Source organism: Peribacillus butanolivorans (genome assembly GCF_001273755.1).
Taxonomy (GTDB): Bacteria; Bacillota; Bacilli; order Bacillales; family DSM-1321; genus Peribacillus; species Peribacillus butanolivorans.
Genome location: NZ_LGYA01000001.1, coordinates 3,352,190 through 3,409,860 on the forward strand (window position 1 = coordinate 3,352,190; position 57,671 = coordinate 3,409,860).

The 57,671-nt window shown below is 39.3% G+C and carries 54 protein-coding genes (2 of these 54 running past the window's edge); 5 read left to right on the top strand and 49 right to left on the bottom strand.

All coding sequences use genetic code 11. The features are described from left to right. The 13 genes from AKG34_RS15420 to AKG34_RS15480 all read right to left on the bottom strand — a co-directional run. A protein-coding gene (locus AKG34_RS15420) for an amino acid ABC transporter ATP-binding protein (protein WP_053346888.1) crosses the window boundary here: on the bottom strand, nucleotides 1–468 show its 5' portion. It extends 255 nt beyond the left edge of the window; only the first 468 of its 723 coding nucleotides appear in the window; the start codon lies at nucleotides 466–468; its stop codon lies off the left edge, out of view. Continuing rightward, a complete protein-coding gene (locus tag AKG34_RS15425; protein ID WP_053346889.1) occupies nucleotides 461–1,120 on the bottom strand; it encodes an amino acid ABC transporter permease in 660 nt (219 codons plus the stop codon). Before AKG34_RS15425 ends, AKG34_RS15420 begins: the two co-directional genes overlap by 8 nt. A 127-nt stretch (nucleotides 1,121–1,247) precedes the next feature. Next, nucleotides 1,248–2,051, bottom strand: coding sequence for a transporter substrate-binding domain-containing protein (locus AKG34_RS15430; RefSeq protein ID WP_180320477.1), 804 nt, complete (start codon nucleotides 2,049–2,051; stop codon nucleotides 1,248–1,250). Between the two features lie 336 nt (nucleotides 2,052–2,387). Next, entirely contained in the window at nucleotides 2,388–2,825 is a 438-nt protein-coding gene (locus tag AKG34_RS15435) for a BrxA/BrxB family bacilliredoxin (protein ID WP_034308239.1), read from the bottom strand. Between the two features lie 213 nt (nucleotides 2,826–3,038). Then, entirely contained in the window at nucleotides 3,039–4,166 is a 1,128-nt protein-coding gene (gene meaB, locus AKG34_RS15440; protein WP_053346891.1) for a methylmalonyl Co-A mutase-associated GTPase MeaB, read from the bottom strand. Then, nucleotides 4,166–6,358, bottom strand: a complete 2,193-nt coding sequence (gene scpA, locus AKG34_RS15445) for a methylmalonyl-CoA mutase (RefSeq protein WP_053346892.1) — start codon at nucleotides 6,356–6,358, stop codon at nucleotides 4,166–4,168. Before scpA ends, meaB begins: the two co-directional genes overlap by 1 nt. 1 nt (nucleotide 6,359) lies before the next feature. Further along, nucleotides 6,360–8,237: a methylmalonyl-CoA mutase subunit beta gene (locus AKG34_RS15450; protein ID WP_053346893.1), complete on the bottom strand. Its 1,878-nt coding sequence runs from the start codon at nucleotides 8,235–8,237 to the stop codon at nucleotides 6,360–6,362. A gap of 374 nt (nucleotides 8,238–8,611) precedes the next feature. Beyond that, nucleotides 8,612–9,892 (bottom strand): dihydrolipoamide acetyltransferase family protein, encoded by a 1,281-nt coding sequence (locus tag AKG34_RS15455; RefSeq protein WP_053346894.1) that lies wholly within the window; start codon nucleotides 9,890–9,892, stop codon nucleotides 8,612–8,614. A 26-nt stretch (nucleotides 9,893–9,918) separates the two neighbouring features. After that, nucleotides 9,919–10,902, bottom strand: coding sequence for an alpha-ketoacid dehydrogenase subunit beta (locus AKG34_RS15460; RefSeq protein WP_053346895.1), 984 nt, complete (start codon nucleotides 10,900–10,902; stop codon nucleotides 9,919–9,921). Between the two features lie 12 nt (nucleotides 10,903–10,914). Further along, on the bottom strand, nucleotides 10,915–11,910 hold the full coding sequence (locus AKG34_RS15465; RefSeq protein WP_053346896.1) for a thiamine pyrophosphate-dependent dehydrogenase E1 component subunit alpha: 996 nt from the start codon (nucleotides 11,908–11,910) through the stop codon (nucleotides 10,915–10,917). A gap of 24 nt (nucleotides 11,911–11,934) precedes the next feature. Further along, entirely contained in the window at nucleotides 11,935–13,356 is a 1,422-nt protein-coding gene (lpdA, locus tag AKG34_RS15470) for a dihydrolipoyl dehydrogenase (RefSeq protein ID WP_053346897.1), read from the bottom strand. 130 nt (nucleotides 13,357–13,486) lie between these two features. Beyond that, nucleotides 13,487–14,584 carry a branched-chain amino acid dehydrogenase gene (bcd, locus tag AKG34_RS15475; RefSeq protein ID WP_053346898.1) on the bottom strand — a complete coding sequence of 366 codons (1,098 nt, stop codon included), beginning with the start codon at nucleotides 14,582–14,584 and terminating at the stop codon, nucleotides 13,487–13,489. Between the two features lie 360 nt (nucleotides 14,585–14,944). Beyond that, nucleotides 14,945–17,068, bottom strand: coding sequence for a sigma-54 interaction domain-containing protein (locus AKG34_RS15480; protein ID WP_180320466.1), 2,124 nt, complete (start codon nucleotides 17,066–17,068; stop codon nucleotides 14,945–14,947). A 145-nt stretch (nucleotides 17,069–17,213) separates the two neighbouring features. Between AKG34_RS15480 and AKG34_RS15485 the strand changes: the two genes are divergently transcribed. Continuing rightward, complete coding sequence (locus AKG34_RS15485) at nucleotides 17,214–17,450, top strand: DUF2627 domain-containing protein (RefSeq protein ID WP_053346899.1); 237 nt, start codon at nucleotides 17,214–17,216, stop codon at nucleotides 17,448–17,450. Between the two features lie 51 nt (nucleotides 17,451–17,501). On the opposite strand, the gene AKG34_RS15490 is transcribed toward AKG34_RS15485, so the two are convergent. The 28 genes from AKG34_RS15490 to AKG34_RS15625 all read right to left on the bottom strand — a co-directional run bounded on the left by AKG34_RS15490 (nucleotide 17,502) and on the right by AKG34_RS15625 (nucleotide 43,939). Continuing rightward, nucleotides 17,502–18,230 carry a glycerophosphodiester phosphodiesterase gene (locus tag AKG34_RS15490; protein WP_053346900.1) on the bottom strand — a complete coding sequence of 243 codons (729 nt, stop codon included), beginning with the start codon at nucleotides 18,228–18,230 and terminating at the stop codon, nucleotides 17,502–17,504. Nucleotides 18,231–18,321: 91 nt separating this feature from the next. Then, nucleotides 18,322–19,899: a flagellar assembly protein A gene (locus AKG34_RS15495; RefSeq protein WP_053346901.1), complete on the bottom strand. Its 1,578-nt coding sequence runs from the start codon at nucleotides 19,897–19,899 to the stop codon at nucleotides 18,322–18,324. Between the two features lie 408 nt (nucleotides 19,900–20,307). Further along, entirely contained in the window at nucleotides 20,308–21,099 is a 792-nt protein-coding gene (gene spo0A, locus AKG34_RS15500) for a sporulation transcription factor Spo0A (RefSeq protein ID WP_053346902.1), read from the bottom strand. A 351-nt stretch (nucleotides 21,100–21,450) separates the two neighbouring features. Beyond that, nucleotides 21,451–22,743, bottom strand: a complete 1,293-nt coding sequence (spoIVB, locus tag AKG34_RS15505) for a SpoIVB peptidase (protein ID WP_053346903.1) — start codon at nucleotides 22,741–22,743, stop codon at nucleotides 21,451–21,453. A gap of 162 nt (nucleotides 22,744–22,905) precedes the next feature. After that, nucleotides 22,906–24,621 carry a DNA repair protein RecN gene (recN, locus tag AKG34_RS15510; RefSeq protein ID WP_053346904.1) on the bottom strand — a complete coding sequence of 572 codons (1,716 nt, stop codon included), beginning with the start codon at nucleotides 24,619–24,621 and terminating at the stop codon, nucleotides 22,906–22,908. A 22-nt stretch (nucleotides 24,622–24,643) separates the two neighbouring features. Next, nucleotides 24,644–25,093, bottom strand: coding sequence for a transcriptional regulator AhrC/ArgR (gene ahrC, locus AKG34_RS15515; RefSeq protein ID WP_053346905.1), 450 nt, complete (start codon nucleotides 25,091–25,093; stop codon nucleotides 24,644–24,646). 360 nt (nucleotides 25,094–25,453) lie between these two features. Continuing rightward, nucleotides 25,454–26,281, bottom strand: a complete 828-nt coding sequence (locus tag AKG34_RS15520; protein WP_053346906.1) for a TlyA family RNA methyltransferase — start codon at nucleotides 26,279–26,281, stop codon at nucleotides 25,454–25,456. Nucleotides 26,282–26,285: 4 nt separating this feature from the next. Further along, the gene (gene dxs / locus AKG34_RS15525) at nucleotides 26,286–28,178 is read right to left on the bottom strand and encodes a 1-deoxy-D-xylulose-5-phosphate synthase (protein ID WP_053346907.1); all 1,893 of its coding nucleotides are present in this window, start codon (nucleotides 28,176–28,178) and stop codon (nucleotides 26,286–26,288) included. Nucleotides 28,179–28,429: 251 nt separating this feature from the next. Next, nucleotides 28,430–29,323, bottom strand: a complete 894-nt coding sequence (locus tag AKG34_RS15530) for a polyprenyl synthetase family protein (RefSeq protein ID WP_053346908.1) — start codon at nucleotides 29,321–29,323, stop codon at nucleotides 28,430–28,432. Nucleotide 29,324: 1 nt separating this feature from the next. Then, nucleotides 29,325–29,558 carry an exodeoxyribonuclease VII small subunit gene (locus AKG34_RS15535; RefSeq protein ID WP_053346909.1) on the bottom strand — a complete coding sequence of 78 codons (234 nt, stop codon included), beginning with the start codon at nucleotides 29,556–29,558 and terminating at the stop codon, nucleotides 29,325–29,327. Continuing rightward, entirely contained in the window at nucleotides 29,555–30,907 is a 1,353-nt protein-coding gene (xseA, locus tag AKG34_RS15540; RefSeq protein WP_053346910.1) for an exodeoxyribonuclease VII large subunit, read from the bottom strand. The genes AKG34_RS15535 and xseA overlap by 4 nt, the downstream gene beginning before the upstream one ends. 150 nt (nucleotides 30,908–31,057) lie before the next feature. Further along, complete coding sequence (gene folD / locus AKG34_RS15545; RefSeq protein WP_053346911.1) at nucleotides 31,058–31,933, bottom strand: bifunctional methylenetetrahydrofolate dehydrogenase/methenyltetrahydrofolate cyclohydrolase FolD; 876 nt, start codon at nucleotides 31,931–31,933, stop codon at nucleotides 31,058–31,060. A gap of 73 nt (nucleotides 31,934–32,006) precedes the next feature. Then, nucleotides 32,007–32,396 (bottom strand): transcription antitermination factor NusB, encoded by a 390-nt coding sequence (nusB, locus tag AKG34_RS15550; protein WP_053346912.1) that lies wholly within the window; start codon nucleotides 32,394–32,396, stop codon nucleotides 32,007–32,009. Nucleotides 32,397–32,872: 476 nt separating this feature from the next. Then, entirely contained in the window at nucleotides 32,873–33,277 is a 405-nt protein-coding gene (locus AKG34_RS15555) for an Asp23/Gls24 family envelope stress response protein (protein WP_376106072.1), read from the bottom strand. A 36-nt stretch (nucleotides 33,278–33,313) separates the two neighbouring features. Then, entirely contained in the window at nucleotides 33,314–34,666 is a 1,353-nt protein-coding gene (accC, locus tag AKG34_RS15560) for an acetyl-CoA carboxylase biotin carboxylase subunit (RefSeq protein ID WP_053346914.1), read from the bottom strand. 14 nt (nucleotides 34,667–34,680) lie between these two features. After that, entirely contained in the window at nucleotides 34,681–35,178 is a 498-nt protein-coding gene (accB, locus tag AKG34_RS15565; RefSeq protein WP_053346915.1) for an acetyl-CoA carboxylase biotin carboxyl carrier protein, read from the bottom strand. Between the two features lie 621 nt (nucleotides 35,179–35,799). Next, the gene (locus AKG34_RS15570) at nucleotides 35,800–36,399 is read right to left on the bottom strand and encodes a SpoIIIAH-like family protein (RefSeq protein WP_053346916.1); all 600 of its coding nucleotides are present in this window, start codon (nucleotides 36,397–36,399) and stop codon (nucleotides 35,800–35,802) included. Between the two features lie 14 nt (nucleotides 36,400–36,413). Continuing rightward, complete coding sequence (gene spoIIIAG / locus AKG34_RS15575; RefSeq protein ID WP_053346917.1) at nucleotides 36,414–37,082, bottom strand: stage III sporulation protein AG; 669 nt, start codon at nucleotides 37,080–37,082, stop codon at nucleotides 36,414–36,416. A 7-nt stretch (nucleotides 37,083–37,089) separates the two neighbouring features. Then, a complete protein-coding gene (gene spoIIIAF, locus AKG34_RS15580) occupies nucleotides 37,090–37,698 on the bottom strand; it encodes a stage III sporulation protein AF (protein WP_053346918.1) in 609 nt (202 codons plus the stop codon). 16 nt (nucleotides 37,699–37,714) lie between these two features. Further along, entirely contained in the window at nucleotides 37,715–38,923 is a 1,209-nt protein-coding gene (spoIIIAE, locus tag AKG34_RS15585) for a stage III sporulation protein AE (protein WP_053346919.1), read from the bottom strand. Nucleotides 38,924–38,956: 33 nt separating this feature from the next. Beyond that, nucleotides 38,957–39,346: a stage III sporulation protein AD gene (gene spoIIIAD / locus AKG34_RS15590; protein ID WP_098176754.1), complete on the bottom strand. Its 390-nt coding sequence runs from the start codon at nucleotides 39,344–39,346 to the stop codon at nucleotides 38,957–38,959. Between the two features lie 13 nt (nucleotides 39,347–39,359). Then, nucleotides 39,360–39,563, bottom strand: a complete 204-nt coding sequence (gene spoIIIAC, locus AKG34_RS15595; protein WP_034308319.1) for a stage III sporulation protein AC — start codon at nucleotides 39,561–39,563, stop codon at nucleotides 39,360–39,362. Between the two features lie 22 nt (nucleotides 39,564–39,585). Beyond that, nucleotides 39,586–40,101 (bottom strand): stage III sporulation protein SpoIIIAB, encoded by a 516-nt coding sequence (spoIIIAB, locus tag AKG34_RS15600; RefSeq protein WP_053346921.1) that lies wholly within the window; start codon nucleotides 40,099–40,101, stop codon nucleotides 39,586–39,588. Continuing rightward, entirely contained in the window at nucleotides 40,094–41,026 is a 933-nt protein-coding gene (gene spoIIIAA / locus AKG34_RS15605; protein ID WP_053346922.1) for a stage III sporulation protein AA, read from the bottom strand. The genes spoIIIAB and spoIIIAA overlap by 8 nt, the downstream gene beginning before the upstream one ends. Nucleotides 41,027–41,236: 210 nt before the next feature. Beyond that, a complete protein-coding gene (gene efp, locus AKG34_RS15610) occupies nucleotides 41,237–41,794 on the bottom strand; it encodes an elongation factor P (protein ID WP_034308328.1) in 558 nt (185 codons plus the stop codon). Nucleotides 41,795–41,820: 26 nt separating this feature from the next. Further along, nucleotides 41,821–42,882: a M24 family metallopeptidase gene (locus AKG34_RS15615; RefSeq protein WP_053346923.1), complete on the bottom strand. Its 1,062-nt coding sequence runs from the start codon at nucleotides 42,880–42,882 to the stop codon at nucleotides 41,821–41,823. Nucleotide 42,883: 1 nt separating this feature from the next. Continuing rightward, on the bottom strand, nucleotides 42,884–43,330 hold the full coding sequence (gene aroQ / locus AKG34_RS15620; RefSeq protein ID WP_053346924.1) for a type II 3-dehydroquinate dehydratase: 447 nt from the start codon (nucleotides 43,328–43,330) through the stop codon (nucleotides 42,884–42,886). A gap of 93 nt (nucleotides 43,331–43,423) precedes the next feature. Beyond that, nucleotides 43,424–43,939: a YqhR family membrane protein gene (locus AKG34_RS15625; protein ID WP_053346925.1), complete on the bottom strand. Its 516-nt coding sequence runs from the start codon at nucleotides 43,937–43,939 to the stop codon at nucleotides 43,424–43,426. Nucleotides 43,940–44,295: 356 nt separating this feature from the next. On the opposite strand from AKG34_RS15625, the gene AKG34_RS15630 reads away from it, so the two are divergent. Beyond that, complete coding sequence (locus AKG34_RS15630; RefSeq protein WP_053346926.1) at nucleotides 44,296–45,249, top strand: DUF1385 domain-containing protein; 954 nt, start codon at nucleotides 44,296–44,298, stop codon at nucleotides 45,247–45,249. Nucleotides 45,250–45,385: 136 nt separating this feature from the next. Next, on the top strand, nucleotides 45,386–45,760 hold the full coding sequence (locus AKG34_RS15635) for an SA1362 family protein (RefSeq protein WP_053346927.1): 375 nt from the start codon (nucleotides 45,386–45,388) through the stop codon (nucleotides 45,758–45,760). An 18-nt stretch (nucleotides 45,761–45,778) separates the two neighbouring features. Here the strand turns inward: AKG34_RS15635 and AKG34_RS15640 are convergent, their stop codons facing one another. Both AKG34_RS15640 and splB read right to left on the bottom strand, forming a co-directional pair. After that, nucleotides 45,779–46,660, bottom strand: coding sequence for a patatin-like phospholipase family protein (locus AKG34_RS15640; RefSeq protein WP_053346928.1), 882 nt, complete (start codon nucleotides 46,658–46,660; stop codon nucleotides 45,779–45,781). Nucleotides 46,661–46,744: 84 nt separating this feature from the next. Further along, nucleotides 46,745–47,770 (bottom strand): spore photoproduct lyase, encoded by a 1,026-nt coding sequence (splB, locus tag AKG34_RS15645; RefSeq protein WP_053346929.1) that lies wholly within the window; start codon nucleotides 47,768–47,770, stop codon nucleotides 46,745–46,747. 137 nt (nucleotides 47,771–47,907) lie between these two features. On the opposite strand from splB, the gene AKG34_RS15650 reads away from it, so the two are divergent. Beyond that, the gene (locus AKG34_RS15650; RefSeq protein ID WP_053346930.1) at nucleotides 47,908–48,093 is read left to right on the top strand and encodes a hypothetical protein; all 186 of its coding nucleotides are present in this window, start codon (nucleotides 47,908–47,910) and stop codon (nucleotides 48,091–48,093) included. Nucleotides 48,094–48,122: 29 nt separating this feature from the next. On the opposite strand, the gene AKG34_RS15655 is transcribed toward AKG34_RS15650, so the two are convergent. The 3 genes from AKG34_RS15655 to AKG34_RS15665 all read right to left on the bottom strand — a co-directional run bounded on the left by AKG34_RS15655 (nucleotide 48,123) and on the right by AKG34_RS15665 (nucleotide 53,376). Further along, nucleotides 48,123–49,373 (bottom strand): MFS transporter, encoded by a 1,251-nt coding sequence (locus AKG34_RS15655; RefSeq protein WP_053346931.1) that lies wholly within the window; start codon nucleotides 49,371–49,373, stop codon nucleotides 48,123–48,125. Between the two features lie 206 nt (nucleotides 49,374–49,579). Then, entirely contained in the window at nucleotides 49,580–52,150 is a 2,571-nt protein-coding gene (locus AKG34_RS15660) for a vitamin B12-dependent ribonucleotide reductase (protein WP_053346932.1), read from the bottom strand. A 389-nt stretch (nucleotides 52,151–52,539) separates the two neighbouring features. Next, nucleotides 52,540–53,376 carry a lipoate--protein ligase family protein gene (locus AKG34_RS15665; protein WP_053346933.1) on the bottom strand — a complete coding sequence of 279 codons (837 nt, stop codon included), beginning with the start codon at nucleotides 53,374–53,376 and terminating at the stop codon, nucleotides 52,540–52,542. A 216-nt stretch (nucleotides 53,377–53,592) separates the two neighbouring features. Here AKG34_RS15665 and AKG34_RS15670 point away from each other — a divergent pair, with 216 nt between their 5' ends. Then, entirely contained in the window at nucleotides 53,593–53,976 is a 384-nt protein-coding gene (locus tag AKG34_RS15670) for a rhodanese-like domain-containing protein (RefSeq protein WP_053346934.1), read from the top strand. Nucleotides 53,977–54,153: 177 nt separating this feature from the next. Here AKG34_RS15670 and gcvPB read toward each other — a convergent pair whose 3' ends face one another. The 3 genes in view from gcvPB to gcvT are tightly spaced (at most 18 nt apart) and all read right to left on the bottom strand, a layout consistent with a single transcriptional unit that may run on beyond the window. Beyond that, nucleotides 54,154–55,611, bottom strand: a complete 1,458-nt coding sequence (gcvPB, locus tag AKG34_RS15675; protein WP_053346935.1) for an aminomethyl-transferring glycine dehydrogenase subunit GcvPB — start codon at nucleotides 55,609–55,611, stop codon at nucleotides 54,154–54,156. After that, nucleotides 55,604–56,950 carry an aminomethyl-transferring glycine dehydrogenase subunit GcvPA gene (gene gcvPA, locus AKG34_RS15680; RefSeq protein ID WP_053346936.1) on the bottom strand — a complete coding sequence of 449 codons (1,347 nt, stop codon included), beginning with the start codon at nucleotides 56,948–56,950 and terminating at the stop codon, nucleotides 55,604–55,606. Before gcvPA ends, gcvPB begins: the two co-directional genes overlap by 8 nt. Before the next feature lie 18 nt (nucleotides 56,951–56,968). Further along, nucleotides 56,969–57,671, bottom strand: the 3' portion of a protein-coding gene (gcvT, locus tag AKG34_RS15685; RefSeq protein ID WP_053346937.1) for a glycine cleavage system aminomethyltransferase GcvT. Its footprint extends 404 nt past the window's final position; 703 of the gene's 1,107 nt are visible here — the last part of the coding sequence; the start codon falls outside the window, past its right edge — the gene reads right to left on this strand; its stop codon occupies nucleotides 56,969–56,971.

The following is a 57,671-nucleotide window of genomic DNA, read 5'->3' on the forward strand; positions in this document are numbered from 1 at the left end:
TTCCGGGTTCATCGCCAATGCGCGAGCAATAGCGACCCTTTGTTTTTGTCCACCGGATAGACGGTTAGGATAAGACGATTCTTTATCAGCCAACCCGACTTTTTTCAAAAGCTCACGAGCTTGATTTACCGCTTCTGCCTTCGATAATTTTTTCACCTTCATAGGCGCGTATGTCAAATTCTCTAGCACGGTTTTATGAGGGAATAAATGAAAATGCTGAAATACCATCCCTACATTTTCACGTACTTTCATTATGTTGGTCTTTTTTTCAGTAATAATTTGATCCTTAAACCAAATTTGGCCATCAGTTGGTGTCTCAAGCATATTGATACATCGTAAGAAAGTTGATTTTCCTGAACCAGAAGGACCGATAATCGCTAACACTTCACCCTGTCCTATCTCGGTACTAATTCCCTTTAATACTTCGAGCTTACCATAATTTTTTTTGAGTTTATCAATTTTAATCACTGCGTCTCATTCTCCTTTCAATTACTTTGCCTAAGATGGTAAGAACCATTACCATCACATAATAAATGAGACCGGCAAATAAAATCGGCTCGAAGAATTTATATGTCTCACCGCCGACAATATAAGAACGGCGCATAATATCTCCTAATCCAATAATTGTAACAACTGCAGATTCCTTTGTTAAAGAAATCAATTCGTTCACAAGAGATGGCAAGATATTCTTGATCGCCTGCGGCAGAATAATGTTAAGCATCATGCTAGAATAGGGCACCCCAAGTGCAAGCGCAGCCTCACGCTGACCTTTATCAACCGCTAAAATACCTCCCCTGATTATCTCTGAGATATATGCGGCAGAGTTTAAGCCAAAAGCTAAGAACGCTGCTTGAAATGCTTCGATTTGAATTCCTAATATTTGTGGTGAGCCAAAATAAATAAGCATCAATTGCAGGACTAATGGTGTACCGCGGAAAATCGATGTATAAAAGTCAGCAATCCAATTTAATGGCTTAATTCTACTGATTTTCAGTATTGATAATAATATCCCCAATATAAAACCGATGACAGCCGCAACCGCTACAACCTTTAAAGTAGTCGGTATTCCCTCCATAATATATGGAAGGGACGGCCTAATCGTCTCAAAATCCAGATTCACTCCATTCATCCTCTCTTATGAAGGCCAGTACCTAGGCCCTTCTTGCTTCATTTTCAAAAACAATAAAGCGCGGAAAAACGTTCAGAAGGCATACTAAATGCTTCTGAACGCTTTTCATCTCTCTGTATTATTCAGTTTCGCTGCCACCAAACCATTTTAGTATTAATTTTTCCATTTCACCATTTTCTAACATTTTTTTCAATTCAGTATTAAATTCTTCTGTTAACTTGCTCCCTTTTTGGAAAGCAATTGCTGAACCAGCATCCTCTTCACCAGACTCGATCACATAGCCTACTAAATCTTTATTGTCCTTTAAATAGCCCTTAGCCACAGTATCTTCCATTATTACTGCATCAAAACGTCCTGAAGACATTTCTTGAACAACTTCTGGAATCCTATTTCGTTTTTCAACTTTCATCCCGATATCTTTATTTTTATTCAAGTCAGTTGCCAATGTCTCTTGGATGGACGCAAGCTGTACGCCTACCGTTTTCCCTTTTAAATCTTCAACGGTTTTAATCTTACTGTCTTTTGTCGTAACAATCATGTTTTTAGCTGTATAGTAAATGTCACTAAAATCGACTGATTGCTCACGTTTAGCTGTCGGAGTCATTCCAGAGATAACAAAATCGATTGATTTATTTTCAAGTGCCGGTACAAGGCTATTAAAGTCAATATCCTTCACTTCAACCTCATAACCTAATTTTTTACCGATGGCCTTAGCGATATCAATGTCAAATCCTTTTATTTCATCGCTTTTCGAAGTTTCAACATATTCAAAAGGCGGATAATCCGCAGAGGTTCCCATTACTAGAACTTTTTTGTCTTTATTATCAGCTGTGTTAGTATCTTTTTTCTCTGATGTTCCGCATGCTGCTAAAATGCCTACTAATAAAACAGAAGTAAGCAACAATGCTAACTGCTTTTTCAACTTCATTATTATTCCTCCAAAATGATATTTTCAATTCTCTTGGTATTAAATTTAGTTTTTGTTAAATTATTAATTAATTTGATTAACTAATATTCATACACTAATATGTATTTTAACACACTCTAGTAATTATTCAATAACGTTAAAAATAGATTTATTTTTTAGAATATTCTCATAACTATTTTTATTTTTCATATATTCACTTCGTTTAAAGCATATCTGTTTGCCTTATCTATCTTTTTTCCTAAAAGTTCCTTAATTATGCAGAATAATGAATAAAAAAACCCGCCAAATTGGCGGGTTTCATCCTTGCAAGTCAGCTTACAAAAAAGTAACTTACACTTCTTCGCAATATTGATCGAAGTAATCTTGCAATTTTTCGACAACAGACATTGGATGATGCCCTTCGATTTCATGACGTTCTATCATCGTAATGATTTTTCCATCCTTCAGAAGAGCAAATGATGGTGAAGACGGTGGATAACCTTCGAAATAATCACGGGCCTTCTCCGTTGCTTCTTTATCTTGACCAGCAAAAACAGTTACAAGCTGATCAGGGCGTTTATCATTATGAATGGCATGAGCTGCAGCCGGTCTAGCAATCCCTCCTGCACATCCACAAACAGAGTTGACCATAACAAGAGTCGTTCCTTTTTGTGCAAAAACCTCTTCTACTTCCTCAGGGGTAGTCAGTTCTGTATATCCAGCAGTCTTAATCTCATCGCGAGCTTGTTTGACCACGTCGTTCATTAAAAAATTGAAATCCATATTCATAAGTATGTGCTCCTTCCAAGTTTTCTCTTCAATCCTATCATAACAATTGCCTCATCTTGATTCAATATATTTACCTTCTAAAACAACAGAAAGCACAGGACTAACATGTTTAAACGAAAAAGAAGCGGGAATCATATAGTTTACAACAAGATAATTTCATCTACAAAAGGATGGGGCATTATGCGTAGCATTTATGCCCTATCCTTTTCTTTTTTAATTTGACTTAAAAGTATCCGTGAAAGATTGAAATGCTTGCTGAACAGCAGTAGTAACCGTTTTATTCCCGGACATTACCTGGTTTTCGAGCACAGGAAGCAGACCTTTAACGGTTTCATTTTTATAGAACATCGTTTTGAGTTGGTGATCAATTAATGAATATAACCATTCTTTAGATTGCATCCTTCTCCGCTCTTGAAAAACACCTGACTCCTTCGTTGTATCAGAAAACTCCTGTAGCACATCCCAAAGCTCGGGAATCCCTTTACCAGTTACAGCAGAACAAGTGTATGCTTTTCCTGCCCATCCTTTGGTTGCAGGCTGAAGGAAATGCAAAATTCTACTGTATTCTGACTTTGTCCTAATCGCAAGCGGAATGTTCTCACCATCTGCTTTATTGACCACAATTCCATCTACAAGTTCCATAATCCCTTTTTTCATGCCCTGTAATTCATCCCCTGCACCTGTAAGGACAAGCAACATGAAAAAGTCGACCATGCTCCGGACAATTGCTTCACTCTGACCAACACCTACTGTTTCTATCAATATGACATCAAATCCTGCCGCCTCACAGAGCAACATCGTTTCCCTCGTTTTACGATGAACCCCGCCCAAGGTTCCTTCCGATGGGGATGGCCTGATGAAGGCACGAGGATTTCGTGCAAGCTCCTCCATCCTCGTCTTGTCCCCAAGTATACTTCCTCCATTGATTGAGGAACTCGGATCGACAGCCAGGACTGCCACCATATAACCCCTATCACATAAATAGGTGCCAAACGTCTCGATAAATGTACTCTTTCCGGCACCCGGTACGCCAGATATTCCGATGCGAAGCGAGCTCCCTGTATGAGGCAAAATAGAATGCAATAATTCTTGTGCCAAATCAAAGTGGTGGGGAGCATTACTTTCTACCAGTGTAATCCCTTTAGCAAGCTTTGCTCTTTCGCCTTTTATGATACCTTCTTTAAGTTCAGGAATCGAAATCTTTACATTGTGCTTTTTGACGAATTTGTTTTTCGACGCTTTATTATGGCTGGCTGCTAATTCCACACCTGGCTTTAACGAAGAAGCAAAACCTTCCTGATTGTTGAGATCGACCCATTCCGGCTTCTTGTCTTCACTCATTACTGCGCCACTTCCTCATATCCGAGGCGATTGTATATTTCCTGAAGCACTTTTTTCGCTGCCTGAGGAATGACTGTACCAGGACCAAAAATGGCAGAAGCACCATTTTGCATTAAATAATCATAATCCTGCGCAGGAATAACACCGCCGACGATGACAATAATATCTTCACGACCTAATTTTTTTAATTCTGACATCAGCTGTGGCAACAATGTTTTATGGCCGGCAGCAAGCGAACTCATACCGACAACATGAACATCATTTTCAACGGCTTGAAGCGCAGTTTCTTCTGGCGTTTGAAATAGCGGTCCTATATCAACATCATAGCCTAAATCAGCAAAACCTGTTCCGACTACTTTCGCTCCACGGTCATGTCCGTCCTGACCCATTTTAGCCATCAGCAAACGTGGTCTTCTTCCTTCATTTTCAAGGAATTCTTCTGTCATTTGGACGACTTCCTCAATCTCTGCTTCTTTTGAATAAGCAGAGCTATATACGCCACTGATAGAACGGATTGTTGCTTTGTGACGTCCAGCCACGTCTTCGATAGCATCAGAAATTTCACCAAGTGAAGCCCGTACGCGGGTAGCCTGCACAGCTAATTCAAGCATGTTGCCTTCACCTGTTCTAGCAGCCAGAGTTAGCGCTTGAAGAGCTTCATCGACCATAGCCTGATCACGGTTCGCTTTTAATTCGCTCAAACGCTTTAGCTGACTTTCGCGAACTGCCGTATTATCAATTTCCAGTATTTCAATCGGATCTTCTTTTTTCAGACGATATTTATTGACGCCAACGATTGTTTCATCTTGAGAGTCAATTTTAGCCTGACGTTTCGCTGCCGCTTCTTCGATTCTCATTTTTGGAAGACCAGTTTCAATTGCCTTAGCCATCCCGCCAAGTCCTTCGATTTCTTCAATGTGAGCCCAAGCCCGTTCAATTAATTCATTAGTGAGCGACTCAACGTAATATGAACCCGCCCATGGATCGATAACCTTTGTAATTCCTGTTTCCTCCTGCAGGTAAAGCTGTGTATTACGAGCAATACGAGCCGAGAAATCAGTTGGCAATGCAATCGCCTCATCTAATGCGTTCGTATGCAGGGATTGTGTATGACCAAGTGCAGCTGCATGTGCTTCAATCAAAGTCCGTGCGACATTGTTAAACGGATCCTGCTCAGAAAGGCTCCATCCTGAGGTTTGAGAATGGGTTCTTAATGCCATTGCTTTTTTATTTTTCGGTTCAAATTGTTTCATTAGTTTTGACCAAATAAAACGACCCGCCCTCATTTTCGCTACTTCCATGAAGTAGTTCATTCCTACAGCCCAGAAGAACGAAAGACGTGGTGCAAATTTATCGATATCGATTCCGGCTTTCATTCCAGTACGTGCATACTCAAGTCCATCAGCCAACGTATAGGCGAGCTCGATGTCCGCCGGAGCACCTGCTTCTTGCAAATGATAACCGGATATAGAGATGGAATTAAATTTAGGCATATATTTGGATGTATACTCAAAAATATCAGCTATAATTTTCATCGACATCTCAGGTGGATAGATATACGTATTCCGAACCATATATTCCTTTAAAATGTCATTTTGAATCGTACCTGAAAGTTTATCCTGTGTAACCCCTTGCTCTTCAGCTGTCACAATATAAAAAGCCAGAATAGGTAATACCGCACCATTCATCGTCATCGATACTGACATTTGATCAAGCGGAATTCCGTCGAACAAGATTTTCATATCAAGAATGGAGTCAATTGCAACTCCCGCTTTTCCAACATCACCGACAACACGCGGATGGTCTGAGTCATAGCCACGGTGAGTAGCTAAATCGAAGGCTACTGAGAGACCCTTTTGCCCCATCGCTAGATTACGTCGGTAAAACGCATTGGATTCCTCAGCTGTCGAAAAGCCTGCATACTGCCGGACGGTCCAAGGGCGATTAACGTACATGGAAGGATATGGCCCTCTTGTAAACGGAGCAATACCTGGCACACTTTCCATATGCTCCAACTTGTGATTATCTTCTTTGACATAAAGCGGTTTAACCCTTATTTGTTCATTCGTTTCAAACAAAAGGTCGTCAATATTTTGTTCAACTGCTATCTCGGCTTCTTTTCTCCATGCTTCAACCGTTCCTTTTATCTCAGCCTTAGCAGGATTTATGGTAGAAAAATTCGGTTTTTTCATCTTAGTTCACCCCTAGCGCTTGCAGTAATTCTATCAAAATTGCTACAGCATTCGTTTTAACATGGATAAATTCTTTAACTCCGGCTTCACTTAGTGAGATTTCCAATTCTTCTGTCTGCTTACCGGCTATATAAAGATTAATTTCAGGGAACTGCTTTTTAATTTCTTTGATTGTCGTTTTTGCTAATTCCGAGTAGTCATTATCACTGCCACAAACACAATAGATGGGAAGTTTTGTTGATGCTACGTAATTGACAGCATCCTGGATTGATTGACAGCCTGCACTTTCTACTGTTTCAATGCCCCCTGCTGCAACTAGCCCCTTAACAAAATCAGCACGAGGTTTGTAGGATTTAAGTTCTTTTAAATTAATTAATCCGATTCTCGGGGCTTCTCCACTACTTTGTTTAAAAGTTTCACTCCGTAATCTTAACTGTTCGAATTGGACTGAAATGCGCTCCAACGTAATTGGTGTAATCTCCACTGCCTTCTCAACAACCATATATGACTCCTGTTTTTCTTGTGTTGGAGTTTTGATCTTATCTGCGGGATTCGGATATACATTCGTTCCGATAATACTTTCTTTTCTTAATGCAGCATTTTGAATTCTTCCTTGGTAAACTTCAACTAAATCCGCCTGTAAGGAGCCGTGCTTAATTGCTTCAAAAATTCCACCAGCTGTATCAATTTCAAGGAACTTCATCCACGCTTTTTCAGCCAGTTCATCTGTCAATTGCTCTACATACCAAGAACCGCCTGCAGGATCGACCACTGTCGTAATATTTGTTTCTTCTTTTAATATCAAGTGTGTATTTCGTGCGATTCTTTCTGAAAAATCATCAGATTCCCCGAATGCATGATTAAATGGATGAATTTGTAAATATTGAATTCCTCCAATCGCAGCAGCAAAAGCTTGATTGGTGGTACGAAGAATGTTGACGTGCTGATCATATAGGGTTTCTGTCAATTCGGACGTTACAGCATGTATTGCCATTTTAAAATGATGTGGAGCTGTATCAAAGGCTTCAGCAAGACCAGCCCAAAGTCGCCTAGCCGCTCTCAGCTTCGCAATTGACATAAAGTAATTGGAGTCAACTGCAAAAGAAAATACGATTTTTTCTGTAATCTCAGATATAGAAAGCCCTTGTTTTTGACCTTCCAATATATATTGGACAGCTACGGCCAATCCGTAAGCAATCTCTTGAACAGCATTGGCCCCGCCGTTATGGAATACAGCAGTATTAACCAGAACTGTCTTTAAATTTGGTCCAACTTTTTGATAATCTTGAACTGTTTTTATCCATTCAGCAAAATATTGGTCTGTATCTTCTGGGAGCTGACCACCAATAAGCCATTCTGCAATTGGATCCTCTGCCAGCACACCTTTCAACTGGGCTTTTTGCAGATCCGCAACAGCTTTGATTTGTGGGAAAAATTCTTTTTGTTTCCCCTTAAGATCAATGAACACTGGGAGTTCCTTTAAGGGGATATTATTAAACAATTTTTCAATCCTTGCCCCCTCAGCAAGTAAACGAGCCGGGTATGCAACGACATTTTGACCGCGCTTAAATGCCGCTTGCATCTTTTCATTTGCCTCATCTGCTGTGATACCGCTTACAGGCTGAACGACAAGCCAAGGTTGTTCATAATAACCTGTCGGAGTAATTCCGCGAGTAAATGGAAAAAATCCCGGTAATTCTGCTGTTTTTGCTGATGAATCCTCCTTTTCTGTATAGAGTGGATTTAAAGTAATACCCTCATATGTATATGTTTTTAATTTTTCAACACTTTTACCTTTTAAACTGACTTCTGTAGCTTCTTTCCACTCTTCTAACGAAGGTTTAGGAAAGGTTATGTTTTTTACATCTTTCAGTTCCATCTGTAATCGCTTTCTTATCGTTTACTACCCGAATCGTTCTATCCCTTAATAACGGAGACCGAACGCTCAGTCAGTTAAATAAGAAAACCGCCCTCCCATCAAATAATCTGAATTATAATAACATTCTATCATAATTTTCTTGAAATTTAAGCTAATAGAAATTAGCACATTCGGTTGTTTAGAAAATCTATACCACCTCTATTGAAGTACAGTTAGCTGTGTATTAGAACAGCTCTCTATAAAATAATAAGCAAAAAAAAAAATTTTGTCGATGTTTTTCTATATTCCAATAAAAATTTATTAATAAACAAGTAATGAAGCACAGAAAAAAAGGAAGAAACCTCTAGGCTCTTCCTTCTTCCTTTTCCCTTATTCTAGTAAATAGATGTATTGTCTTCGGTAATCTTTTCGATGATTTCTTTAACCCTTGCAAGGAATCGGCCGCATACCAGTCCGTCCAATACACGATGGTCTAGTGACAAACAAAGGTTTACCATGTCACGGACCGCAATCATGTCGTTAATAATCACCGGCCGTTTTACTATTGTTTCGACTTGTAGAATAGCTGCCTGTGGATAATTAATAATTCCCATGGATTGGACGGAACCGAATGAACCAGTGTTATTTACAGTGAACGTACCTCCTTGCATGTCCTCCGACTTTAATTTACCTGCCTTCACTTTAGATGCAAGTTCTTTTATCTCCCTAGCAATACCTTTAATTGATTTTTCATCTGCATTTTTTATGACAGGTACAAATAAGGCATCTTCTGTGGCAACGGCTATTGAAATATTGATTTCTTTCTTTTGAATGATTTTATCTCCTGCCCACATCGAGTTGATTTCCGGAAATTCCGTAAGAGCTTGAGCAACTGCTTTTACAAAGAATGCAAAGTAAGTTAAGTTGTAGCCTTCTTTTTGTTTAAAATCGGTTTTTAGTGAATCACGTAACTTCACCATGTTGCTTGCGTCAACTTCTACCATAGTCCAAGCATGAGGAATTTCATGCTTACTTTTTAACATATTGGAAGCAATCGCTTTCCTCACCCCGGTAACGGGTATTTCCCTGTCCCCAGTCGCAGTCGGAATTATGATTTCTGTACGAGCTCGCTGAGTGACTGGTGAGATAGTCTCTTCGCGAACGGATTCTGGAATAGCGGAAGGAGCATCCGCTTTAGGAAGAGTACCGGATTCAATAAGTTTCAGTAAATCTTTACGGGTAATCCGTCCTTCACTTCCTGTACCTTTTACTTGGGAAAGGTCAATTCCATGTTCCTGAGAGAGTTTTAATACAGCTGGTGAAAAGCGGGTTTTCCCTGATGCTTCACTAGATGTGTGAACATCCCTTGTTTCATTTGAATCATTTTTCTCACTATATGACTCTGCTTGACCTTCCGTTTTTTCTGCTTTTGCCGTTTCAACTTCAATCGAGCAAATAACTTCTCCTACTGCCAACGTTTGATTTTCGTCTGCTTTTAATTCCTTAATGATACCGGTAAAGGAAGAAGGAACCTCAGCATTTACTTTATCTGTCATCACTTCAGCAAGCGGGTCATATTTAGTGACACGATCCCCTGGCTTAACAAGCCATTTACTGATAGTTCCCTCTGTGACACTTTCACCTAGTTGAGGCATTTTCATTAGTTCCGTAGCCATGATTTGTTCCTCCTACTTATCAGTCATTAAAACTCAGCCAGTTCTCTCATCGCTTTTTCCACTTTATCTGGATTCACCATAAAATGTTTTTCCATCGTAGGAGCATATGGCATGGCAGGAATATCAGGACCGGCTAACCGTTTAATCGGAGCATCCAAATCAAATAGGCAATGTTCGGCAATGATGGCTGCGACCTCACTCATAATGCTTCCTTCTTTATTATCCTCTGTAACCAGTAAGACTTTCCCCGTTCTAGAAGCCGCTTCAATGATAGCTTCCTTATCTAATGGGTACACGGTTCGCAAGTCCAGAATATGAGCAGATATACCATCTGCAGCTAATTTTTCTGCTGCCTGGAGTGCAAAATGCACACAAAGACCATAGGATATGACCGTGATGTCTTCCCCTTCTCTTTTCACATCGGCCTTGCCGATTGGAAGTACATAATCTTCAGTTGGTACCTCACCTTTAATCAAGCGGTAAGCGCGTTTATGTTCAAAGAAAAGCACTGGATCTTCATCTCGAATGGCTGCTTTAAGCAACCCTTTTACATCATAGGGAGTGGAGGGCATGACAATTTTCAAGCCCGGTTGATTTGCAAAGAGAGCTTCAACAGATTGCGAATGATATAGGGCTCCATGAATCCCTCCCCCATAAGGTGCACGTATGACGATAGGACAGCTCCAATCATTATTAGAACGGTATCTAATTTTGGCCGCTTCTGAGACAATTTGGTTTACAGCCGGCATGATAAAATCAGCAAATTGCATTTCAGCTATCGGCCGAAGACCATACATAGCGGCTCCAATTCCAACTCCTGCAATTGCTGATTCAGCTAGGGGAGTATCAATAACTCTGGCTTCACCAAATTGGTCGTATAATCCATTAGTAGCTTTGAAGACCCCACCTTTTTTCCCTACATCTTCTCCCAGTACAAACACACGAGAATCTCTTTCCATCTCTTCCCTCATTGCCATTGTAACGGCATCTATATAAGAAATCACTGGCATTCTATTACCCCCTTACTTTTGTGCATACACATGATTCATAGCACTTTCAGCCTTCGGATATGGAGCATTTTCGGCATAGTCAGTTGCTTCGTTGACTATTATCATCACTTCATCATTCATTTGTTTTTCAAGCGCATCATCCATAATTCCTGTTTCCTTTAAATACGCTCCAAAGGTCTTGATGGAATCCTTTGTCTTCGCTTCTGCCACTTCGTCCGCAGTTCGATAGCTACGGTCATCATCATCACTTGAATGAGGGGTGAGCCTATACGAAACCGTTTCAATCAAAGTGGGTCCCTCGCCCCTGCGAGCACGGTCAGTCGCTTCTTTCACCGCTTCGTATACTTCTAATGGGTCATTCCCGTCGACAGTTATTCCAGGCATACCATAGCCAATCGCCCGATCCGAAACATTTTCACAGGAGAGTTGTTTCTCAATAGGAACAGAAATCGCATATTTATTATTTTCACACATAAAGATTACCGGAAGCTTGTGCACACCTGCAAAATTTGCTCCTTCATGAAAATCTCCCTGATTGGATGAACCCTCTCCAAATGTGACGAATGTAACTAGATCCTTCCCTTCCATCTTCCCGGCAAGGGCAATTCCTACTGCATGGGGAACCTGTGTCGTTACAGGAGAAGACCCAGTGACAATCCGGTTTTTCTTCTGGCCAAAATGACCTGGCATTTGCCGTCCACCAGAATTGGGATCTTCCTCTTTTGCAAATCCTGAAAGCATCAAGTCCTTTGCGGTCATTCCAAATGTCAGAACCACTCCAACATCTCGGTAATAGGGTAATACATAGTCCTTTTGACGATCCAATGCAAACGCAGCCCCAACCTGAGCTGCCTCCTGTCCCTGACAAGAAATTACAAAGGGGATTTTCCCGGAACGGTTCAACAGCCACATCCGCTCATCAATCCTACGGGACAAAAGCATTGTCCGGTACATATCTAAAACTGTTTCCTCATTTAAGCCTAATTGTTCATGACGTTTTTCTACCATCATAAAACCTCCTGACCTTATTCTTTATGAATGAATGGCAAGCCCATCGACTGCTAGCGCTGCCTCGCCGATTGCTTCAGAAAGACTTGGATGTGGATGAATCGTTTTTGCTACTTCCCAAGGTGTCGCATCTAGTACTTTTGCAAGACCTGCTTCAGAAATCATATCGGTTACATGAGGTCCAATCATGTGAACGCCTAAGATATCATTCGTTTTTTTGTCTGCAATGATTTTGACAAAACCATCTGCTTCACCGAAAACGAGGGCCTTACCCACTGCCCTGAACGGAAACTTTCCGGTTTTAAGGTCATAGCCTTCCTTTTTTGCCTGTTCTTCTGTCAAACCGACACTTGCAGCTTCGGGACTTGAATATACACATTTTGAAATAAGCGAATAATCTATACGCTCAGGTTTATTGCCTGTCATATGTTCAACAGCTGTAATACCTTCATGGGAGGCAACATGTGCCAACTGCAAACCACCGATACAATCACCGATTGCATAGATATGTGTTTCTTTAGTTTGGAAGAACTCATTGGTTTCAATAAAACCTTTTTCTTTCACTATTTCTGTATTTTCAAGGCCGATTCCTTCAACATTTGCCGATCTGCCTACGGAAACCAGCATTTTTTCAGCTGTGAATTCCTCGGTGGTTCCATTTATTTCAGCAGAAATAGATACCGAACCTTCTATTTTCAGCGTTTCCGATAATACCTTAGCCCCTGTAACAAACTTGACACCTTTTTTCGTTAGAAGACGAAGCATTTCATTTGAAATCTCATGGTCTTCAGTCGGGATGATTCTATCTGCATATTCCAGAACCGTTACTTCCACACCAAAATCATTCAGCATCGAGGCCCATTCAATACCAATCACACCCCCGCCTACAATAATAATTGATTTTGGCAAGCTCTCTAGCTTTAGTGCTTCATCAGACGTAAGTACAAATTCTCCATCAATAGGTAAACCGGGTAATGTCTTCGGGCGTGAACCGGTAGCAATGATGATGTTCTGAGGGATAAGCATTTCATTTTCACTACCATTATTCATTTCTACGGAAATCGTTCCGGGCATCGGTGAAAATATAGATGGACCAAGTATACGCCCTAAGCCTTCATAAACCGTTATCTTCCCTTGTTTCATTAAGTGTTGAACCCCTCTATAAAGTTGATCAACAATTTTATTTTTTCTGTCCTGCACCTTAAGGAAATCTACATTTACATCCCCGGTGACAATACCAAATTCCTCACTTTTCACTGCAGTTTGATAAACTTCTGCACTTCTTAAAAGCGCTTTTGAAGGGATACAGCCTTTATGTAGACACGTCCCGCCGAGTTTGCCTTTCTCCACGACAGCCGTTTTCAAACCTAATTGAGCAGCCCTAATTGCTGCCACATACCCGCCTGTTCCTCCGCCTAGGATAACAAGGTCAAATTCTTCAGCCAAAACCACTCCTCCTCACTATTAAACAGTTGTTACCGTTTTTACTTGCCCTATGTTTATTACGTTATCAATGTTGAAAATTCCTGTGTTTATCAAAAAAAAACACAGGAATCTATATCTTTTACAACTTAAATCATCTTCGTCCATTTAAGATATGCTTTTCATTTTGTAGAAATTGACTCCGTGAATTCCGCATACGTTCAATGCGCTCCTCTGCCATCCTATCAGCTGCTTTATAGGTTGGGATATTATCACGTTTTGCAATCTCAATGACTCGTTCAATGGTATCATAAACCGTTTCCACTTTCTTAAGAGCTCTTTCCCGGTTATACCCTAAAAGCTCATCAGCCACATTTATGACTCCACCTGCATTAATTACATAATCAGGAGCATACACAATACCTTTTTCATGTATTTGGTCACCATGAACAGGTTCTTTTAACTGATTATTAGCTGCACCTGCAATGACCTTAGCTTTGATTTGATTAATCGTTTGATCGTTTATTACAGCACCTAATGCACAAGGTGCATAAATATCACATTGAACACCATAAATTTCATCAGGATTTACGGCAGTTGCACCAAAGGATTCGACTGCTCTGGCTACACTCTCTTTATTAATATCCGTAACGATCAGCTTAGCGCCCTCCTCATGAAGGTGACGGCATAAGTTATAAGCTACATTCCCGACACCTTGGACTGCAACCACCTTGCCTTCTAGAGAATCAGTGCCGAATGCTTCTTTTGCTGCAGCTTTCATACCCCGATATACTCCGTAAGCAGTCACAGGTGAAGGGTTACCTGAAGAACCGAATGCAGGGGAGATACCTGTCACGAAGTCTGTTTCTTCGTGAATGAGATCCATATCTTCAACCGTTGTTCCAACATCTTCAGCTGTTATATAACGACCATTCAATCCTTGGATATATCTGCCGAATGCACGGAACATTTCTTCATTTTTATCCTTGCGTGGATCGCCGATGATGACCGTTTTTCCTCCGCCTAAATTTAAGCCAGCGGCTGCGTTCTTATAAGTCATTCCTTTTGAAAGCCTTAAAGCATCTTCTATGGCTTCTTCTTCTGTAGCATACGTCCACATCCGCGTGCCTCCAAGAGCAGGCCCTAAAGTCGTATCATGAATAGCAATAATCGCTTTTAATCCAGATTGTTTATCCTGACAGAAAAGAAGTTGTTCGTAATCATATTTTTCAAGATATTTAAAAATTTCCATAAAAGAATCCTCCCTAGATGTTTTTATTAAGTGACAGATAAGAGAGGCTGACAATTACTCCTCATTCTTACTGGGTTACTTCGTTCATGCAAATAATATCCGCTAATTTCATGATATTTTTCCCTTTGGAGAATGGTTCCCAGAAGAAACCCATGTACTATTCAATATGCAAATTACATGCCAATAAAAGGTATCTTTTTAACTAAAAACGAATAATTCCGGTTAATACGCGGCCAATAATAACCTTTACATAATTTTTAAATATTTCATGTTAGAAGTTGATCCAATTTACATTAGAATATTTTCTAAAATCATACGCAAATTATTTCACACAACGCAATATTTTGCACGCAAATAACTTCACAGTTCTAACTTTTCCATCTTGTAATATAAATTTCTTACTGAAATTCCAAGGGCCCTAGCTGTAAGTGTTTTATTTCCCTTGTGAGTATTTATCGCTTGCTGAATAATTTCGGCTTCATACTGATCTATTATTTCCGAGAGCGGTTTCCCCGATACGTAGGCAGAAGGTTTTGTCACGACTTTATCCTGTTTTAATGGAATCGCCTCGATAAAATCCGGAATATGCTGTATATCTATAATTGTCTCATTTAATTTCATAAAGATAATCGCTCGCCCTAAAATATTTTCCAGCTCTCTTACGTTTCCTGGCCAATTATAGATTTGCATTTTATGGATGGCTGCTTCGGTAATCCCTTCAATACTCCGTCCGTATTCTTGATTGATTTTATTAATTAAATGCTCCGCTAATTCTCGCATATCTTCTTTTCGTTTTCGTAATGGGGTAATGAGAATGGGCATGCGATTTAACCGGAAATATAGGTCTTCCCGGAATAATCCATTACCAATGGCTTGTTCAAGATTAATATTGGTAGCAGCTATTACCCGGACATTGATTGGAATAGGCTTTGTTCCACCAACTCTGATGATTTCTTGTTCCTGCAATACTCGAAGTAATTTTGCCTGAATGTTAGCTGGTAATTCACCAATTTCATCCAAAAATATACTTCCTTGATTTGCCTCTTCAAAATAACCGATTTTCCCGCCTCTTATCGCACCGGTAAAGGCTCCTTCCTCATAACCAAACAGTTCACTTTCAAGTAATGATTCAGAAATTGCCGCACAGTTTACACGTACAAACTTATTAAATTTCCTATCGCTCGCATTATGGATAGCATGGGCAAACAACTCCTTGCCTGTCCCTGATTCCCCTCTCAACAAAACAGTGGCGGGGGTTCTTGCAGATAATTTCGCCTGTTCAACCGGAAGCTTCATTTCTTCAGAAGCTCCAATTATATCATCAAAGGAGTATTTGGCCTGCAAAGTCCTAATAATTTGACGTGCTCGATTCAATTCGTGAGTTAAAGATTGAATTTCTGAAACATCATGTATGACCCCAACACTCCCTTTTAGACGTCCGTCTACAATAATCGGAGCAACATTAACAATTACTTCCTTATGCTTTGGACCGACACGCATATTGACACCACGAACCGGCTTTTTTGTTTGAAGCACCTTCATATGCATACTTTCACCTTCATAAATATCTATAGAAGCCGGCTTTCCAATCACCTGATTCTTTGTTAAACCAGTAAGTCTTGTGTATGCCGGATTGATCAAAAGCCCCCTTCCTTGATCATCAACGACAGATATAGCTTCATCACTTGAGTGAATAATCGCTTCAAGCATCGTCTGAATCTCTTTTAAATCAGTAATCTGTTCAGCTAATTGTACCGCTTCCGTTTTATCCTTAAACATAGAAAATGCCCCTATAATTTCTTCCTCTGCATTCATTAAAGGGATTCTTGTCGTGATGAAATCCATCCCATTCTCGAGGGTGATCCGTCGATTTTCTTCCCTCTGTTTAGTTTCCATCACTCTCAGTAATCCACTTGAAGGGATGATATCTTTAATATGCTTACCAATCACTAATTCACGCTTTGTATTTGATACTCGTTCCGCACTATCGTTAAACATTATGACATATCCATTGTGATCGATGACTATCATTCCGTCATTGGTTGTATTAAGTATTAAGTCCATTTTTGCTGAAGCATTCTCCAATTTATTTATAAGACGATTTTTCTCTTCAAATAGGTTGGTAAGAATATGAGCGACGATTCCTGGGATGAGTATCGTTTGATCATCCATATCTTTTTTTATCTTATTAAAGACAGACGGATTTCCTGTTGTATCAATAATAATGTCTAAGCCTTTATCTAGCGCACTGCTCCAATTTGAAACAGTAGAAATCCCTCGTTCTTTTGCAGCAAGTATTCCTTCAGCAGCTTCGTTCGTATCTGCCATACAAACAATTGAGAATTCTTCGATTTCCGAAAGGAGCTTCAACACCGTTGTCCCCCCTACTCCTCCTCCTACTATCATGACTTTTTGCATTTTCATTCCCCCTTTTTGTTTTGCTATTTTTTTCTCAATTTTTATTATCTCTGCAATTTTTTTCATACTATATACCCTCATTTTACCATATTAGTATCGACTAAAAATAGTCACCATCTTCCAGGCTTTTTCTTAGTTCCCGAAACTTGACAAATTTCTTATATCCTTTATCATTTTTTAAAGACGGAATTTTTGGAAGGGATTTGACTGCATGAAACGTTTAATCGCTTTTTTAGTTCTTTTTATTCCTGGTGCCTTCGCTGCCTATGGTATAAAAATAATGCGGGACATGGTCTTTGGTATTTTACAGCCCCCCTACCCAGTCCTTTGGCTACAATTTTTAATTGGGCTGCTTATCACAATTGGTGGGATAGCCTTTATAGCAGGATTCGTTCTTCATCGGGATCGGAAACAAAATAAGGTACAAAGCAGGTTTAATAAATTTTAAAACGTAAAAGAAGGTGCCATGAATGAATCATGGACACCTTCTTTCTTACCTCTATTCAAATTCTTCTCTGACTCGCTTCGCTATCTCAGGAAAATCGGTGATGATGGCGCTGCATCTCAAGCTGTATAATCGTTTCATATCTGATTCTTTATTAATGGTATATGGTCGTACAGGAACACCCGCACACATCGACGATTGAATGATGATATCAGGGGCAACTCTGATATTTGGATGAATAGCGCTTCCTCCTATTGCCTTGGCATAAATCCACGGCATAAACAGACCATCTCGGTAAAGCGGTGCCGTTTCTATTTCAGGTGCCAGTTGATGACAATTAACTAAACTATAATGATTAAAAGAAGAAATAATTATCCTCTCTTCCAATTCGTAGCTACGAATGAGCCTAATGACTTTCTCTTCTAACCCCGGATATAGAAAGAGGGTATTTTTCAATTCAATAATGCATAAAAGCTGATTATTCTTTAGCCATATCAATAATTCCTCAAGCGTAGGAATTCTCTCATTACCCATTTTCCCTTTATAACTATTGGACGCTTTAAAAGTTTTTAACTCCATTAAAGTCCGGTCCTTCACAAACCCAGAGGCATTCGTTGTTCGATTAAGCTTTTCATCGTGAATAATGACTACTTCACCATCTTTCGAGAGCTGAACATCCGTTTCAATACCATCCGCCCCAACTCGGGCAGCTTCTTTGAAAGCCGACATCGTATTTTCCGGATGGGTTCCTGATGATCCTCGATGAGCAAAGATTAAGGTCATAATGAAATCTGCCCCTCTCCCTAAAATCGCTATATTCCCAATTTTATGAAAAGAAACAGAAATTTATTTCACTACGGTTATTTAATAGAAACTAATCGAAATGCAGGTAATTATTTTCTGCATAAAAAGTTCCTTTTGTAAGTTCATTTAATTTTTTTTCCAAACTTTTAATTTGTAATCGGGTATCAGGAAAGGCCATTTGACCAATGGTAATTTCCCCGTCTCCTTTTGATTCGAGTGTATCCATTAATGACTTTCGTTTTTCATCTAATTGAAAAATTTCAGCCGTCAAGCTTTCAAGTTGGCTCCTTGTTTGTTCATATTGATAATTTTGTGCTAAATTCAATTGACCTACAAACATATCATATACTTCCAGCTTTTCCTTTACTAATTCGAGGTTTTGAATTTTGGATTTGTATAGAAGTAATGTTTTATTCAATTCCTCTTTTAAGATTTCGCGGTTAAATCCTTGTACATTAATTATCGTTTTACGTTCCATTCGATTACCAATGACTGCCGCTCTCACTTTTCCATGTGCTTCAATTACCCCGCCGATTAACTTTCCTTTTTTTTCATCTGTGAAGATATTTTTTGCTTTCAGAAAACTTCCCAACGAATAAGAACCAATATGTATATTTTCACCAGCGATTATATGGCATTCATTGGCATGCTTTACAAAGATGTTTCTTCCAGCAGAAATTTTCGACACACCCTTACCAAAAATGCCTCCTTTAATGAATACATCACCCACTTTTGACTTGATTTCTTTAACATTACTTACCCCAAGCTCACTTAAAATAGAAATATCCTTGGTTGCTGTTACTGAAAAATTATCAATAATCGTTCCTTTTACGGTCACACTTCCATCAAATTCGATATTCCCTGTTTCAATACCTACATCTCCCTCAATAACTAGGTGATCACCAACAGCAATCTTTCCCTCTCTAAATTCCACAACTCCATTAATTAATGCTCTCAGAATAATCTTTCCATTTTCTTCAATAGCAGCAACTGTTGTTCGATCATAAAGTAGTTTCTTATTCTTCCCTTTATCAGCCAATGCAAATTCTCCTGTTATGCTCCTTCCCATCTTTCCAGTTGTTGGCGGGACTTTTTCTCCTAACCAATCACCGCTTTTTACTTCATCGAGAAAACTCATATCATAATAATCGACTTTTCCATCTTCTCGAACCGCTGGTTTTCTTTCCGATCGTTTGTAATAGGTAACCACCGCATCCTTACCGTGGACCGGTTCTGTTCCCTTAGCGATAACTATTGAATCTTTGATTCTAAGCCCAGTTTGTAATATATGCATTAAAATCCCTTCTGAAATATTCTCCCTTTGAAGCTCCTTTAAAATATTGTTCATAATTACTGAATAATTCTCTTTCAGATACTCTTTAGAACAATTAAGTTTGACACTAGCTGACATTTTATCTTCAGCTATATCCAACTTTATGGTCGGTTTTTGTTTTCCAATTTGATTTTTCGCTCCACTTGCTTGTGCAAGGGCATCCTTTAAGTCATTAAAATTCTCTAGTAGGATTTGTGGAAATTTAATTAAAATAGGATTTAAATGCAGAATGGAAAAACCTTTTTGAAAAACAGTAATATAAATCATATCATTTTCCAATTCTAATACAAAATACTCATTTATCTCATATATCATATATTTCCCCTTTGCGAATATAATTATATATACCTAATTATAATCTAAAAATTGAGAGAAAAAATAAAAACATACATATTTTCACTAACTAATAATTCAGATAGTAAATGAAGAGGAAGATGTTACTGTCTCTGATTACTTCCTAGGAGCCTTTAAAAACCCCAAACAAAAACGCCTTTTATTTATTGGATTCTTCCTGTAAAATCCAATAAATAAAAGGCGCTTAATTTTTGTAATCGGCAGCGTTAAAAATAATGAAGTTGCTGATTAGAAAAAATCACAAAGCAACTTCTTCATGTCTGCTTATCATCTAGGCGGAGAATTACTATATATATTTAGCGGCTCTAGCCTTTATATGGTCAATTGTTAAATATTAAATCTCAACAATCGGTTCTCCCCCTACCCCTGTCAAGAAGCTTTATGCTCAAGACGAAGCTTATCAGCAACCATTGCAATGAACTCGGAATTCGTAGGTTTTGCCTTAGTCATGCTAACGGTATAACCGAATAAAGATGAAATTGATTCAATATTTCCCCTGCTCCAAGCCACTTCAATCGCATGTCGGATGGCACGTTCAACACGGCTGGCGGTTGTATTGTATTTTTTTGCAATGTCCGGATATAGAACCTTTGTAATCGATCCTAATAGTTCAATATCGTTATACACCATTGAAATGGCTTCCCTTAAATATAAATAGCCTTTAATATGCGCAGGCACTCCAATTTCGTGAATTATGCTTGTGATGCTAGCATCCAGGTTTTTCGGCTTTGATTCATTTTGAGGACGATAACTAAACTGACTATGATTTTTCAATACAGCCTGTCCTTTGCCGCTCACCTGACGAATATGATTGGCAAGATTCTCCATATCAAATGGCTTTAGAATAAAGTAAGACGCACCCAAATCAACAGCTTTTTTCGTAACATCTTCTTGACCAAATGCAGTAAGCATAATTACATTAGGCATTGCACCCCGTTTTACTTCACGAAGTTTTTCAAGTACACCTAACCCATCTAAATGAGGCGTGATAATATCGAGAATCAAAATATCCGGATCTACGTTCTCTAACATACCCAGGCAATCTTGACCGTTATGTGCAACCCCAATTACTTCCATGTCCTCCTGTGCTGAAATGTATTCTTCCAGAAGGCCAACAAGTTCTCTATTATCGTCTACAACGCACACCTTAATTTTTTTCACGCTTGATTTCCTCCTCAACTACAATTGGTCTTTTTTTCTATATGACTAAATTCTATTGTAATTGAACTTTTCGACAATGGAAACTAAATTCCTTTTATTTTTGAAAAAATATAAGGAATTCAATATTATTCTCCGGATATCTCTTGTTTTCGACTTCGTTTGCTATTCGAATAAACAGATTGTCGAAAAATCTTCATTTTGTTATCATTTTATCACATCAATTCAAAAAAACCTCAATTTTTGAAGAAATCATTTTTAAACCTGATTATTTTCCTTATAAAATGAAGATAGAATGGTCCGACATTGCCCATTTAATTAAAAAGGGGGCATCCAAATGGATACCCAGACTCTTCAGCTTGCCTTTTCATAATTATCTTTGTCGTATATATTGATACCGGCTTCGTTTAACATCCATTCGATATGGACACCATACCCACTTGTAGGATCATTAACAAATACATGGGTAACTGCACCGATTAATTTCCCATTTTGTATGATAGGACTGCCGCTCATACCTTGAACGATCCCACCCGTTTTTTGAAGCAATTCTTTATCTGTCACTTTTAAAACCATTCCTTTAATTGCAGGGAACTTTTGTGGAATAGAACTGACTATTTCCACATCAAATTCCTCTACTTTAGAACCATCCACTACAGTAAGAATTTTTGCTGGTCCTTCCTTCACTTCGTGGGAAAGGGTTATTGGAAGGGCATTGTCCCTAATTCCATTTTTGAAATCTTGATTTAACTTCCCGAAAATCCCAAAGGGACTATTGCGATTAATATTTCCTATTTTTTCTTTGTTAGAAGAAAAACGTGCTAATTTTTCTCCTGGGTCACCATTGCTTCCCTTTTCGATGGACGTAACAGTCGATTGAACAATCTGTCCATCCTTTACAACAATCGGCTTTTTTGTATCCATATCCGAGATGACATGCCCCAGTGCTCCATATTTTTTCGAATCGGGGTGATAAAACGTCATCGTCCCAATTCCAGCCGCTGAATCGCGGATATACAAGCCCAATTTGTAAGTTCCTTCATTCTTATCCTTTAGAGGCAGGAGTATACTGTGAAGCACTTTGTTATCACGGTTGATAACAATATTTAACGCTTCTCCCTTTTCACCTGCCTGCTGAACAAAAGGGGTTACATCCCCCATCTTCTTTATCGTCTGACCATTGATTTCTGTTATAATATCACCGATTTCAATTTTCGCTTTTTCTCCTGGTGATTTTTTTCCTTGCTCAGTATCAATTAGATGATGACCTACAACGAGAACCCCGAGAGTATTAAGCTTTACTCCAATAGATTGGCCTCCAGGCATAACTTTAAAGTCTTTTAACACCCTAATATCGACCTTTTTAGCAGGCAAGCCTGCTACATCAAGTAATACCTCATTTGTACCTGGTTTCTCAGCACCAAGCGTGATTGAAGCTTGCTCATCATGAAGCGAAATCCCATCACTGGATTCCAAAACTTTTGCAGAAACGGGTAATGATTTGGAAATACTATATTGACTTCCTTCAAATAGTACAAGATGATTTGGAATTAAAAAATATTCACGAGATGGCTGGTATAACCCTAATGTTAATAGCGAAACAAGGAGAATTCCACCGATGATTCTGTTAATCCATACAAATTTCAATCCATTCACTCTCCTCGCTCTCTGACACTTTATGGCTACACCTTTAATTTAGCCTTCATGACAGTCATTTATAACAGAAGCACAAAATAAAAGCTATCCGTTTTTGGATAGCTTTACAATGAATGCTTATGATTAGTTGCAAGTACTCTTATCAAGACCGTTTCAAGACGTAATTTTCAGCCTTTTGGCTAGCTGAATTAATTCATTGGCATGTTGCTTCGTTAAATCCGTAATTTCGACACCGGAGATCATCCTGCCAATTTCTTTTATTTTTTCACTTTCTATAAGAGGCTTCACCGAAGTATTGGTTCGTCCTGCTCTAACATTTTTTGCAATAAATAAATGGGTATCTGCCATTGCCGCGACCTGTGGTAAATGTGAAATACAAAGTACCTGGGAACCCGTTGCCACTTTATAGATTTTTTCAGCAATAGATTGTGCAACCCTGCCGCTTACACCTGTGTCCACCTCATCGAATATAATGGAAGTAATGCCTTGATGTTTGGAGAAAATACTTTTCAAAGCCAACATAATCCTAGATAACTCTCCACCAGAAGCAATTTTCGAAAGAGGTTTTAACGGCTCTCCTGGATTGGTGGATATATAAAACTCCATGGAATCCAGACCCGACTGATTAATTCCCCTGTCTGATAACTCATCGAAAGTATAAGCTGTTTGAAGAAAATGCGGTTCGAAAATTGTTTTTTCCATGTATAAATCTTTTAATTCCTGATGTATTTTCTTTGTTAACTGCTGTGCGAATGTTTGCCGAAGTTCAGACAGGTTTTTTGCTTCAACAATTAAATCAGCTTTAATCGATTTTATTTCTTTTTCAAGCTTCGCTATATGGGTTTCCCGATTTTGAAGCTTTTCGACTTCTTCCTCAATCCCAGCACCATACTCCAATATTTCCTCGATGGTCCGTCCGTATTTACGTTTTAATTGATTTATTTCATTAAGGCGACTTTCAATAAATTCGACTCGTTCTGTATCATAATCCAAAGAATCTAACTGATCTCGGATGGTCGAGACCGCTTCTTCGAGAAGGAAGTAGCTATTTGAAACAGTTTCCGAGCTATTTTTTAAACCCTCATCGAGACCCGCTGCTTCTTCTAGGTTATTCATGGCCACGGATAGCCAATCAATTGCATGTTGCTCTCCATTTAAAGCATTATAGCTGGTTTGCAGCGCTTCATGAATTTTTTCGAAATTATTAATTTTTTTCCGTTCTTCCATCAATTCTTCATCTTCGCGTAGTTTCAAATCCGCTTTCTGAATTTCATCGAGTTGAAACTGGATTAAATCGAGACGATGAACCATTTGCTGTTCATTTTGACTTAAACTATTCAGTTGTTTAGAAGCTGTTTCATACCGTTTAAATAACTTTTGATATTCGGCAAGAGCTGAAGCAACTTTTTCACCGCCGAACTGGTCAAGCAAAGGAAGGTGGAGTCGTTCATCCATTAATTCCTGATGTTCATGCTGACCATGTATATCTATCAAAGTCCGTCCTATCTCACGTAAAATTGCAATCGTTACGAGCTTTCCATTTACCCGGCAGACGCTCTTGCCACTGAGTGAGATATCTCTACGAAGGATAGCCATCCCATCATTCATATCCAAGCCAAATTCTTCAGCCTTGGCAAAGACCGGATGTTTGTCATCATCAATTTGAAAGAGCCCTTCTATTTCGGCCTTCGACTCACCATGTCGAATGAACTCTGCCGAACCACGGCCACCAACCAATAAATGAACGGCATCTATGATAATGGATTTCCCTGCCCCTGTTTCGCCGGTCAATACAGTCAGGCCTTTTTCAAATGAAACAGACAAGCTGTCAATGATCGCAAAATTCCTAATCGAAAGTTCTGTTAACAAACTAGGTCACCTCACAAAATTATTAGAGCATGTCCAAGAATTTGCCGGAAATGATCTTCGCATCTTCCTCAGAACGGCAGATAATTAAACATGTGTCATCGCCGCCGATTGTTCCGAGTATTTCTTGCCAATTTAAATTATCAATTAATGCACAGATTGCCTGGGCATTTCCCGGGAGCATTTTCATAACAAGCAAATTATTTGCCGCATCAATGCGAACAAAAGCATCAATCAGCATTCTCTTTAATTTTTGAAGTGGATTGAAGCGTTGGTCGGCTGGTAAGCTGTATTTATACCTTCCGTCTGTTAACGGGACCTTAACAAGGTGGAGCTCTTTAATATCCCTTGATACAGTAGCCTGAGTAACATTGTATCCAGCAATTTTCAGTTCTTCAACTAGCTCATCTTGAGTCTCAATATCGTTATTCGTAATAATTTCCCTGATTTTTATATGTCGTTGTCCCTTATTCATAAGTAGAAGCACCTCTTCTCGACTGTTGCTAATTTAATTTAGTAAATAACCATTATATAAGCGTTTAAGCATGCTGCCAAGCAGGCGTTGCTTACGCATTATAAACACATCTATCTTGCCTTTAACAACGTCCCTTGCGTACAAATTTGATGCTATAGGATGTTGCTAATATTAATGTTATCGGATTTTTATGCAATTGTACAACTTTTTCTCAAAAATACATAACATGTCTATATTTTGTTCTTAAATTTTTTATTGTAAACTCCCTCTATAATTCGAGGGCCTTTTGCCTCTCAATTCCTAGAGTGAAAAAGCTCCTTCAGCCAACCATTCAGCTAAAGGAGCCATACATAGTTCTATTTATTCTTTTTTAAACTGGGCATGTGCTTCTCCAACTATGTCATCAACCGTTTTTGAGAGCATTAGGTCTCCATCTACTTTCGACCCTTCCCAATATAAATGAAGCAAAAATTCAATATTTCCATCGCCACCTGTAATCGGAGAAAAGGAGGCATCCTTAATATCGTAGCCTTCTTTTTTTGCAAAAGAAATTATTTTATTTAACACTTCTTTATGGATTTTGGGTTCACGAACAATCCCCTTTTTGCCGACTTGATCCTTCCCAGCTTCAAATTGCGGTTTAACTAGGGCTACAACGTCGCTTTTGGGTACAAGCAAGGTCTTTAGAACCGGTAAAATTAACGTGAGCGAGATAAAAGAAACATCAATGCTTGCAAAGTCTGGCATCTTCCCATCGAGATCGGCTGGAGTGACGTACCGGAAATTGGTCCGTTCCATTACTTTAACCCTCTCATCCTGTCTAAGCTTCCAAGCTAGTTGATTATACCCTACATCAAGCGCATAAGACATGACGGCACCATTTTGTAAAGCACAATCAGTAAAGCCTCCAGTAGATGAACCGATATCAAGGAGAACTTTTCCATTCACATGTAAATCGAATTCTTTTAATGCCTTCTCTAGTTTGAGGCCACCTCTTGAAACGTAAGGCATTACTTTCCCTTTAATCGTTAATTCAAGATCAACCGGTACTTTTTCCCCCGGCTTTTCGTATCTCTCTTCATTTGCATAGACAAGACCTGCCATAACCATACGCTTAGCTTTTTCACGCGTTTCAGCTAAGCCTTGTTCTACTAGTAATACATCTAATCTTTCTTTCATTACTTTCATATTGTCAGGCCCTTTTTTCTTTTTTGGGTGTAATCATTTTAATCTTTTTCATAGCTGTCTTAGTCGTTAAACCTATTTCTTCAAGTAGCTCGTCAACACTTCCATGTTCAATGAAATAATCAGGGATCCCCATTCGGTCAATAATCGCACCATAAAATCCTTGATCATGAGCATATTCAAGTACAGAACTACCAAAGCCACCTTGAAGGACAGCTTCTTCTATTGTTAAGATAGGCATTTTCTCACCCAGAAGGCGACTTAGCATTTTTACATCCAGTGGCTTTATGAACCTAGCATTAATCACCTTTACAGAATAATCCTCTTTCTCCAGAAGTGCTGCAGCTTCAAGTGCCATAGGAATCGTTGTCCCGAACGTTAAAATGGCGGCATCTGTTCCTTCTTTCAGGACTTCCCATGAACCGATAGGAATCTGCTGTAATTCTGTATCCATTACAACTCCCCAACCATTTCCACGCGGGAAGCGCATAGCAATCGGACCATCATTATAGTTTAAAGCCGTATTTACCATATGCTGACCTTCATTTTCGTCTTTTGGCATCATCAAAACCATATTCGGAATATGGCGTAAGAACGCAATATCGAAAACGCCTTGATGTGTTTCACCATCGGAACCGACAAGGCCGGCCCTATCAATTCCTATAAAGACATTCAAATTCTGGCGGCAGATATCATGTACCACCTGGTCATATGCTCTTTGTAAGAAGGTTGAGTAAATCGCCAAAAATGGTTTCATTTTCTGCGTTGCCAATCCAGCAGCAAAAGTTGCCGCATGCTGCTCGGCAATCCCCACATCATAAAAACGTTCCGGAAATTCCTCAGAAAACCCTACCAATTTCGAACCTACAGGCATCGCAGGTGTAATCGCGACTATTCGTTCATCTTCGCGTGCAAGTCTGCTTACAGTATCACTTACAAGTGCACTCCAAGCAGGACCTTTACTAGGGGATTTAACGAAATCACCTGTTTCAATCTTGTATGGACCTGTCCCATGCCAATTCCCTGTTGTATCCAACTCAGCGGGAGAATACCCCTTACCTTTTTTCGTGATGACATGTAACAGGACTGGTCCTTTTGTTTTCTTGGCATACCTTAAATTCTCTAACAGTTCTTCATAATTATGACCATCCACTGGTCCAAGATATGTGAAACCTAGTTCTTCAAAAAAGATCCCTGAGACCAATAAATACTTCATACTGTCCTTCAAGCGTTCAGCAGTAGCTGCAAGTTTCCCGCCAACTGCAGGGATTTTTTTCAAAAGCAGTTCCAACTCGTCTTTTGCCCAATTATATTTACCTGCTGTCCGTAATCTTCCCAATATCGTGTGTAAAGCACCGACATTAGGTGCAATTGACATTTCGTTATCATTTAAGATTACAATCATGTCCTTTTTTTCATCACCGATGTGATTCAAGGCTTCAAGTGCCATTCCCCCTGTAAGCGCTCCATCACCAATTACAGGTAAAATAAAACTTTTCTCTCCCTTAATATCACGAGCAGCTGCCATTCCCATAGCAGCTGAAAGGGAAGTAGAACTGTGTCCGGTTTCCCAAACATCATGAGGGCTTTCAATCATTTTAGGAAACCCGCAAAGACCTTTATACTTCTTTAAAGTATCAAACTCTCCAGCTCTTCCAGTCAGGATTTTATGAACATATGATTGATGTCCTACATCCCATAATATTTTATCCTTCGGGCTATCGAATTCTTTATGCAACGCTATTGTCAATTCGACTACGCCTAAATTGGGTCCAATATGCCCACCGGTTACCGATAATTTTTCTACAAGAAACTTACGAATTTCTACACTTAATTCGACAAGCTCTTCATTATTCATATTCTTCAAAAAAGAAGGGTCTTTTATAGATAGAAGATCCAAACTGGACCACTCACTTTCTGTCATTTTCGGTTGTAAGCATAAACAAAGCCTCAAAAAAGAGTGCTATTTAGAAGACTTGACCGAAAAATTCGTTATAAGGTAAAAATAGCCGCCAACACCCAGGTGATTTCGGCGGCTTATTTTTACCTATTTTATCACGTATCTTAACTAAAAAATTCATCTTTATCTTTACATATTTTTGCACAATGAGTATACCATAAAACCTCATTTGATAACAAATTTAGCCACACTCAATGGTCACGGGTCGCAATTAAATCGGTTAGTTCGTTTAATAAACTTGTTTGTAAATTTGTTTTTCCTAAAGCGCTATGGGCAAGTTTAATATGATAATCCAACTTCTCCTTTGCCCCATCAAGCGTAAGTAAAGAAGGATATGTGCTTTTATGATTGCCTTCATCGCTGCCAACTGGCTTGCCAATTAACTCTACTGATCCTTCAATATCCAGAATATCATCCCGAATTTGAAAAGCAAGTCCTAGATGGTAAGCAAAATCACGTAAATGCTGGTGCTGTTCGTTATTTGCTCCAGCTAATATGGCACCTGAAATGATACTTGCGGTCAATAGCTTCCCCGTTTTATGTTCATGAATATATTCCAATTCTTTAAGGGTCAACTGTTTACTTTCACCTTCCATATCGGCAACTTGACCTCCAACCATCCCTTCAGCGCCAGCAGATTTAGCAATTTCACTTACTAAGTTTAACTTCATTTCCGCAGTCACCTCAGGATCAATCATATCCGTCACCAATTGAAAACTGTAAGTAAGCAAGGCATCCCCTGCCAGGACAGCTACCGCCTCACCGAAGACTTTATGATTCGTAGGTTTTCCACGTCGAAGATCATCGTCATCCATCGCTGGAAGGTCATCATGAATCAAGGAATATGTATGAATCATTTCAATGGCCGCCGCTGCAGGGATTCCTGTCTTTAAATTTTTTCCGAACGCATCTAAAACCGCAAAAACCAATAAAGGACGAATCCGTTTACCTCCTGCTTCCAATGAATAAGTCATCGCTTCTTTGACAACAGCTGGAGCTTCAAGCTTATTTACATATTCAACGATTTCTCTCTCTATTACAGCTTTATATTCTTTTGAAAACGTTTCAAAGGACGCCGTACTCATATTATTCTTCCTCCTGTACAGCGAAGGTTTCAAGTTCCCCATCTTCGCGTAAAATTTGAGTCAATTGTTCTTCAACAGTCTTCAACTTCGAATGACAAAGTCGAGATAAATCCATCCCTTGTTTATATATGGAAATTGCTTTTTCGAGAGGCACGTCCCCTTCTTCCAACTGCTCAACAATTTTTTCGAGATTCTCCATTGCTTCTTCAAATGTAACTTCTTGTTTCTTTGTCATGGTTCAATTCGCTCCTTTATTTCTTTAATTTCACATTCAAGGGTTCCATCTTTTATTGAAACAGCTATCTTATCCCCTTTGGATACTTGCTGTGTACTTTTTATTAATGTTTCATCCTCAGCGAAAACCAGCCCATAGCCCCGTTCCATAATCTTTAATGGACTGAGGGCAGACAAAGTTGCAGTGATATGAACAAACTGCTGTGACTTTTGACGATAAATGGCTTCCATGGCCCGACGTAATGCTTTTTCTTGCTGATGCAAATCATCTTTTGAATTTTTCACAGCCTGTTCAGGATGCTGCTTTTTCAGAATATCGGTCACCTGATTTAGCTCATCCCTCTTTTTCATGAAATACCGGGTACTTGTCTTCCCTAACCTGTCCAAAGTCTTGTCAAGCTGTTCGAGTTTCTGCTCATACATTTTGTGTGGATAGCGAAAGGCATAAGATCTTTCCATCCTAGTCAAGCGGGTACGCTCGAAATTCACCGTTTCCTGGATGGAACGCGTCAAACGATTCTTACGGTTCATCAGCCGTTCAAGTATTTCATTCAGATGAGGGACCGCAAGCTCCGCTGCCCCAGTAGGAGTCGGTGCCCGCATATCTGCTACAAAATCCGCAATTGTAAAATCTGTTTCGTGTCCAACAGCTGAAATAATTGGAATATCCGAATCATAAATGGATTCAGCTACTATCTCCTCATTAAAGGCCCAGAGCTCCTCAATGGAACCGCCGCCCCTTCCGACAATCAGTACATCACTTTCAGCCCTCGAGTTAGCCATCGTGATCGCCTGGGCAATCGATTTAGCGGCATTATTCCCTTGAACAAGAGCTGGATAAACGATGATTTTAGCAATTGGATAACGGCGCTTAATGGTTGTTAAAATATCCCTCAGTGCAGCACCTGTTGGAGATGTTATGACCCCTACAGATTTAGGGTATAGTGGAATCGTCTTCTTATGTTCTGCTAAAAACAAGCCTGCTGCTTCTAGCTTTTTCTTTAACTGTTCATATGCAAGATACAGGTCCCCAACACCATCAGGAGCCATGCTTTTCACATAAAGCTGATACTGTCCACTCGCTTCATATAATGAAATTTCGCCCTTCACAAGTACCTTCATCCCATTTTCGGGAAGGAATTTCATCCCTTTGTTATTTGCAGCAAACATAACGGAAAGCAAGCGAGCCTTCTCGTCTTTCAAAGTAAAGTACATATGGCCACTTGTATGTTGTTTGAAATTGGAAATTTCACCTTTTATGTATACATTTTGCAAATGAGGATCGGCATCAAACTTCCTTTTAATGTACTTCGTTAAAGCCGATACACTCAAATATTGTTGGTTGCTCATATAATGTCTCCTTCCGACAAGAATCGGATATAAGAAAGCTCACCTATAGGTTACACTTAAAACTTTCGTAAATCTATGAATAGAAAAAAAGCGGTCTCTCGTTATTATAAAACAAGAGGTCCGCTTCTTTAAAATAATTTAGCGATTTTTTTAACTTTTTAGTGCTTGTTTGTTCAAGTTAAGTGTTTTTTGAGCAGATTTGACTGTATTCTTCATTAGCATTGTGATGGTCATGGGACCAACCCCTTTAGGAACAGGAGTAATGTATGAAGCTTTATTTTTCACTTCTTCAAACGCAACATCGCCGCAAAGCTTCCCTTCATCATTCCTGTTCATTCCGACATCAATGACGACTGCACCTTCTTTAATATGGTCACTAGTAATTGTGTCTCTTTTTCCAACAGCTGCAACAACCACATCAGCCTGCTTCGTATAATAAGCAAGGTCCTTTGTTTTTGAATGACAGTAGGTAACTGTTGCATCCGCATTTAAAAACAGTTGTCCGGCCGGTTTGCCAACGATATTACTTCTCCCTACTATGACCACATGCTTACCTTCAAGCTCATAGCCAATATGCTCAAGCATAACCATTACCCCGTAAGGCGTACATGGTAAAAATGCATCCTGCCCTGTCATCATTAGACCAATATTAATCGGGTGGAATCCATCAACATCCTTTTCAGGGGAAATCGCTTCAATGATCGCTTTTTCCTGAATATGTCCAGGCAATGGTAGCTGCACCAAAATACCATGAATGCTATCATCCTGGTTTAATTCATCAATGTTCTGAATTAATTCCTCCTGAGTTAAATCTCCAGGCTTTTTAATCAATACAGAATGCATTCCTAAGTCCTCACAGGCTTTTTGCTTATTGCGCACATAGGTTTGTGAAGCTTGATTGTCACCGACTAAAATAACTGCCAAACCTGGTACAATATTTTTTTCACGTAATTGTTGAACTTCCTTACTGATTTCCTGTCTAACTGCCTCTGCAATTTCTTTACCATTAATGATTTGAGCTGACATGTGTAATATTTCCTCCCAAGTTAATTTTGCTAAAGAAATTGCTGAGATTACCCTTTTTTAAAGGGCAGCTGCTTTAACCGATTTTCACCTTAACCTTGGATAAAACGGCATTCACAAAGCTGCTCGATTGATCATCACCGAATTTCTTAGCAATTTCAATAGCTTCATTCATAGCAACACTTACAGGAACATCTTCACTGTGAACCATTTCATAAACCGCGATACGCAGTAAATTCCGATCAATGTTCGCTAATCTTTCCAACGTCCAGTTCTCTAAATTGTCCCTGATCATTCCATCAAGTTGTTCACGATTTTCCGTAATCCCAGTAACTAATTTTTTGAAATATTCATCAGTAGGAGCGCCATTCAGAACGCTTTCCATTGCTTCTTCTGCATCTGACTTGGCGATATCTATCTGATATAGTGCTTGAAGGGATTTTTCACGGGCTACTCTTCTTTTCATAATCTTACTCCTTTAACATCTACTATTATATATGAAAATGCTAGAACAAACGAACATTAAATAACTTTTTTTCGAAAATATTAAGATTTTTGCTGTTTTTTTTCAAGGTTTAGCTAAATTTCACTAATATTAAGGTCAAAAGACCCTCACTCACCTATTATTCATAACATTTTTTCCAAGGTGCTTTTAAGTTAAATTGAAAACCTTATATATGTTTAATTCACAACAGAGATGTATACATTTCGAAAGTGTCAAAAAGCTCTTGCCTAGCTTTCATGCTCATATTTCATCTTTTACACTCTAACAGAAATCACCCTTGAATTAAAGGGAAACTTCCAGACACCGCCTTATTATGTTCATTTAACGTAATATTATAAGCAGGCTTTTTATACGAACGTAATCGATGGGGTAAAAAGAAAAAAACAAAAACCCGGCCTATTGCCGGGTTTTTGCAGGTGTAAGTTGAATGATGCTAATTACACTTCTTGTTCGTAATCCGCTTCCTGTTTTGCGTTTTCAAATGCTATACCGACAACATGAATGTTCACTTCGCCCGCGTCGATAGCGGTCATATTTAATAAAGCTTCACGAATGTTGTCTTGTACTTCCTGCGCAACTTTCGGAATAGAAACACCAAATTTCATGACACAATAAAGCTCGACTTTAATTGTTTCTCCAGTTAAGTCTACTTTAACACCTTTACCGTGGTTCTTTTTGCCAAGCTTTTCAACTACGCCAGTAGCAAAATTCCCGCGCATATGTGCGACACCTTCAACTTCCGATGCAGCTATACCCGCGATTACCTCTATCACCTCAGGCGCAATCTCCACTCTGCCTAGTCCACTATTGTAATCATTCATTTCGAGTAATTGGCCTTCCATTTCACTCATTCAAAGCACCTCCTGTCTTCCTTTACATTATGAGTTCATTACGTCATATATTTCAAGGAATTTGGTATTAAATTCTCCAGAAACAAATTGGTCATGCTGAAGTAACTTAATATGGAAAGGAATTGTAGTATTGATTCCCTCAATGACAAACTCACCTAGAGCACGTTTCATTTTCTCAATTGCCTCTTCCCTTGTCGGTGCATGGACAATTAATTTAGCAATCATAGAATCGTAATATGGCGGTATCGTATACCCAGGATATGCTGCAGAATCAACACGTACTCCGTAGCCACCTGGCGGTAAATACATTTGAATTTTACCGGCAGAAGGCATAAAGTTTTTCTCTGGATTTTCGGCATTGATCCGGCATTCGATTGACCAACCGTTAAATGTAACATCTTCTTGTGAAAGAGAAAGTTTGTCACCTGAAGCAACTTTGATTTGTTCTTTAATCAAATCTACACCTGTGACCATTTCTGTAACTGGATGCTCAACCTGGATACGTGTATTCATTTCCATAAAATAGTATTTTCTATTCACATAGTCATAAATAAATTCAACTGTACCAGCACCAGAGTAGTTAACAGCAAGAGCAGCCGTAACTGCAGCCTGCCCCATTTCCGCACGCATTTCACCATCAAGTGCAGGAGAAGGAGTTTCTTCAACCAGTTTTTGCAAACGTCGTTGTACCGAACAATCACGCTCTCCTAAATGGATTGCATTCCCATGATTATCAGCCATGACTTGAATTTCAACGTGACGGAAGTCTTCGATGAATTTTTCAATATACACGCCTGGATTTCCAAAAGCTGTAGCAGCTTCCTGTTGCGTAATGCTAATGCCTTTAATAAGATCTTCTTCCGTTCTAGCGACCCGGATACCTTTACCGCCGCCACCGGCTGTAGCTTTAATGATGACAGGGTAGCCCATTTCATTAGCAAGGGCTACACCCTCATCAGTATCTTTAATAATTCCTTTAGAACCAGGAACAATCGGTACACCAGCTTTGCGCATGGTTTCCCTTGCTACGTCCTTTGTCCCCATTTTATTGATTGCTTCGGGACTAGGACCGATGAATATGATATTACATTCACGGCAAAGCTCTGCAAAGTCAGCATTTTCGGCAAGGAATCCATAACCAGGGTGAATAGCATCCGATCCTGTTTTCTTGGCTGTGCTGATAATGTTCGTTGTATTTAAATAACTGTCTTTTGATAATTTAGGACCGATGCAATAAGCTTCGTCGGCAATTTGAACATGTAATGCTTCTTTGTCGGCTTCTGAATAGACCGCTACAGTTTCAATACCTAATTCCTTGCATGCCCGGATAATTCGGACTGCAATTTCCCCACGATTGGCAATTAATACCTTTTTGATCATTTAGAAACAGCTCCTCATTCCGGCTTTACTAAAAATAATGGTTGACCATATTCTACAAGTTGGCCTTCTTTTACAAGAACCTCTACAATTTCACCGCTTACTTCGGCCTCAATTTCATTGAAAAGTTTCATAGCTTCTACGATACAAACAATAGAATCTGCTGTAACTTTATCCCCTGCTTTCACGTATGCAGCAGCATCCGGAGATGGAGATTGGTAGAAAGTTCCCACCATTGGAGAAGTGATTTTATGTAAATTTTCTTGCTCAGTTACAGCAGCAGTTGGCTTAGCTGGTTCAACAGCTTTTGGCGCTGCAGGGGCAGGCGCTGCTACAGGCTTAACTTCAACAGCTGCTTTAGCATGAACAACTTCTGGAGCAGCCGCTGGGTGTCCTACTGATTCTGTTTCAGGTTTCTTTAGTTTAATTTTTGTTCCTTCATTTTCATAAACGAATTCACTGATGTTAGATTGATCGACTAGCTTAATAATTTCACGAATTTCTTGCACTTTCATTTGTGGCACCCCTTGTCTAATTTGATATTAATTTTTTGAGGCAATATTTTATGTACCTTTTAACTTTAGCATGTCCATACCTTGTCCAATTCTTCACAATGAAGCCGCTTTCTAAACCAGAAAGCGATTGACTGAATAAATACCTCGTCTGTATTATAACAGAAATTTCACTTTCTTAAAATATTGTTATCTTTAGAGGACTGAAAAGTTTATGACCAGCTTCTAACATCATACAATATTAGCTTATAAAAATTCAATGATAGATTAGTTGCAACTCGATATCTATACTCCTATATTACACCTTTATTATAAGATTGTGAATATTTTTTGATTTAAAAATTGTAAGCGTTTTCTAGATTGTTTTACCAAATTACCTAAGAAAATCAGCTAAAAATTTACATTAATTACTTTTCTAGAATATTACGAAAGTTCAATATCACTATTTCTATTTGAATTACTGGAATCAATTTACACCAAAAAACCTTTTTCCCCAAAGTTTCCCAGTTGTTTTATACTGATAAAAAACAAAAAAAAAAGTCCCTTTTTTCTAAAAAAGAGGACCCTTCTAATTTTTTTTATTTATAAACTGTTGTGTATCAGCTCTTTTTTTAGAATGTATGATTACTTTTCTGGTTGGAAATCCACAACTACATTTTGAGCATCATCCACTTCTTTACGTACGAGGCGTATAATGTTATTGGCCTCTGTTTTTGATTGTTTATCAGCTTTGACACTCACTTTTACATCCGTTCCATCGACTCGCACGAGTGCGGCATTATAATCCATGGCCACAATTAGGTTTTCGATGATATTTTCCTTTACTTTTGTCTCGCTTAATTGCTCGATTTTCGCATATGCATCTTCTCTTTCCTCAGCTGATAGTTCTGTATTGCCCATCTTCACAGTCAATTCTTCATTCAACTTTGCCCGTTCATCTTCAATCTGCATCCTTAATGATTCGAACTCATCGCCTGATGCTATGGTTACAGAAGAACCAGCAGCATTCTTAGAAGAGGTCTCTTTATCACTCTTAGTTTCTCCCTTGCTTTCTGTTTTACTTTCTGCTTTGCTTTCCGTTTTACTCTCTGTTTTACTTTCTGTCTGTTCAGTGGCTGTCATATCAGCAGCATTTTCTTCAGGAGCGGTTAAATAATAGACAGACAGTACCACTACCAGACTTAGCATAGTCAATAACCAAACGGTTTGTTTTTTTAATAACATGTAGATTTTCCCCCTTATTTTTTAGGCATAACAGATACCCGGTGACTTGGTACATCAAGTGAGCGAGTGACAGCTTCGATAATCCACTTCTTTATTTGAATATTTTCGGCCCCTTTAGCGACCACTAGGACCCCTCGTACACTAGGTTTTTTTGTTTCTGAAATGATTGGTCCTTCTTTTTCACCGCTTTTGATCAAGACTAGCTGCTCATCAACAGATGTGTCTTCAACCGTTCTTTTACCGCCTTCCTGGTCAGTTTCTTCAGTTACTTGTTTTTGAGTGACTTTATTTCTTTCGTATACTTTTTTCTCGGATGCATCCACGTAGATTACGACTTTTACATCATCGACACCCGCGATGGATTCAAGCGCTTCCTTCATTTCATTCTGAAGATATATTTCATAATCTTTTGTCGTCTTGAATTCGGATTTATTCTTCTGGCCGAATGTTTCTACATCTCCATCATCATCCTGTTTATTATTGAATACCGTCTTTACTTCGGATGTTTGTCCAGTCTGGTTGGTGGTTAACAAATTCCCTGCCATCATAATTCCTGCTCCCAAAAGGACAACTATTAGAGCATAGACATACAGGGAAGGTTTTTTTTCTTTAGGCTCTTTTTGGTCAGGGTCTTTATTTACAAGTTTTTGCAGCCAGGATAATGGACCTTTGTCTTTATTCAATACTCAGTCACTTCCTTTCCCCGGCGATTTCAATGATCTCTTTGTCGACAGACCAACTTGTTGCCAGAAACCTTTTGACAGCATCCAGATTGGCATCATCGGATGAAGACGGTCTCTCTGCATTAATATCAATTTTCGCTACTGCCTCTATCTCCGAGTCTTCTTTCCCTTCTGCCTTTTCCAATGATATGGTTATGTTTTGCAAGTCATCAATGCTTGGTTCTTCCTCATTCTTGACTCCTACATCAATTGAACTAATCTTCATGTTATAATCCACCATCAGCTCCTCTTCTACTTCTGCCTGTAAGTCAACAGCCATTTGTTTTAAAATATATGCACCCTGGGTAGCTTGTATTTCTTTTTTCTTCATTTCTGTCAAATTTCCTAAATCTTTTTTTTTCTGATCTTCAAATTCACTTGTAGCCGCTGACAGAATTTCGTCGAAATCCTTATTGAATAATCCCAATATAGGAGTGATGATAATCGCAATCAGTAAAAGTCCGATTACCATTTTGGCATATTTCTGTAAAGCTGAATTGGGAAGGAGCATATCGATTACAGTAGCCAGCAATACAAATACGATAATATTGGATACCCAGCCAGCTAAAAAACTCACCAAGCCCTCCTCCTTTCTAACGAACCATCAGTGTAATGTTTCCAGAGGCTATAATTACTGTGATACTTAAAAAGAACATGAGTGAGACAATGGCCAATGCTGCGAAAATATAAATCATGCTTTTACTTATAATGTCGAGACATTTTATTACAGGCCCTCCACCAAGCGGCTGCAAAAGACTCGCTGCTAGTTTATAGACAAAGGAGATCATTAAGATTTTTATAGCTGGGAATGTAGTTATAAGCAGGAGGATAATGACACCTGACAAACCCACTGTATTTTTCAGAAGAACGGAGGCACTAATGACCGTATCGGTTGCATCAGTAAACATGCGCCCTATTACCGGAATAAAGTTGCCTGTCACAAATTTCGCCGTCCTGATTGTCACTCCGTCTGCAACAGCAGACGATGCTCCTTGAACGGATATAACACCAAGAAAAATGGTCATAAAAGCACCCAGAATCCCGATAGCAAAGTTACGGAGCAATTGGGCCAGCTGAGTCACTTTATAATGTTCGGTCAGCGTGCTGACTATGCTTAAAATCGCTGCGAAGAATAATAATGGTAGGACGATATATTGTATCAAGATGCCACTGGTATTCATTAAAAACATTAAGACAGGATGAAAGAACGCTGCAGATACAAGTCCTCCAGAAGCTGCTATTAAAGCTAATAGCAAAGGGATGAGTGCCATTAAAAAAGAAATCATCAAATCTATCGTATCTTTTGTATATTCAATCGCCACATGAAAGCTGTTCAACGCTAAAATGATTAATACCATATAAACGATTGCATAAGCGACCTTACTCACCGAGCTTTGCTCGAACGCATTCTGCAGAGTTTGCAGGAACATGCTGAACACGGTCAATAAAATGAGTGATCCTAGGAGCTTCCCGTTCACGAGCAGTTCATGAAAAACGAACTTTATCATCCCTTTTATCCATTGATCAAATGAAAATTTCTTATCTCCGCTTACAAAGTCCATGAAACTTCCTTTCTGGCTTTCAGGTAAAAACCCTCCATACTCCGTGACAATGTCATCCCAATATTTCTTGAGCTCATCAACGCCGAGTCTCTCTATTTGAGCTTGTACCAATTCAGACTGCATAATTGGCTCTTGATCAACTTCTCCACTTTCACCATTTTCGGCAGCTTGTCCAACAGATGTATGCAAAAAAAAGAGTAAAACGAATAGAATGGATAAGTAAGGCATCCGCTGCTTCATACTTTCACCTCATTGACTAGTAGGAATAGTCCATTAACTTGGAAGCATCTGTATAATCGTTTCAATAATGACGGTTAAAATCGGTATTGCCATCGCCAGAATCAAGATTTTCCCGCTCAATTCTATTTTGGAAGCGAGTGATCCCTGCCCTGCATCTTTTGTAATTTGGGAGGCAAATTCAGCGATATAGGCGATTCCGATTATTTTCAAGATAGTCTCCAAATAAACGGTATTTACATTTGCATTTACCGCTATTTTTTCTAACATTAAAATGATTTCGTATATTTTATCTGCTAAAAAAAGAAAAATGGAGCAACCTACAAAAACGACAAGCAGGAAAGCGAAATTAGGTTTTTGCTCCTTGACGATTAGGGCCAAAAAAGTGGCAACTAGGGCAATGCCCACGATTTTTATGATTTCAATCGTGAATCCCCCCTTACTGAAATAGGAATACTGATTTAATTTTTTGGAATAAATCCTCTACAACAGAAGCTACCATGAATAAAATATATATAAATCCAAAAAGCGTTACCCACTGGGCATATTCTTTCTTTCCAACTTGATCGAGTATCGTGTGAAGAAATGCCACTACCAGCCCAACACCAGCTATTTTAAATATGATGTCCACATCAATGCCCATTTTCATTCCCCCCCACTTATTCCTACATCAGCAAAATGATTAGTAATAATCCCGTTAAAAAACCAAGGCTTTTCATCATCTTTTCATATTTCCCCTGCCGGTCTAGTGCATCGCTCTCTTCCCGCTCCAAGTGTGCCATCGTTAGCATAATTTGTTTTTGCTGATGATATTTATCACTTTTTCCTAGAGTCTCACCAAACTGTGAAAGAATTTCGAACTCTCCCTGCTTTAAGGCAAGGGACTGCCATATTTTCTTCAAACTTTCATCCCATGCATCTTTTACAGTGGTTTCACCAGATTCAAGTCGATTCGCAAAAGTATCAAAAAATAAGGATAAAGGTTTGGGCATCTGCTTGGAAAGTTTCTGGGCCGCTTCTTTCAACGGTGTATGACCATACATTATTTCAGCCTCCAGAGATTGCATGGCGACTTTTAGCTGCCTCAGTTGGCGAGGACGCATACTTAATTTTTTTGCAGCTTCAAAGCCTACCCATGTTGTGGCTAAGATTATAATTGCCGCTCCTATTAACTTAAACATGTGGATTCACACTTTCACCCAAATATAAAGGGAGGCCCGCTGAGTCGAGAACATTGTAGCTCCGCTTACCAGATTTACTTCTTTGCAATTCTATAAACCGTTCAAAAATGTTTTGCCTTAAGATTTCGGCGAAAAAGGGCCGTTTTTTAATTTCATCCAAAGTATGACCATGTGTAGTTATCACAAGTTTAATACCGGCGTTTACGGCCTCTAGTACTGCTTGTGTATCCTCTGCGCGACCAATTTCATCTACGACTAACACATCCGGAGACATAGAACGGATCATCATCATCATTCCTTCCGCTTTAGGACATCCATCGAGCACATCCACCCTTGTTCCAAATTCGAGCTGTGGTACTCCATGAACACTTCCCGCAATTTCTGATCGCTCGTCCACAATTCCCACCTTTTGAGGGGCAATACCTCTTTTTTCATTTCCACTAGATATCATCCTTGCAATATCACGTAATATCGTCGTTTTTCCTGTTTGTGGAGCACCGATTAACAAAGTATGCTGCCATTCGCCATTATATAAATAAGAAGTGAGCGGTTCCGCTGCACCTATTTTTTCGCGTGCTATCCGAATATTGAAGGAGGAAATATCCCTTATCGCTTTGACCGCCCCATTTTCAAGAATTACCTTTCCTGCAAGACCAACACGATGTCCACCTGCTATAGTTATATATCCTCGCTTTAATTCTTCCTCAAGCGTATATAACGAAAATTGACCTATTTGATTCAGTAATTGTTCGGCATCCGAATGGGTCACTTCGTATGAAAAGAAGAAAGGGTCCCCCCCTACAATGACCTCTAGAGGCCTTCCAATCCGAATTCTCAACTCTTCCATTTTTTCAATCATCATCGGTGTCATACCCCGGAGCTGCTCGTATAATTTTTTCGGTAAAAAAGAAAGAATCGTTTCCATTTTGACAATCCTCCTGTATACACCACTTTCAATAAAATATATGCCGATCATCCTGTAATAATGACAAGCTAATAAAGAAACTGACCTTTTAGTAATCCTTTTGAGAACTTCTTAGCTACTTCAATCCCTAGCTATAGAAAAAGTCATACATAAAAAGGAATGAAAAAAGACAAAAAAAAAGCCCGAGATATAATCTCGGACTTCTTCTAATTATGCGCGTGATACGTATGAACCTTCGTTTGTATTGATCAATAATTTGTCACCTTGATTGATGAAGAATGGCACTTGAACTGAAAGGCCTGTTTCAAGTACGGCTGATTTTGTTCCACCTGAAGATGTATCGCCTTTAATACCAGGCTCAGTTTCTGCAACTTCAAGTTCAACTGTGTTAGGAAGCTCGACACCAAGTGTTTCGGCTTGGAAAGTCATAATATGCACTTCCATATTTTCTTTTAGGAATTTTAATTCGCGTTCAATACTTGAAGCTGGTAGCTCGATTTGATCGTAAGTTTCGTTATCCATAAAGACATGGCTGTCTCCACTTGCATAAAGGTACTGCATTTTACGGTTTTCAATATGCGCTTTCGCCACTTTTTCACCCGCACGGAATGTTTTCTCTTGGATGGATCCTGTACGAAGATTACGAAGCTTAGAACGTACAAAGGCAGCGCCTTTACCTGGTTTAACATGTTGGAACTCGATAACCTGCCAAATTCCATTATCTACTTCAATTGTAACACCTGTGCGAAAATCGTTTACAGAAATCATAAAATTGTCCTCCTACATGTACATGTTTACAGAATGATTAACTCTTTTGATGAATGTGTAAGTGCTTCGTTACCTTCTATTGTAACGATTGTATCATCTTCAATCCGTACTCCGCCAACTCCCGGTAAATAAATACCCGGCTCAACGGTAACAGCCATACCTGGTTCTAGAATGATATCAGACCTCAAGGATAATGCTGGACCTTCATGAACTTCAAGACCAATTCCATGTCCTGTTGAATGTCCAAAATACTGTCCAAATCCTTTTTCTTCAATTAAATTACGAGTTAGTGCATCCGCTTCCCTGCCTGTCATCCCAGGTTTTATCCCGGCCATGCCACGCAGTTGCGCTTCTAAAACAATGTCATAAATATTAATAAGTTCTTCACTTGGCTGACCAACTGCTAATGTCCGAGTTATATCAGACACATACCCTTTATAGTACGCCCCATAATCTAATGTGACAAAATCGCCTTTTTCAATGATTTTATTCGTAGCCACTCCGTGCGGAAGAGCAGATCTTTTACCAGAAGCAACAATAATATCAAAGGAAGAAGAGGTGGCCCCTTGTTTCCTCATAAAGAATTCAAGCTCATTGGACACATCCAGCTCTGAAATACCCGGGCGCATAAAATCCAGAATATGTGTAAAGGCAGCATCAGCAATAGCAGCCGCTTCCTTTAATATCTTAATCTCTGATGAAGTCTTTATCAAGCGTAAATTCTCAATTACTCCCGACACCGGCAAAAGTTGTCCTTCAATGACCTTTTCATATGCCTTATATGTCGCAAAAGTCAGATGATCTTGCTCAAAGCCGAGTATACTTATATTCATCTCTTTAGCCTGTTTACCGACTTCTTCAATAATTGTCCCCTTGTGTTGAATAATTTCAAAGTCTGCTGCCTGCTTGCCCGCTTGTTCTACGTATCTGAAATCAGTAATGAATTTAGCTTCTTTTTGGGAAATTAAAACAACACCGGCACTTCCAGTAAAATTGGTCATGAATCGGCGGTTATATGTACTGGTAATCAAAAAGCCATTAATGCCCACCTTTTCCATTGAGGCTCTTAAACGTTTCAGATTATTCATTTTATTTCTCCCCCTTTGCAATCTTTGTAATCGCCTGCAAAGCCAATTCATATCCGTGTATCCCCAAGCCGACAATCTGTCCCGCCGACACCGGTGCGGTAACTGATTCATGCCGAAAGCTTTCACGGGCATGGATGTTCGAAATATGTACTTCCACAACTGGAACATCAATTCCGGCAATTGCATCGCGAATCGCATAGCTATAATGAGTAAATGCTCCTGGATTAATAATAATCCCGTCTATCCCATGATCTTCTGACCAATGGAGCTTATCGATAATCGCTCCTTCATGGTTAGATTGAAAACAAGTGATTTCCACATTTAACCCTTGAGCCTGCTGTTGTAATTGAGTTTCCACATCCAAAAGCGTCGAAGACCCATAATGCGCAGGCTCACGTTTCCCTAAGCGATTTAAATTCGGACCGTTAATTAATAAGATTTTTGTCATTATCAAACACCTGCTCATAATTAAAAGAATGCTTTCCATGAACATTCTATCATAATTACAAATTGTCTTACTACTTTTTTACAACCCAGGCGTTCAGCTTTTCGACTGATTTTCAGCACCTTTATTAATATGACGAATATATTCCTGATGGTCGTAAGAAATAGAATATCCGACAAAAAGGCCGTATAAAATAAAAATACAGATACTGGTTATAATGGACTTTGACGACATTTCCGAAAAGGATGGCAAATCAGAGAACATCGGTTTTAAGACAAATATAAGCAAAGCCCAGCAAACGGCACCAAAAAAAACACCTAATAGAATACTTTTCATTTTTCTAAAAAGTCCATAGTATATTAAAGCAATCCCCACGGACAGAATTCCGAAGACGAGCATGGTCATCACCGTACCGAGCCAGCGATCAATCCATGTCATATTCGACCAAGAAGTAAGTATAAATTTGGGACTAAATTTCATAAAATTAAAATAATGTGCTATTATTCCGGCAAAACTGGCAAGGAGCCCTCCAACAAAACCGATAGCCAATACATTGTTGATTAACATGATTCTATTTTCCTGTTGATTTTGTCCTTTTTCATTAGAAGACATATCAAACACCTCCGCTACGTAGTATGCCCTTTGTTAAATAGAACTATTTTATTTTATCCGTAGTGAGGAGATTTACTAGAGGTTTTTGGATTTATTCTGTATGATAAAGACATAAATAATGTGCTTTTTTCAGAGGATTATGTCCATCCTCTGTTGAATTTTATATGTACACAGGATACTTCTTTCCTGCGATTCATCATTCATAAAGTATTTGCAAGGAGTAGGCCTCCATTTATTCGTCCATTGATCTTTGAGAGGGGCGGTTCTATAGGGTCTTATACCTTGTGAATACTTGATAATAAACATGATAGCACCCATGAGAGAGCTACGTGAATAACTATTAGGTTGGTGTAGAAATGTCTGAGGTTCAAAAACCCGTTTATGGAGGGCAGGCTGTAGTGGAAGGCGTCATGTTTGGCGGCAAACACCATACAGTCACTGCTGTCCGCCGCAAAGATTCAACGATTGTGTATTATCATATACCGCGTGAATCAAAGCCTGCTGTCAATCGCTTAAAAAAAATACCGTTTTTACGGGGAATTGTCTCACTGATTCAGTCGAGCGCTACCGGATCGAAACATCTAAACTTTTCCACAGAGCAGTATGAAGAAGAAGGCGGGGAAAAGATAGAAGAAAAGAAAACAGAAACAAAGGAATCTTCAAAACTAAGTGTATGGCTTGGAGTTGCCGTAATCGGGGTACTCTCCTTCTTATTTGGTAAATTGCTGTTTACACTGATTCCAGTCTTTCTTGCAGAATTGACAAGACCTATTTTCCCTAGTCATATGGCTCAGGTTTTAATGGAAAGCTTGTTTAAGTTGATATTACTGCTCATTTACATTTACCTAGTATCCATGACACCATTAATCAAGCGAGTCTTTCAATATCACGGTGCAGAGCATAAAGTGATTAATTGTTTTGAAAGCGGGAAAGAATTGACTGTCTCCAATGTGCAGGCAAGTTCACGGCTTCATTATCGTTGCGGCAGCAGCTTTATTTTATTTACTGTCATTGTTGGTATGTTTGTCTATATGCTCGTCCCAATCGACCCTTTATGGCTACGTGTCGTGGATCGAGTGTTACTTATTCCCGTCGTGCTCGGCATTTCCTTCGAGGTATTGCAGTTGACAAACAAAGTGAGAGATATTCCAGTTCTGCGTTACCTTGGTTATCCTGGTCTTTGGCTTCAATTATTGACTACAAAAGCTCCTTCCGACGATCAGGTCGAAGTCGCATTGGCTTCCTTTCATGAACTGTTAAGGTTGGAAAAAAGGACGGAAGAAGGTTTAGAAACGGATGTTATTGTGTAAAACATCTATCACAATATGATTATGAAAAATCATATACTAAACAAAGAGAATAATCTTCATTTTTTCAAATATTTTACATGAATAATGTTTAAAATAAGCTATAAATGCTTATGATGCTCTTAAGGAGGTGGCTTTGTTGAAACGTTTCATATCATTCATGATATACGGAATCATCGCCCTCGGAGTCCTCGGACTAATGAGCCGACTGTTTAATGACCCGATTGGCTTTTTTAGAAACATTCTTATAATTGCCATTGTCGCAGGGATTATTTATATGATTTATACCGGATTAACAAAGGGAAAACCAGTAAAAAAAGAGCAACAGGCATTTCGAAAGGCTGCACGCCAATCGAAAAAAAGGCTAAAGAACCGAACTTCGAAAAAGGATAATGTGGCTAGCTTCTCTGCAGCAAAATCGTCTAAAAAAATAAAAGTGAGAAAGAAATCAGATAGTCACTTAACCGTCATCGAAGGGAAAAAGAATAAAAAGAAAAATCGGGCTTCTTTTTAAGAGCCCGATTTTTCTTTTTTAATATGTCCAATGCTTTAAGAATTCTCTAGTAAACTGACGACCACGATTCATTAACTCTCCTTTTTTTTCATCATTCAAGTTGAAATCCATAGCGGAGATCCCCTTCATCGGGATAAATACAATATTCTGAACATGTTTCTTGGAAATATAACGTGCATCATGGGCATCTTTCATTGTCTTGAATAGTGCTGAGAACAATTCAACCGCATTATCCACTTCATGCGGCTTCCATATCTCATCTGCACTAAGACGTAAGCCTATGACTGGTCGTTCCTTTCTTACATGGTCTGAATTAAATAACCACATTGGAAAATTGCTTAACACGCCTCCATCAACAAATAGAAACGTACTTTTCCCAACATTCAGCTTTACTGGTTCAAAAAAATATGGAATGCTACAACTCATTCTTACCGCCTTGGCCACTGGAAAAGTGATTGGATCGATTCCATAGTTCGGTAACTCATCAGGAAGCACTACCAATTTCCCATTTGTAATATCAGAGGTAATAATACGGAGAGAATTTGGTGGAACATCATTAAAGGTGACTACATTCCTTTCTGCTAGTTTACCCGCAACCCAATTTTCCAAGGCCTCCCCTTTATATAAACCTAATTTCCAATAAACAAGTAGCCACTTGGCAAGCGGGATAGGTAAAAGGCCCCGCCTCTTATCCAACAGGCTACTTAATTCTATATCAAGAAAAACCTCTTCCATTTCTTTTCCTGTATAACCTGCAGCAGAAAAAGCTGCTATAATTGAGCCTGCACTCGTTCCAGCTGTCCTTTTAAATACAAATCCACGTTCCTCCAATTCCTGCAGGGCTCCTACTAAACCATATGCCTTAATCCCGCCTCCGGAAAAAACGCCGTCAATAATCATTGCTGCCCTCCTCTATTCCGGTCTTTACATTTTTAAGCAGGATTAGAGCGATTTATGACTGATTTATATAGAAACAACCTTTCATCAGGTAAAATACTGAATTTCCGATTTCGGGAAAAACTTCGCTATATACCCTCGGATAGTTGATTCAAGTTCTGCTGCTTCTTCAGTTTGATACACATATTTCCCAATGCCATAGCGACCCCATTTATATTTCCGTTTCGTTTCATCAAGTTCCAATTTTGTTTTAGGGTAATTTTTTTGAATCACTTTTTTTGCAGGACCAGTAAACCTATGCTGAATTAGCTCAAAAGTTAAATCAGGAATATCCACCCCTTCTAATGCCTCACTTAACAGCTCGAATAGTTCAAAGTAGCCTTCCTTCCATGCTTCATGACGATATATTGGCGCAACGATAAAACCTAATGGGTATCCTGCACCTGCTACCTTGCGTGCCGCTTCCATTCTTTCCTCAAAGCTCGAAGTTCCAGGCTCAAAATTCTTGATCACGTAACGTGAATTAATACTAAACCGAAATCTTGTTTTCCCATTATGTTCGGCATCCAATAGATGATCGACATGATGAAATTTGGTTACAAATCGGAGAACACCGTTTTCACTTTTACCAAAATATTCAATGGCCCTTTTTAATGAATGTGTCAAATGGTCAATGCCGACAATATCAGAAGTACATGCCGCCTCGAATCGGGTAATTTCAGGTTTTCTTTCGTTTATATATTTTTCTGCTACTTCGAAAATCTCATCAAGATTCACGTATGTCCTAATGTATGGTTTTGTACCTAGCGTCGTCTGTAAATAACAATAGTGACAGTGACCCATACACCCAGTAGCAAGCGGGATAGCATATTCTGCAGATGGCTTAGACGAGTCGAACTTCAATGTTTTCCTGATTCCCACAACCAGCGTCGACTTGGCGACACGATATTTTTGCAAATCATTATCCCCAGGTAAATCTCTAATTTGATTATGTGAAGTGGTCTCACGGATCTCAATATTCATATCCTCAAATTTCTTTTTTAATTCTCGGCCAAGCGGGTATTCCAGTGCTCTTGGCTCAATATATACTAGCTGTGGGATAAATGGTTTCATATACTTCTCCATTCTTTTTCGGATTTGTTCATACTTTTATTCAAACTAGACAATCTAACTTATAAGGATAGTTTTTCTTAATTCAATTATCCTCATGATTGATTCTAATTGGTAAATTCAAGTATGGGAGATGTGATATGACTAAAAAGCAAGACTTCTTGACGAATGGAATGGGTAAACGAGTAATTACCGTTCAAACAGATAATAAATTTCCCAATCCCCGGAATGTCCCTGGAGACTCTGTCGATGAATACTCGGTGTTAAAGGATGGAAACCAATACTTGGCCGAAAAGGAAATTGCCCAACAAAATGAAAATGGCTGACAAATGAATGCAGCAAAGAAGACCGAATCCTAAGACTCGGTCTTCTCTGTTGCATTCATTTTCATTGTGTTTTCTTTAAGGAGTTTAAACGCAAGGAAAAGCAAGATAATACCAAATACTCCAGCAATAATATAACTTATATTTAAATAGTTTTTCATTAACACTGACATGAGTGGTGGTCCTGCTGCAACACCAATAAATCGTGCAGAACTATAGAAAGAGGAAATTGTTCCCCGCTGTGTCTTTTCAATATTTTCAGTAATGAGCGCATCCAAAGTTGGCAGCATGGCACCAATCGCGATTCCTAATACACTTGTTATTATAAGCAGCAACACAATTTTTTCCTTCGTATAGCCAACAAAAACTATACTTCCTGACATTAATATTAAGCTAATCAATATAATCTTTCTCATCAACGGTATGCTTCCTTTTATCTTCCTTCCCGCCACATAAGAGGAGATACATAAGAAGAACAAAGGGATTGCCAAGACAAAGCCTTTTTTAATGCCTTTTAAATCATGTAATTTTTCTAGACTTTCCGATAAAAAAAATAGCACTGCAAAAAGAACAAGCATGACAAAAACGCCCAATAGGAATACAACGGAAAGCCACTTCCCTCCCTCCTCAAAGGTTACTTTCGTTTTATTTAAAAATTCTTTGAACTTTATTGGTGCCTGATTATTCTTCGGTACTTTTATAAAGAAAAAAACGAGAACAATCGAAATTAAACTAAAAAAGGAAATAGAAAAGAACGGTAAAAACCAAATAAGTGAAGCGAATAAGGATCCTAAAATCGGACTTAACACTTTCCCGAAGGTATTCGATGTTTCAATTATGCCTAAACAGGAACTTGTTTTCTCATCATCAGCTTTATAAAGGTCCCCTACTAATGGCAAGACGATTGGAGTTGCCCCAGCCGCACCAATCCCTTGAAGTACGCGGCCCAAGATAATCCAGGTATACGGATTGTCCATCTTCCAGGAAACAAAACCAGCAATCAAACCACCTATCAAAGCTAAAATAAGGCTGGGTAGGATAACTTTTTTCCTTCCAATGCGATCAGACAAGTAACCTGCTACTGGGATTAGAAAAATGGAAGCGATTGAATAACTGGTGATTATCATACTCGACTGAAAGGATGTTATGTTCACTTTTTCTTCAAAAACCGGCAACACGGGAATAAGCATAGAATTTCCTAGTGTCATGACGAGCGGAATCGAAGCCATGCTTACAATACACCAAGCACTTACCTTCGTATTATCGCATTTCTGATTTTCCATTCATACACCCCATCATAGTTAATACATTGTAGTTTAACCATATATAAAGAAAAACCGTCACGAGAACTAATAACAATTAATAGTTTACAAACCAATAAAAGGGAACCTTTAAAATTTCAAAATATTGAATACACTTTTAGATTTGCAAAAAAAAGCCGTTAAGATCAGCTTTTCAGCTATACCTTAACGACTTTCTTAAATTAAGCTTATAGGCCGCATTTTAATTGTGCGCCACAATTCGTGCATGTATTACATCCGCCCATTTCCTGAACTTCACCTTTACGGCAAACAGGGCAGGTGTTACCTACTTCCGACCCAATCGTAACATTCGTCGAACGCAGTTCATTTATCGTATCAACCAATACGACTTTTTTCTTTTCTTCCACATCTGTTAATTCATCCATTTCAAGTTGCTCATCCATTTGGTTTTCTTCCGCTTTAAGCGTAAGAACCTGACTGTCACGGCTTCCATCTACATACACCGTACCGCCTTTTGCTCCGCCTTTGTATAGACGTTCATATACTTTTTCTACTTGTTCAACGGTATATCCTTTAGGAGCGTTAACCGTTTTACTAATCGAACTGTCAATCCAGCGTTGAATTATGCATTGAACGTCAGCATGAGCTTCAGGAGCCAATTCCATTGCAGAAATGAACCATTCCGGAAGCTTTTCTGGATCCGCTTTTGGATGGCGATCCAAGTATTCCTGTACGATGTCAGCCTTAACCTCAATGAATTTACCAAGACGACCGCTACGGAAATAGGTGAAAGAGAAATATGGTTCAAGACCAGTTGATACCCCAACCATCGTACCTGTGCTGCCTGTAGGAGCAACTGTCAATAAATGAGAATTACGGATGCCATGTGCAGCAACACTTTCTCTGATATCTTCTGGCATTTTTTCCATAAATCCGGTTTGAGTGAAACGCGTTCTAAGCTCATTCGTTTCTTCATCAGTTGACCCGATTAGGAACGGGAAACTGCCCTTTTCTTTAGCAAGGTCTACTGAAGTCCTGTAAGCTGTAGTTGCAATCGTTTCAAACACCTTGTCTACCAGGATATTCCCTTCTTCAGATCCGTACTCCGTTTCACAATAGATTAACAAATCATGTAGACCCATAACACCAAGACCAACCCGTCTCTCGCCGAGTGCTTGTTTCTTGTTTTCATCTAAGAAGTAAGGGGTTGCGTCAATGACGTTATCCTGCATACGCACACCCACTTCTACGGTCTGCTTAAGTTTCTCAAAGTTAACTGTTTTGTTATCTTTATCAGCCATTTCTGCTAAATTGACAGCTGCTAGGTTACATACAGAGTATGGAGCCAGTGGCTGTTCACCACATGGGTTCGTTGCTACAACTTGTTGTCCGTATGCTTTTGCATTTGTCATCTCGTTAGCATTATCAATAAAGAAAATACCAGGCTCAGCAGAATAAGTAGCACAAATATTAATTAAGTTCCAAAGCTCTTTAGCTCGGATTTTACGGTAAACACGGACTTTGCGGCCCATTTTTTCCCACTCGCGTACATCACCGACATTGTGCCATTCTTCATTATAAATCGCCATTTCTTCAGCATTATAGCTTTCAACATCCGGGAAACGCAATTCATATTCGCCATCTTGTTCGGCAGCTTCCATAAATTCCTTAGTCAAGCAAATCGAGATATTGGCGCCTGTTAGAAAATCGGCATTATGGACACTGTACGTTCCGCCTGTACGAACCTTTTCCTCGGCCTCTCTAATGATTTTCTCGCTAAATCCGCCTAAACCCGGAATCTCTTTATAGTTGATAATACCTTGGTACATAGCCGTTTCCTGTTCGGTATGCGGAGTGAATTTTAATTTATCTGTAGCGTACTTTTTGATGGTTTCATCTTTTGTGTTTTCCACTAAGTAGCGAAGAATCCGTGGATTTTGCATTTTCGAAATAATGAACTCAGCAATGTCTGGATGCCAATCCGCAAGCATAATCATTTGTGCACCGCGTCTGCTTCCGCCCTGTTCAACAAGATGGGTCAATTTCGCAATATCATCAAGCCATGAAACTGAACCGGAGGATTTTCCATTTACCCCTTTTGCCAATGTATTTCTTGGACGAAGTGTCGATCCGTTCGTACCTACACCGCCTCCGCGGCTCATGATTTCCATGACTTGCTTTCTATGTTCGGAAATTCCTTCGCGTGAATCCGGAACAAATGGCATTACATAGCAATTAAAATAAGTAACATCCGTGTTAGAACCGGCTCCATATAATACACGTCCTGCTGGGACAAAATTAAGGTTCTTTAATTCTTCATAGAACTTATTGAACCATTCCGTTCTTTTTTCTTCAGTCTTTTCCACTGAAGCCAATCCCGTTGCATTACGTTTTGCAATTTGTTCATAGTATATTTCAAGCGGCTTTTCAATGATATCAAGCGGTCGATTTACAATCCCCGTTTCCACTTCTTCCGGGTTATCTAATGCTCCGCGGAATTCATCATCCACTAATACCTTAGCTTTTTTCGTTTCCCAATCTATTTCAACGATGTAACCAAGACCCCGTGCAGGGAATTTCGGATCTTCCTTAATCGTCAATACTACAAAATCGCCAGTCGAGAGCGTAATTTTTTCAGTATCCTTAAAAGAATAGCGGTCAAGCATAACTAGACGGGACACGCCTTTATGCGTCATTTTCATATCAGCTGTTACAGGATGGACCTGGGGAAATAAAGAAATATCCTTATTCAACCTTTCTAGATCAACCTTTATAGCTTCTTTTATTACAACCGACATAATTCCCTCTCCTTTATATGTTTCAAGATCCGTTCTTGCTGCAAAAATTTATATGTAGTCTTACATGTCCGTTTCGCTTAACAAGTTACCCTAAATTTATCATAGCGAAACTCAAAAATCAATATATAGTGTCGCAATAAATATTTCGACTACTATATATTGTGTTTGTGTTGATTAACTTTTAATTTTGTCAAACGATAAATCAATTAATATAGTTAGTAAAAGGGAGGAAAATGTCGATTTATAATAATTTTTCATCAGATTTCAATTAATTTGAACCTTGCTTTTTCCCTGTCCTTGTTAGTGCTTATCGTTGCAAGGAAAAGCTTATTTGTTTGCAAAAATCTGAAAAAACATTTTTATTATCTGTTCTAATTATCCTGCTTCTTCTATCTCAAAAAATTCCATTCATCGCTTTCATATTTGCTTTCTGCAATGGCTTTCACTTCCAGCAATTGCTGTTCAGTGAGGACGTATGGCTCTAATTCGATCGATAGTCCATCGGCAAAACCTTTTTCAAAAGCAACTTTTGCTTCAGGGATGGTAATCTTTCTTCCAGCAATATCATTAATGGCCACGGCTTTGTTTTTTAAGCTTTTTTGCATTCTCTCTTTAACCCTGTCATTTGAGAATTTAAAAACGCTAAAGAGCTTTTCATCATCAAGTTCAAGTAAAATGGACCCATGCTGAAGGATTACACCTTTTTGCCTTGTTTGTGCACTGCCAGCTACCTTCCGGCCTTCAACAACCAATTCATACCAGCTTGGCGCATCAAAGCAAACCGAAGATCTTGGTGTTTTTAATGCGGCTTTCTCCTGCTCGGTTCGAGGTACAGCAAAATAAGCATCCAATCCAAGATTCCTGAACCCCATTAATATTCCTTCAGAAATAACTCGATATGCCTCAGTAACAGTAGTAGGCATTCCCGGATAGGATTCTGGGACAATTACGCTATAAGTCAATTCATGTTCGTGCAGTACAGCACGTCCTCCTGTTGGTCTGCGAACAAAACCGAGGCCCTGCCTTTTAACTTCTTCTATATCAATTTCAGATTCTGCCTTTTGAAAATAACCAATCGACAATGTAGCTGGGTCCCAACCATAAAAGCGTATAATCGGTGGTATTTCCCCTTTACTCTGCCAGTTTAAAAGAGCTTCGTCCATCGCCATATTAAAAGCTGGTGAACAATATCCAGAATCTATAAATCCCCATTTTTCTTTTGTCATCCTTACCCCTCATTTCATGTAGACTGTTTAAAAGTAAGTCAGTAATTCCGTCATAAAAAAACTCACATTTAGTAGTTTAACAGACTTTAACACTCTAAAAAAGAAAGTACCATTAAGTCGATAAAGAATTTTACGAAAATATTTTTTGATTATTAGTTAAAGCAATTATATAATAAAGATTGTCTGTATTCGTTAGGTAGAAGGGAGTTTTTATGTTTGGAATTATTATATACACTGCTCATCATCATAGGAGTGGTTATTGCGTATTCACTTTTTAATTGGTACCGCCAGCGTAAAATCGTTAAAACGTTAACACAGGATGAATTTATTGCTAACTACAGAAAAGTACAACTAATCGATGTGCGGGAACCAAATGAATTTGATAATGGTCATATCTTAGGCGCAAGAAACATCCCTATGACTCAAATGAAAACACGCCTGGTCGAAATTAGGCCGGACAAGCCTGTATACTTGTACGCTCAAAGCGAAATCATCAGCGGAAGAGCTGCAGCCATGCTATACAAAAAAGGCTACAAAGAACTGTTTCACCTAAAAGGCGGTTTCAAAATGTGGACCGGTAAAATTAAAGCAAAGAAATAAGAACCCATCTCCGCATGGGCTCTTTTTAATTAAAAAGCTATCATACTAAAAATTGAAATGAAATGCCGTCTTATAGCTTATTATGTCTTATGGTATATTCATTTCCAGCCGGTCATTCTCTATACATATAAAAAATAAAAATCCCCGCCCAGATGGCAGGGATTTTTATTTAGGCTATTAAGCCTGATAACGGAGGACTGGTTTTCTTGCAGCAAGCGTTTCATCCAGCCTTTTAATAACTGTTGTATGTGGCGCTTCCTGTACGATCTCCGGAGTTTCTTCCGCTTCCTTAGCTATCTGAATCATCGCATCAATGAACGCGTCGAGAGTTTCCTTTGACTCCGTTTCAGTCGGTTCTATCATCATTCCTTCTTCCACGTTCAACGGGAAGTAAATAGTAGGTGGATGATAGCCGAAGTCTAGTAATCTTTTGGCAATATCGAGTGTTCGGACGCCCAACTTCTTTTGCCGGCGGCCACTAAGCACAAATTCATGCTTACAATGGCGATTATATGGTAAATCAAAATATGGTTCCAACCTACGCATCATATAATTCGCATTGATGACCGCATTCTCCGTGACAGCCTTAAGACCATCAGGACCCATAGAACGAATGTACGTATAAGCCCTCACATTTATTCCGAAGTTTCCGTAATAAGGTTTAACTCTTCCTATGGATTGCGGGCGATCATAATCCAGCATAAATTGCTCATCTCGTTTGACCACGAGTGGTTTAGGCAAGTAAGGAATCAAATCCGATTTTACTCCGACAGGACCAGAACCCGGGCCACCACCACCATGTGGACCTGTAAATGTTTTATGGAGATTTAAATGGACCACATCAAAGCCCATATCACCTGGGCGGGCTTTAGATAGGACTGCATTAAGATTGGCCCCATCATAATAAAGCTTCCCACCAGCATCGTGGACAAGTGTTGCCATTTCCAAAATATTCTCTTCAAACAATCCTAATGTATTGGGATTCGTCAGCATTAAAGCCGCTGTATCCGAACCTACCACGCGCTTTAAATCTTCAAGGTCAACTAAGCCATTTTCATCTGATTTTACCGTAATCGTTTCGAGCCCCGCAACAGTGGCGGAAGCTGGATTCGTACCGTGTGCCGAATCAGGAACTATCACTTTCGTCCGTGCTGTATCGCCGTTCGCTTCATGGAAGGCACGAATCATCATTAATCCTGTCCATTCACCATGTGCACCTGCTGCTGGCTGTAAGGTCACTTGATCCATCCCTGTGATTTCTGTTAAATGTTCTTGCAAGTCAAATAATAGTTCCAAGGCTCCCTGTACAGTCGCTGGATCTTGATATGGATGAATATGGGCGAAACCGTTAAAACGCGCCACATTTTCATTTATCTTCGGGTTATACTTCATCGTACAAGAACCGAGTGGATAAAAGCCCGAATCCACCCCGTGATTCCGTTTGGAAAGAGCTGTATAATGACGCATGATATCTAATTCCGATACTTCTGGAAGCTCAGCCTCTTCTTGACGGATGTATTCGGCAGGAAAAATCTCTTCAAGTGAAATTTCTTCAACATCCATTTCCGGTAGACTGTACCCGATTCGACCGGACGTACTGATTTCAAAAATGAGTGATTGATCTTGATTATTCATGTTGATCCCCCAATTCCTGCGCAAGTGCATCAATTTCTTCTTTTGTTCTAAGTTCTGTTACAGCCACAAGCATATGGTCTTTTAGCTGTGGATAAACAGTCCCTAAGTCGAAGCCGCCGATAATTTCTTTTTCAAAAAGACTTTGATTAATTTCTTGGTAAGATGCCGGCAGTTTAATGACAAATTCATTAAACGATGGTCCCTCAAACACCACTTCTATTCCTTTTTCCTTTATAGCTTTTTTCGCATAATAGGCTTTTTGAATATTATTCACTGCCATTTCTTTGACACCCTTTTTCCCAAGTGCGGTCATCGCAACAGAAGCTGCCAAAGCATTTAACGCCTGATTGGAACAAATATTGGATGTGGCCTTGTCACGACGAATGTGTTGCTCACGAGCTTGAAGCGTCAGCACAAATCCCCGTTTACCATTTTCATCCACTGTTTGCCCGACGAGACGACCTGGCACTTTTCGAACAAGTTTGTTCGTGACCGCAAAGTATCCGCAATGCGGTCCGCCAAAAGCTGCTGGAATACCGAATGGCTGAGCATCGCCTGTTACGATATCCGCACCAAGGGCACCTGGAGGGGTCAATGCACCTAGTGCAAGCGGGTTACTTGAAACGATAAACATGGATTTCACACCATGAATGATTTCTTCCATTTCTTTCAACGGTTCAATACGTCCAAAGAAGTTTGGATATTGCACAATGACTCCCGCAATATCGTCTTTCGCCAATTCCTTTAAGGCAGCTAGATCTGTCACACCATCTTTAAATGGAATTTCAATGACTTCCACTCGCTGACCTTTCGCATACGTCTTAACGACTTCCCTTGATTCAGGATGTACTGCCGCTGAAATTAGAATTTTCTTACGTCGTGTATGACCGGATGCAAGCATCGCTGCTTCCGCTAATGCCGTCCCTCCGTCATACATGGAGGAATTGGCTACATCCATTCCTGTCATTTCACAAATCATCGTTTGATATTCAAAAATGGCCTGAAGCTCCCCCTGTGAAATTTCTGGCTGATAAGGGGTGTAGGCTGTATAAAACTCCGAGCGGGAAAGAACATGATCGACGATGACCGGTGAATAATGGTCATACACGCCCGCACCAAGAAAGGAGGCATAGTTTTTAAGATCAGCATTCTTGGAAGCAAGTTTTGATAATTCTTTCATTAAGGCTGGCTCTGATTTAGCTGGTTTAATGTCATATTCGCCTTGAAAGCGGACACTTTCAGGAATATCGTTGAAAAGGTTCTCAACAGAAGGGACCCCTATTACCTCCAGCATTTGTTGTTTATCCTGCTCTGTCATGGGTAAGTAACGATGTTTCATCTTAATGACCATTCCTCTCTATTTACGTGGTTTTTTATAAAAAGGTGTTTGTATAATAACAGCTTTCAATCGTTTTGAACGAATTTCCACTTCGACTTCAGAATCCATCACCGAATAATCTTTATCGATAAGTACCAATCCTACATTTTTCTTCAATGTTGGTGATTGAGTGCCAGTCGTAACTTCACCAATGACTTTATCCCCACTGTATACCTTATAGCCATGACGAGGAATGCCGCGGTCAATCATTTCAATTCCGACAAGCTTACGTTGTGCCCCTTTTTCCTTTTGTTCAGTAAGAACGGCTTTCCCGAAAAAGTCGGCTTCCTTATCCACTTTAACCGCAAAACCAATCCCGGCTTCAATTGGGGTAATATCTGGTGAAAGCTCCTGTCCATAAAGCGGAAGTTTAGCTTCAAAGCGGAGTGTGTCACGTGCCCCTAAACCTATCGGCAGTATCCCTTCTTCTTTTCCTGCATCTAGAATAGCTCTCCAAAGGGCCGGGCCATTTTCACTGTGGCTATATATTTCAAAACCATCTTCACCCGTATATCCTGTACGTGAAACCATCGTGGAAAGCCCATTTATCAGGACATTTTCCTTGAATTTAAAAAAGCCAATTTCACTCAAAAGTGTATCATTAGATATTTTTTGTAATATTTTCTCTGCCAAAGGTCCCTGCAGTGCCAACTGTGTATAATCGCTTGATACATCCGAAAGT

Excerpts from the sequence above, each read along its gene's own strand:
- AKG34_RS15480 (WP_180320466.1), bottom strand. The coding sequence starts at position 17,068 with ATGAAAAAAATTGCAGAGATAATAAAAATTGAGAAAAAAATAGCAAAA.
- meaB (WP_053346891.1), bottom strand. The coding sequence starts at position 4,166 with ATGAGTGAAGACAAGAAGCCGGAATGGGTCGATCTCAACAATCAGGAA.
- AKG34_RS15495 (WP_053346901.1), bottom strand. The coding sequence starts at position 19,899 with ATGATATATGAGATAAATGAGTATTTTGTATTAGAATTGGAAAATGAT.
- AKG34_RS15455 (WP_053346894.1), bottom strand. The coding sequence starts at position 9,892 with ATGGCTACGGAACTAATGAAAATGCCTCAACTAGGTGAAAGTGTCACA.
- AKG34_RS15485 (WP_053346899.1), top strand. The coding sequence starts at position 17,214 with ATGAAACGTTTAATCGCTTTTTTAGTTCTTTTTATTCCTGGTGCCTTC.
- AKG34_RS15435 (WP_034308239.1), bottom strand. The coding sequence starts at position 2,825 with ATGAATATGGATTTCAATTTTTTAATGAACGACGTGGTCAAACAAGCT.
- AKG34_RS15460 (WP_053346895.1), bottom strand. The coding sequence starts at position 10,902 with ATGCCAGTGATTTCTTATATAGATGCCGTTACAATGGCAATGAGGGAA.
- AKG34_RS15625 (WP_053346925.1), bottom strand. The coding sequence starts at position 43,939 with ATGTCTTCTAATGAAAAAGGACAAAATCAACAGGAAAATAGAATCATG.
- AKG34_RS15650 (WP_053346930.1), top strand. The coding sequence starts at position 47,908 with ATGACTAAAAAGCAAGACTTCTTGACGAATGGAATGGGTAAACGAGTA.
- spoIIIAB (WP_053346921.1), bottom strand. The coding sequence starts at position 40,101 with ATGTTTAAGTTAATAGGAGCGGCAATTATAATCTTAGCCACAACATGG.
- spoIIIAE (WP_053346919.1), bottom strand. The coding sequence starts at position 38,923 with ATGAAGCAGCGGATGCCTTACTTATCCATTCTATTCGTTTTACTCTTT.
- efp (WP_034308328.1), bottom strand. The coding sequence starts at position 41,794 with ATGATTTCTGTAAACGATTTTCGCACAGGTGTTACAATTGAAGTAGAT.
- scpA (WP_053346892.1), bottom strand. The coding sequence starts at position 6,358 with ATGAAAAAACCGAATTTTTCTACCATAAATCCTGCTAAGGCTGAGATA.
- AKG34_RS15665 (WP_053346933.1), bottom strand. The coding sequence starts at position 53,376 with ATGACAAAAGAAAAATGGGGATTTATAGATTCTGGATATTGTTCACCA.
- AKG34_RS15660 (WP_053346932.1), bottom strand. The coding sequence starts at position 52,150 with ATGTCGGTTGTAATAAAAGAAGCTATAAAGGTTGATCTAGAAAGGTTG.
- xseA (WP_053346910.1), bottom strand. The coding sequence starts at position 30,907 with ATGAGCAACCAACAATATTTGAGTGTATCGGCTTTAACGAAGTACATT.
- splB (WP_053346929.1), bottom strand. The coding sequence starts at position 47,770 with ATGAAACCATTTATCCCACAGCTAGTATATATTGAGCCAAGAGCACTG.
- ahrC (WP_053346905.1), bottom strand. The coding sequence starts at position 25,093 with ATGAATAAGGGACAACGACATATAAAAATCAGGGAAATTATTACGAAT.
- AKG34_RS15570 (WP_053346916.1), bottom strand. The coding sequence starts at position 36,399 with ATGTTATTAAAAAAACAAACCGTTTGGTTATTGACTATGCTAAGTCTG.
- gcvPA (WP_053346936.1), bottom strand. The coding sequence starts at position 56,950 with ATGAAACATCGTTACTTACCCATGACAGAGCAGGATAAACAACAAATG.
- aroQ (WP_053346924.1), bottom strand. The coding sequence starts at position 43,330 with ATGACAAAAATCTTATTAATTAACGGTCCGAATTTAAATCGCTTAGGG.
- gcvPB (WP_053346935.1), bottom strand. The coding sequence starts at position 55,611 with ATGAATAATCAAGATCAATCACTCATTTTTGAAATCAGTACGTCCGGT.
- AKG34_RS15530 (WP_053346908.1), bottom strand. The coding sequence starts at position 29,323 with ATGAGTACGGCGTCCTTTGAAACGTTTTCAAAAGAATATAAAGCTGTA.
- AKG34_RS15655 (WP_053346931.1), bottom strand. The coding sequence starts at position 49,373 with ATGGAAAATCAGAAATGCGATAATACGAAGGTAAGTGCTTGGTGTATT.
- AKG34_RS15520 (WP_053346906.1), bottom strand. The coding sequence starts at position 26,281 with ATGAAAGTAATGAAAGAAAGATTAGATGTATTACTAGTAGAACAAGGC.
- AKG34_RS15465 (WP_053346896.1), bottom strand. The coding sequence starts at position 11,910 with ATGGTAGAAAAACGTCATGAACAATTAGGCTTAAATGAGGAAACAGTT.
- AKG34_RS15535 (WP_053346909.1), bottom strand. The coding sequence starts at position 29,558 with ATGACAAAGAAACAAGAAGTTACATTTGAAGAAGCAATGGAGAATCTC.
- bcd (WP_053346898.1), bottom strand. The coding sequence starts at position 14,584 with ATGGAAATTTTTAAATATCTTGAAAAATATGATTACGAACAACTTCTT.
- AKG34_RS15490 (WP_053346900.1), bottom strand. The coding sequence starts at position 18,230 with ATGACCTTAATCTTTGCTCATCGAGGATCATCAGGAACCCATCCGGAA.
- AKG34_RS15630 (WP_053346926.1), top strand. The coding sequence starts at position 44,296 with ATGTCTGAGGTTCAAAAACCCGTTTATGGAGGGCAGGCTGTAGTGGAA.
- accC (WP_053346914.1), bottom strand. The coding sequence starts at position 34,666 with ATGATCAAAAAGGTATTAATTGCCAATCGTGGGGAAATTGCAGTCCGA.
- spoIIIAC (WP_034308319.1), bottom strand. The coding sequence starts at position 39,563 with ATGGGCATTGATGTGGACATCATATTTAAAATAGCTGGTGTTGGGCTG.
- spoIIIAA (WP_053346922.1), bottom strand. The coding sequence starts at position 41,026 with ATGGAAACGATTCTTTCTTTTTTACCGAAAAAATTATACGAGCAGCTC.
- accB (WP_053346915.1), bottom strand. The coding sequence starts at position 35,178 with ATGAAAGTGCAAGAAATTCGTGAAATTATTAAGCTAGTCGATCAATCT.
- AKG34_RS15450 (WP_053346893.1), bottom strand. The coding sequence starts at position 8,237 with ATGGAACTGAAAGATGTAAAAAACATAACCTTTCCTAAACCTTCGTTA.
- folD (WP_053346911.1), bottom strand. The coding sequence starts at position 31,933 with ATGTCAGCTCAAATCATTAATGGTAAAGAAATTGCAGAGGCAGTTAGA.
- nusB (WP_053346912.1), bottom strand. The coding sequence starts at position 32,396 with ATGAAAAGAAGAGTAGCCCGTGAAAAATCCCTTCAAGCACTATATCAG.
- AKG34_RS15555 (WP_376106072.1), bottom strand. The coding sequence starts at position 33,277 with ATGGAAGGCCAATTACTCGAAATGAATGATTACAATAGTGGACTAGGC.
- AKG34_RS15640 (WP_053346928.1), bottom strand. The coding sequence starts at position 46,660 with ATGATTATTGACGGCGTTTTTTCCGGAGGCGGGATTAAGGCATATGGT.
- AKG34_RS15615 (WP_053346923.1), bottom strand. The coding sequence starts at position 42,882 with ATGAATAATCTGAAACGTTTAAGAGCCTCAATGGAAAAGGTGGGCATT.